50 protein-coding genes, 1 tRNA gene and 2 pseudogenes (1 of these 53 cut by a window edge) are annotated in these 56191 nt (G+C 73.0%); 25 read left to right on the forward strand and 28 right to left on the reverse strand.

The window, feature by feature from the left end; translation table 11 throughout:
* Window positions 1–195 precede the first annotated feature (195 nt).
* Entirely contained in the window at window positions 196–2544 is a 2349-nt protein-coding gene (locus ABZT03_RS01610) for a serine/threonine-protein kinase (protein WP_356031990.1), read from the reverse strand.
* Window positions 2545–2723: 179 nt separating this feature from the next.
* Entirely contained in the window at window positions 2724–3455 is a 732-nt protein-coding gene (locus tag ABZT03_RS01615; protein ID WP_356031992.1) for a VOC family protein, read from the reverse strand.
* A gap of 134 nt (window positions 3456–3589) precedes the next feature.
* Here ABZT03_RS01615 and ABZT03_RS01620 point away from each other — a divergent pair, with 134 nt between their 5' ends.
* The gene (locus tag ABZT03_RS01620; RefSeq protein ID WP_356032603.1) at window positions 3590–4225 is read left to right on the forward strand and encodes a TetR family transcriptional regulator; all 636 of its coding nucleotides are present in this window, start codon (window positions 3590–3592) and stop codon (window positions 4223–4225) included.
* 130 nt (window positions 4226–4355) lie between these two features.
* Here the strand turns inward: ABZT03_RS01620 and ABZT03_RS01625 are convergent, their stop codons facing one another.
* Both ABZT03_RS01625 and ABZT03_RS01630 read right to left on the reverse strand, forming a co-directional pair.
* Window positions 4356–4829, reverse strand: a complete 474-nt coding sequence (locus tag ABZT03_RS01625) for a nitroreductase/quinone reductase family protein (RefSeq protein ID WP_356031994.1) — start codon at window positions 4827–4829, stop codon at window positions 4356–4358.
* Window positions 4829–6019 (reverse strand): acyl-CoA dehydrogenase family protein, encoded by a 1191-nt coding sequence (locus ABZT03_RS01630; RefSeq protein ID WP_356031997.1) that lies wholly within the window; start codon window positions 6017–6019, stop codon window positions 4829–4831. The genes ABZT03_RS01625 and ABZT03_RS01630 overlap by 1 nt, the downstream gene beginning before the upstream one ends.
* A gap of 108 nt (window positions 6020–6127) precedes the next feature.
* On the opposite strand from ABZT03_RS01630, the gene ABZT03_RS01635 reads away from it, so the two are divergent.
* The 3 genes from ABZT03_RS01635 to ABZT03_RS01645 all read left to right on the forward strand — a co-directional run bounded on the left by ABZT03_RS01635 (window position 6128) and on the right by ABZT03_RS01645 (window position 8265).
* Complete coding sequence (locus ABZT03_RS01635) at window positions 6128–7306, forward strand: acetyl-CoA acetyltransferase (RefSeq protein ID WP_356031999.1); 1179 nt, start codon at window positions 6128–6130, stop codon at window positions 7304–7306.
* Window positions 7307–7404: 98 nt separating this feature from the next.
* A tRNA-Ser gene (locus tag ABZT03_RS01640) sits at window positions 7405–7473 on the forward strand.
* 126 nt (window positions 7474–7599) lie between these two features.
* A complete protein-coding gene (locus tag ABZT03_RS01645; RefSeq protein ID WP_356032001.1) occupies window positions 7600–8265 on the forward strand; it encodes a pyridoxal 5'-phosphate synthase in 666 nt (221 codons plus the stop codon).
* A 21-nt stretch (window positions 8266–8286) separates the two neighbouring features.
* Here the strand turns inward: ABZT03_RS01645 and ABZT03_RS01650 are convergent, their stop codons facing one another.
* On the reverse strand, window positions 8287–9015 hold the full coding sequence (locus ABZT03_RS01650; RefSeq protein ID WP_356032004.1) for an SDR family oxidoreductase: 729 nt from the start codon (window positions 9013–9015) through the stop codon (window positions 8287–8289).
* A 75-nt stretch (window positions 9016–9090) separates the two neighbouring features.
* On the opposite strand from ABZT03_RS01650, the gene ABZT03_RS01655 reads away from it, so the two are divergent.
* Window positions 9091–9468 (forward strand): MerR family transcriptional regulator, encoded by a 378-nt coding sequence (locus ABZT03_RS01655; RefSeq protein ID WP_356032006.1) that lies wholly within the window; start codon window positions 9091–9093, stop codon window positions 9466–9468.
* A 27-nt stretch (window positions 9469–9495) separates the two neighbouring features.
* Window positions 9496–9735: pseudogene (locus ABZT03_RS01660) on the forward strand (transposase); the annotation flags it as partial.
* A 988-nt stretch (window positions 9736–10723) separates the two neighbouring features.
* On the opposite strand, the pseudogene ABZT03_RS01665 reads toward ABZT03_RS01660, so the two are convergent.
* Window positions 10724–11011 (reverse strand): annotated as a pseudogene (locus ABZT03_RS01665) (hypothetical protein); the annotation flags it as partial.
* Window positions 11012–11047: 36 nt separating this feature from the next.
* Window positions 11048–11554: an ATP-binding protein gene (locus ABZT03_RS01670; protein ID WP_356032009.1), complete on the reverse strand. Its 507-nt coding sequence runs from the start codon at window positions 11552–11554 to the stop codon at window positions 11048–11050.
* A gap of 267 nt (window positions 11555–11821) precedes the next feature.
* Between ABZT03_RS01670 and ABZT03_RS01675 the strand changes: the two genes are divergently transcribed.
* From ABZT03_RS01675 to ABZT03_RS01685, 3 genes are all read left to right on the forward strand, one after another.
* On the forward strand, window positions 11822–12673 hold the full coding sequence (locus tag ABZT03_RS01675) for a helix-turn-helix transcriptional regulator (protein WP_356032012.1): 852 nt from the start codon (window positions 11822–11824) through the stop codon (window positions 12671–12673).
* 9 nt (window positions 12674–12682) lie between these two features.
* The gene (locus ABZT03_RS01680; RefSeq protein ID WP_356032014.1) at window positions 12683–12877 is read left to right on the forward strand and encodes a hypothetical protein; all 195 of its coding nucleotides are present in this window, start codon (window positions 12683–12685) and stop codon (window positions 12875–12877) included.
* Between the two features lie 89 nt (window positions 12878–12966).
* Window positions 12967–13944, forward strand: a complete 978-nt coding sequence (locus ABZT03_RS01685; protein ID WP_356032016.1) for an expansin EXLX1 family cellulose-binding protein — start codon at window positions 12967–12969, stop codon at window positions 13942–13944.
* 75 nt (window positions 13945–14019) lie between these two features.
* Here the strand turns inward: ABZT03_RS01685 and ABZT03_RS01690 are convergent, their stop codons facing one another.
* The 3 genes from ABZT03_RS01690 to ABZT03_RS01700 all read right to left on the reverse strand — a co-directional run bounded on the left by ABZT03_RS01690 (window position 14020) and on the right by ABZT03_RS01700 (window position 15618).
* Complete coding sequence (locus ABZT03_RS01690; protein WP_356032018.1) at window positions 14020–14628, reverse strand: GNAT family N-acetyltransferase; 609 nt, start codon at window positions 14626–14628, stop codon at window positions 14020–14022.
* A 40-nt stretch (window positions 14629–14668) separates the two neighbouring features.
* Window positions 14669–15085: an OB-fold domain-containing protein gene (locus ABZT03_RS01695; protein ID WP_356032606.1), complete on the reverse strand. Its 417-nt coding sequence runs from the start codon at window positions 15083–15085 to the stop codon at window positions 14669–14671.
* 80 nt (window positions 15086–15165) lie between these two features.
* Window positions 15166–15618 (reverse strand): DoxX family protein, encoded by a 453-nt coding sequence (locus tag ABZT03_RS01700; RefSeq protein WP_356032021.1) that lies wholly within the window; start codon window positions 15616–15618, stop codon window positions 15166–15168.
* Between the two features lie 414 nt (window positions 15619–16032).
* Here ABZT03_RS01700 and ABZT03_RS01705 point away from each other — a divergent pair, with 414 nt between their 5' ends.
* The 5 genes from ABZT03_RS01705 to ABZT03_RS01725 all read left to right on the forward strand — a co-directional run bounded on the left by ABZT03_RS01705 (window position 16033) and on the right by ABZT03_RS01725 (window position 22958).
* Complete coding sequence (locus ABZT03_RS01705) at window positions 16033–17244, forward strand: NAD(P)/FAD-dependent oxidoreductase (protein WP_356032023.1); 1212 nt, start codon at window positions 16033–16035, stop codon at window positions 17242–17244.
* Between the two features lie 236 nt (window positions 17245–17480).
* Window positions 17481–19007 (forward strand): FAD-dependent oxidoreductase, encoded by a 1527-nt coding sequence (locus ABZT03_RS01710; RefSeq protein ID WP_356032025.1) that lies wholly within the window; start codon window positions 17481–17483, stop codon window positions 19005–19007.
* Window positions 19008–19139: 132 nt separating this feature from the next.
* Window positions 19140–21392, forward strand: coding sequence for an acetate--CoA ligase family protein (locus tag ABZT03_RS01715; protein ID WP_356032027.1), 2253 nt, complete (start codon window positions 19140–19142; stop codon window positions 21390–21392).
* A 112-nt stretch (window positions 21393–21504) separates the two neighbouring features.
* Window positions 21505–22308: an enoyl-CoA hydratase-related protein gene (locus tag ABZT03_RS01720; RefSeq protein ID WP_356032609.1), complete on the forward strand. Its 804-nt coding sequence runs from the start codon at window positions 21505–21507 to the stop codon at window positions 22306–22308.
* Between the two features lie 41 nt (window positions 22309–22349).
* A complete protein-coding gene (locus tag ABZT03_RS01725; RefSeq protein ID WP_356032612.1) occupies window positions 22350–22958 on the forward strand; it encodes a flavin reductase family protein in 609 nt (202 codons plus the stop codon).
* A gap of 13 nt (window positions 22959–22971) precedes the next feature.
* Here the strand turns inward: ABZT03_RS01725 and ABZT03_RS01730 are convergent, their stop codons facing one another.
* Window positions 22972–24288 carry an MFS transporter gene (locus tag ABZT03_RS01730; RefSeq protein WP_356032030.1) on the reverse strand — a complete coding sequence of 439 codons (1317 nt, stop codon included), beginning with the start codon at window positions 24286–24288 and terminating at the stop codon, window positions 22972–22974.
* A 71-nt stretch (window positions 24289–24359) separates the two neighbouring features.
* Here ABZT03_RS01730 and ABZT03_RS01735 point away from each other — a divergent pair, with 71 nt between their 5' ends.
* Window positions 24360–25385 (forward strand): helix-turn-helix domain-containing protein, encoded by a 1026-nt coding sequence (locus ABZT03_RS01735; protein WP_356032033.1) that lies wholly within the window; start codon window positions 24360–24362, stop codon window positions 25383–25385.
* Window positions 25386–25412: 27 nt separating this feature from the next.
* Here ABZT03_RS01735 and ABZT03_RS01740 read toward each other — a convergent pair whose 3' ends face one another.
* Genes ABZT03_RS01740 through ABZT03_RS01750 form a run of 3 tightly spaced genes read right to left on the reverse strand, consistent with a single transcriptional unit; the run spans window position 25413 to window position 28576 of the window.
* Window positions 25413–26462 (reverse strand): alcohol dehydrogenase catalytic domain-containing protein, encoded by a 1050-nt coding sequence (locus ABZT03_RS01740; RefSeq protein WP_356032035.1) that lies wholly within the window; start codon window positions 26460–26462, stop codon window positions 25413–25415.
* Window positions 26463–26474: 12 nt separating this feature from the next.
* Entirely contained in the window at window positions 26475–27614 is a 1140-nt protein-coding gene (locus tag ABZT03_RS01745; protein WP_356032038.1) for an acyl-CoA dehydrogenase family protein, read from the reverse strand.
* Window positions 27615–27664: 50 nt separating this feature from the next.
* Window positions 27665–28576: an SDR family oxidoreductase gene (locus ABZT03_RS01750; protein WP_356032040.1), complete on the reverse strand. Its 912-nt coding sequence runs from the start codon at window positions 28574–28576 to the stop codon at window positions 27665–27667.
* A gap of 83 nt (window positions 28577–28659) precedes the next feature.
* On the opposite strand from ABZT03_RS01750, the gene ABZT03_RS01755 reads away from it, so the two are divergent.
* The gene (locus tag ABZT03_RS01755) at window positions 28660–29595 is read left to right on the forward strand and encodes a cyclase family protein (protein ID WP_356032042.1); all 936 of its coding nucleotides are present in this window, start codon (window positions 28660–28662) and stop codon (window positions 29593–29595) included.
* Between the two features lie 565 nt (window positions 29596–30160).
* Here ABZT03_RS01755 and ABZT03_RS01760 read toward each other — a convergent pair.
* The 4 genes from ABZT03_RS01760 to ABZT03_RS01775 form a co-directional block, all read right to left on the reverse strand.
* Window positions 30161–30652 (reverse strand): ATP-binding protein, encoded by a 492-nt coding sequence (locus tag ABZT03_RS01760; RefSeq protein WP_356032045.1) that lies wholly within the window; start codon window positions 30650–30652, stop codon window positions 30161–30163.
* Between the two features lie 518 nt (window positions 30653–31170).
* Entirely contained in the window at window positions 31171–32166 is a 996-nt protein-coding gene (locus ABZT03_RS01765; RefSeq protein WP_356032048.1) for an acyl-CoA dehydrogenase family protein, read from the reverse strand.
* 8 nt (window positions 32167–32174) lie between these two features.
* Window positions 32175–33332: an acyl-CoA dehydrogenase gene (locus ABZT03_RS01770; RefSeq protein ID WP_356032051.1), complete on the reverse strand. Its 1158-nt coding sequence runs from the start codon at window positions 33330–33332 to the stop codon at window positions 32175–32177.
* Window positions 33332–34525: an amidohydrolase family protein gene (locus ABZT03_RS01775; protein ID WP_356032053.1), complete on the reverse strand. Its 1194-nt coding sequence runs from the start codon at window positions 34523–34525 to the stop codon at window positions 33332–33334. The genes ABZT03_RS01770 and ABZT03_RS01775 overlap by 1 nt, the downstream gene beginning before the upstream one ends.
* A gap of 167 nt (window positions 34526–34692) precedes the next feature.
* Between ABZT03_RS01775 and ABZT03_RS01780 the strand changes: the two genes are divergently transcribed.
* Entirely contained in the window at window positions 34693–36366 is a 1674-nt protein-coding gene (locus tag ABZT03_RS01780; RefSeq protein WP_356032056.1) for an AMP-binding protein, read from the forward strand.
* Here ABZT03_RS01780 and ABZT03_RS01785 read toward each other — a convergent pair.
* Together ABZT03_RS01785 and ABZT03_RS01790 are read right to left on the reverse strand one after the other, a co-directional pair.
* A complete protein-coding gene (locus ABZT03_RS01785) occupies window positions 36350–36862 on the reverse strand; it encodes an EF-hand domain-containing protein (protein ID WP_356032059.1) in 513 nt (170 codons plus the stop codon). The genes ABZT03_RS01780 and ABZT03_RS01785 overlap by 17 nt on opposite strands.
* A 167-nt stretch (window positions 36863–37029) precedes the next feature.
* Entirely contained in the window at window positions 37030–37410 is a 381-nt protein-coding gene (locus ABZT03_RS01790) for an STAS domain-containing protein (RefSeq protein WP_356032061.1), read from the reverse strand.
* Window positions 37411–37729: 319 nt separating this feature from the next.
* Between ABZT03_RS01790 and ABZT03_RS01795 the strand changes: the two genes are divergently transcribed.
* Both ABZT03_RS01795 and ABZT03_RS01800 read left to right on the forward strand, forming a co-directional pair.
* Window positions 37730–38311, forward strand: coding sequence for a sigma-70 family RNA polymerase sigma factor (locus tag ABZT03_RS01795; RefSeq protein WP_356032064.1), 582 nt, complete (start codon window positions 37730–37732; stop codon window positions 38309–38311).
* A gap of 311 nt (window positions 38312–38622) precedes the next feature.
* Window positions 38623–40107, forward strand: coding sequence for a zf-HC2 domain-containing protein (locus ABZT03_RS01800; protein ID WP_356032614.1), 1485 nt, complete (start codon window positions 38623–38625; stop codon window positions 40105–40107).
* Between the two features lie 51 nt (window positions 40108–40158).
* Here ABZT03_RS01800 and purU read toward each other — a convergent pair whose 3' ends face one another.
* Window positions 40159–41040, reverse strand: coding sequence for a formyltetrahydrofolate deformylase (purU, locus tag ABZT03_RS01805; protein ID WP_356032067.1), 882 nt, complete (start codon window positions 41038–41040; stop codon window positions 40159–40161).
* 46 nt (window positions 41041–41086) lie between these two features.
* Complete coding sequence (locus ABZT03_RS01810; protein ID WP_356032069.1) at window positions 41087–41587, reverse strand: hypothetical protein; 501 nt, start codon at window positions 41585–41587, stop codon at window positions 41087–41089.
* Between the two features lie 117 nt (window positions 41588–41704).
* On the opposite strand from ABZT03_RS01810, the gene ABZT03_RS01815 reads away from it, so the two are divergent.
* Window positions 41705–43012, forward strand: coding sequence for an ABC transporter substrate-binding protein (locus ABZT03_RS01815; RefSeq protein WP_356032072.1), 1308 nt, complete (start codon window positions 41705–41707; stop codon window positions 43010–43012).
* Window positions 43013–43058: 46 nt separating this feature from the next.
* Here the strand turns inward: ABZT03_RS01815 and ABZT03_RS01820 are convergent, their stop codons facing one another.
* Window positions 43059–44921, reverse strand: coding sequence for a hypothetical protein (locus ABZT03_RS01820; RefSeq protein WP_356032074.1), 1863 nt, complete (start codon window positions 44919–44921; stop codon window positions 43059–43061).
* 198 nt (window positions 44922–45119) lie between these two features.
* On the reverse strand, window positions 45120–46505 hold the full coding sequence (locus tag ABZT03_RS01825) for a transcriptional regulator (protein ID WP_356032077.1): 1386 nt from the start codon (window positions 46503–46505) through the stop codon (window positions 45120–45122).
* A gap of 329 nt (window positions 46506–46834) precedes the next feature.
* On the opposite strand from ABZT03_RS01825, the gene ABZT03_RS01830 reads away from it, so the two are divergent.
* The 3 genes from ABZT03_RS01830 (at window position 46835) to ABZT03_RS01840 (ending at window position 50143) form a co-directional block, all read left to right on the forward strand.
* On the forward strand, window positions 46835–47488 hold the full coding sequence (locus tag ABZT03_RS01830) for a bifunctional DNA primase/polymerase (protein WP_356032080.1): 654 nt from the start codon (window positions 46835–46837) through the stop codon (window positions 47486–47488).
* A 277-nt stretch (window positions 47489–47765) separates the two neighbouring features.
* Window positions 47766–48557, forward strand: coding sequence for an ABC transporter ATP-binding protein (locus ABZT03_RS01835; protein ID WP_356032082.1), 792 nt, complete (start codon window positions 47766–47768; stop codon window positions 48555–48557).
* Window positions 48554–50143, forward strand: a complete 1590-nt coding sequence (locus ABZT03_RS01840; protein ID WP_356032085.1) for a transporter — start codon at window positions 48554–48556, stop codon at window positions 50141–50143. Before ABZT03_RS01835 ends, ABZT03_RS01840 begins: the two co-directional genes overlap by 4 nt.
* A gap of 74 nt (window positions 50144–50217) precedes the next feature.
* Here ABZT03_RS01840 and ABZT03_RS01845 read toward each other — a convergent pair whose 3' ends face one another.
* Both ABZT03_RS01845 and ABZT03_RS01850 read right to left on the reverse strand, forming a co-directional pair.
* On the reverse strand, window positions 50218–51189 hold the full coding sequence (locus ABZT03_RS01845) for an alpha/beta hydrolase (RefSeq protein WP_356032087.1): 972 nt from the start codon (window positions 51187–51189) through the stop codon (window positions 50218–50220).
* 554 nt (window positions 51190–51743) lie between these two features.
* On the reverse strand, window positions 51744–52436 hold the full coding sequence (locus tag ABZT03_RS01850; RefSeq protein WP_356032091.1) for a metal-dependent transcriptional regulator: 693 nt from the start codon (window positions 52434–52436) through the stop codon (window positions 51744–51746).
* 268 nt (window positions 52437–52704) lie between these two features.
* On the opposite strand from ABZT03_RS01850, the gene ABZT03_RS01855 reads away from it, so the two are divergent.
* Window positions 52705–53460 (forward strand): SIS domain-containing protein, encoded by a 756-nt coding sequence (locus ABZT03_RS01855; protein WP_356032094.1) that lies wholly within the window; start codon window positions 52705–52707, stop codon window positions 53458–53460.
* Window positions 53461–53501: 41 nt separating this feature from the next.
* Here ABZT03_RS01855 and ABZT03_RS01860 read toward each other — a convergent pair whose 3' ends face one another.
* Both ABZT03_RS01860 and ABZT03_RS01865 read right to left on the reverse strand, forming a co-directional pair.
* Window positions 53502–54908 (reverse strand): PAS domain-containing protein, encoded by a 1407-nt coding sequence (locus tag ABZT03_RS01860; protein WP_356032096.1) that lies wholly within the window; start codon window positions 54906–54908, stop codon window positions 53502–53504.
* Between the two features lie 178 nt (window positions 54909–55086).
* Entirely contained in the window at window positions 55087–55533 is a 447-nt protein-coding gene (locus ABZT03_RS01865; RefSeq protein WP_356032099.1) for a GNAT family N-acetyltransferase, read from the reverse strand.
* A gap of 347 nt (window positions 55534–55880) precedes the next feature.
* Between ABZT03_RS01865 and iscB the strand changes: the two genes are divergently transcribed.
* Window positions 55881–56191 carry the start of an RNA-guided endonuclease IscB gene (iscB, locus tag ABZT03_RS01870; RefSeq protein WP_356032102.1) on the forward strand. It continues 1345 nt past the right edge of the window, so 311 of the gene's 1656 nt are visible here — the first part of the coding sequence; its start codon is at window positions 55881–55883; the stop codon falls past the right edge of the window.

The raw sequence follows: 56191 nt of genomic DNA on the forward strand, positions 1-56191 counted from the left end.
TGCCGGGAAGCTCGCGGCGTCCGGTGCGGTGCATCGCAAGGCGGAGCATCGCCCGCGTACTGGATGTACTCGGGTGATGCGACAACGCGGCGAGGTGCCGTGCCGGGCGTCGCGAGCCGGTGAACCTTTCCGGTCACGGCACTAGGAAGACTTCCGCCGTGGGCGGGGGCGGACCGCCCGGTGCCGCGTTCGCGGTCAGGCGGTCCGTGCCGTGCCCGTGCCCTTCTCGGCGTCCAGGGCGTACACGCAGCGGTCCTTGCTGCACGCGTACACCACGCCGTCCTTGACGACCGGGGAGCCGGTGATCTCACCGCCGGTCGCCAGTTTCCACCTGAGGCGTCCGTCGTCGGCCTTCAGCGTGTACAGCAGGTGGTCCGTGGAGCCGAAGTGGATACGGCCCTCGGCCACCACGGGGGCGCCGACGATGTCGCCGCCGGCCTGGAAGCGCCACTTGGGCGTGCCGGTGACGGCGTCCAGCGTGTACAGGCCCTTTCCGCTGCCCACGTGCACGTGGCCCGCCGCCACCAGGACGGGGTCGGCCGACGCCCGGGCCTCGGTGGCGATGCGCCAGCGGTCGCGGCCGTCGGTGGCGTCCAGTGCGTAGACCGTGCCGAGGTAGTCGGCGAGGTAGACACCGCCACCGGTGACCGCGGGGCCGGGGACGTAGGCCGGAGCGCACAGGAAGGCGGCCGGGGCCTCGAAGTGCCAGCGGACGTGGCCGCTCGCCACGTCGACGGCCAGCACGCGGGTGCCGGCGGAGACGTAGACGTAGCCGTCGGGTGCGGGCGCCACCCGCACCGGCACCCCGCCGCAGGAGGCCGCGTCGCCGATCGGGTACGACCAGCGCTCCTCACCCGAACGGGCGTCCAGGGCGCGCAGCCGGGCGTCCTGCCACACGTAGACCGTGCCGTCGTGCAGGGCCGGTCCGGCCTCCGGGGACTCGAAGTCGGTCTGGACGCCGGTCAGCTCCCACAGTTTCTGGCCGCTGGACGCCTCCCACGCCTGTACGCCGCCGCCGCGGGTCCCGGTGACCACGGTGCCGCGGTCCGCCTTCAGCGAGTACACCCAGGCGTCCGTCGACAGCCGCCACAGGTCGCCGCCCTCGCGGGCCTCCAGGGCGAACAGGGTGGGCCCGTCGGAGGCGTGGACACGGCCGTCCGCGACCGCCATCGACCAGGCCACGTCCCGCGTCTTGAAGCGGCGGCGGCCGGTGCCCACGTCGAGGGCGTGCACCTCGAAGGAGGTGACGTAGACGAGGTCTCCGGCGACCGAGGGGGTGCCCCACACGTCGTTCGACATCCGGAACCGCCACGGGCGCCAGCCGGCCGCGGTCTCCGGGGGTACGGGCGGGGGCGCCGGTACGGCGGGCCCCACGGCGCCGTCCGTGCCGTTGACGCCGGGGCGGGGTCTGGACCAGGAGGCGGCCAGGCCGGCCTCCGGCGGGGGTGCCTTCACGGCGGCGGCGCGGGCGTCGGCGACGCGCGGTCCGGGCCCGATCGGCACCTGGCCGCCGGCCAGCCGCACGGGGCCGGTGTCGGGCGCTCCCACGGGCACGGGCGCGGGGATGACGGGGTCACGCGAGGGCGGGGGCGGTACGGGGGCGACCCGGCCGCCGCCTCGGCCGCCCTGGGCCGGCTGGAGCGCGGGCCGGCCGCCGCGCCGGGTCTCTATCAGGGTGACCGCCCGCTCGGGCAGCCACGCGGACGCCGTACCGCTGTCGTCGGAGCCGGAGCCGAAGAGGTGCGGGGCCAGCTGGGCCTGGAGGTCGGCCGGGTTGGGGCGCTTCTTCGCCTCCATCTGCATGCAGGACTCGATCAGCGGGCGCAGCTCGTCGGGCAGGCCCTCCAGGTCGGGGCCCTCGCGCAGCAGCATGAACACCGTCTCGACGGGGTTGGCGCCGTGGAAGGGGGCGTGGCCGGTGGCGGCGAACACGAGCATGGAGCCGAGGGAGAAGACGTCGCTGGCGCCGGTGACGCTGCGGGAGTCCTTCGCCTGCTCCGGGGACATGTAGGCGGGCGTGCCGACGGCGACGTTCGTCATCGTCAAACGCGTGTTCGAAACACCGGAGGCGATGCCGAAGTCGATGACCCGCGGCCCGTCCTCGACCACCAGCACGTTGGAGGGCTTCAGGTCGCGGTGGACGAGTCCGGCGCCGTGGATCGACTGGAGCGCCTCGGCGACGCCGGCGGCCAGCCAGCGCACCGCCTGGGCGGGCATCGGCCCGCACTCGTTCACTATCTCCTCGAGGGAGGGCGCGGGCACGTAGGCGGTCGCCAGCCACGGCACCGCCGCGCGGGGGTCGGCGTCGACCACGGCCGCCGTGTAGAAGCCGGAGACCGCGCGGGCGGCCTCGACCTCCCGCGTGAAGCGGACGCGGAAGAGCTGATCCTCGGCGAGTTCCGTCCTGACCGTCTTGATCGCCACGCGCCGGCCGGACGCCGAGCGCGCGAGATAGACCAGCCCCATGCCGCCGGCACCCAGCCGTCCCAGCACCTCGAACGGCCCGATCCGCCGCGGATCGTGCTGCGTCAGCTGATCCACCACTTGCCTGCCACCTCCCCGTACGAGCCGCGCCACCCACATATGTACGCGGCCCCGTGCAGCGTCTCACCACCGAACCGCCCTGGCGGCACGCACCCCGATTCTTCCTGCCCGGGGCACTGGTTGCGAACTCGGGGAAAAATCGGGGTGTCTCGCCGTATCTGCGGACATAAGTCCGTCGTTCAGCGCTGGAGAACGGCGAACGACGCCCCCTGATTGTCCGAGATCACGGCCACTCTTCCGTACGTGGCCTCGAAGGGGGGCACCTGGACCCGCCCGCCGAGCCGCTGAGCCGTCGCGAGCGCGGCCTCGCAGTCCTCGACCCGGAAATGGACGAGGAAGTGCGGCGGCATCTCCGCCGGGAACACCTCGGCGACGGACGCGCGGCCGAAGTCGGGCTCGGCGTCCGGCCCGAACAGGGCCTCGTGGAAGAGCTCGCCGTAGAAGGCGTTGGCGGCCTCGGTGTCCCGCGCGTACAGCTCGGCCCAGGCGAAGGTGCCCGGCTCGTGCCGCGCGCCGAAACCGGGGTGGCGGCCGGGCTGCCAGATGCCGAAGACGGCTCCCTCGGGGTCGGCGGCCAGACCGGCCGCGCCCAGGTCGCCGGCCGGCACGGGCGCCGTGACGACCTGCCCGCCGGCCGCGGCGATCCGCCGGGCCAGCCCCCGGGCGTCCGGGGTGGCGAAGTACACCGTCCAGACGGTGGGCATCCGGCCGTCCGCCTTGCGGGCGAGCGCGCCGACCGGCTCGCCGTCCCGCAGCGCCCACACGGGCGAGCCCGGCAGCTCCGCCCGCTCCTCGAAGGTCCACCCGAAGAGCTCACCGTAGAACCGCCTGCCCGCCGCCGGGTCGGGAAGCTGGGCGTCGATCCAGCAGGGGACGCCCTCTCCGTACGCGGATGCCCTGTTTTCGGCCATGCCGACAACGTAACGGCGTCTCGCGCACCTCGCAGACCAGGCGCACCACCCTCCGCACGCCCCCGCACCCCATTTGCAGTCGGCCGAATCGCGCTCCCCTCACCCCTCGGTAAGCTGACGTCATGACAGGACAAGTGCGTACCGTCGACGGCCGCGTGGCCGGTCGGCGTGGGCAGGCGACCCGGCAGAAGCTGCTCGACTGCCTCAGCGAGATGCTCAGCTCTTCCCCATACCGGGACGTCAAAGTCATCGATGTCGCCCGGAAGGCGGGCACTTCGCCCGCCACCTTCTACCAGTACTTCCCGGACGTCGAAGGCGCCGTCCTGGAAATCGCCGAGCAAATGGCCACCGAGGGCGCCGAGTTGACCGAGCTGCTCGCGGGCAGGTCGTGGGTCGGCAAGGCCGGCTGGCAGACCGCCCAGGAACTCGTGGACGGCTTCCTGGAGTTCTGGCGCCGCAACGAGGCGATCCTCCGGGTCGTCGACCTCGGCGCGGCCGAGGGCGACAAGCGGTTCTACAAGATCCGCATGAAGATCCTGAACTCGGTGAACAACTCCCTCGCGGACTCCGTCGCCGAACTCCAGTCCAAGGGCAAGGTCGACAAGGACGTGAACCCGGGAGCGGTCGCGGGAGCGCTGGTCGCGATGCTCGCGGCGGTCGCCTCGCACCAGAAGGGCTTCTCGACCTGGGGCGTCAAGCAGGCCGAACTCAAGCCCAACCTGGCCTTGTTGGTGTTTCTGGGCGTGACCGGCAAGAAGCCGACGAAATAGCCGGTCCGGCCCTTTTTCCAGTCCCGAAGTCCTGTCTGCCAGGCGGTGGTTCACTCCGGTGAGCCACCGCCTGCCGCACATCCGGACCGAGTCGACGCCGGGTGGCGCGACCGGCTTCCTCCCGGCCGGTTCAGCGGCGGACCAGTCTGAACAGCCGTATCTCGCGCTCCACCCGCGCCTGGTACGTGGCGTACGGCGGCCAGAACCGCAGCACCTCCCGCCAGGCGGCCGCCCGCTCCTCACCCTCCAGCAGCCGGGCGGTGACCGGCAGGTCCGCGCCCTTCCAGCTGATCTCCGCGTCGGGACGGGCGAGGAGGTTGTGCGTCCAGGCGGGGTGCCCGGGCCGGCCGAAGTTGGATCCGACGAGAATCCAGCTCCGCCCGCCGTCCTCGGGCATGCAGGCGAGCGGCGCCCGCCGGAGCAGCCCGCTGCGCGCACCCGTCGAGGTCAGCACGATCCCCGGCAGCATCTGCGCGCTGAGCAGCACTTTCCCGCGGGTGAGCCGGTGGACGGCGCGGTCGAGCGCCGGGATGACGTACGGGGCCACCCGGGCGAAGCCGCGGGTGGAGGACACCTTCTGCACCACACGCACGCCGACAGCCATCAGACGCTCACCTCCGGGGTCTCGAACAGTCGGGCTCCGGCGGCGGCCCGCTCCCGCAGCCGATGCACCGGCCCGAACAGCAGTTCGTCTCCGCCGGCGCGCTTGAAGTACAGATGGGCCTCGTGCTCCCAGGTGAAGCCGATCCCGCCGTGCAGCTGGATGCCCTCGGCGGCGGCGGTCCGCAGCGCCTCCAGGGCCTGCGCGAGGGCGAGGGCGCCGACCCGCTCGCCGCCCGGGGCGGCCCAGGCCGCGTAGTAGGCCGCCGAGCGCGCGGCCTGCACCTGCACGTACACGTCGGCCAGCCGGTGCTTCACGGCCTGGAAGGAGCCGATGGCCCGCCCGAACTGCTCGCGTTGCCGGGCGTGCCCGACGGTCCCCTCCAGCACCCGGTCGGCGGCCCCGACGGCCTCGCAGGCCAGCAGGGCGGCGACCCCGTCGCCGGTCCGGGCGAGCGCGTGGGGGACCTGGTCGCCGTCCTCGTCGCCCAGCAACCGGGCGGACACGTCCCGCAGTTGCAGCCGCGCCTGCGGGCGGGTCGCGTCCAGCGCGGTCTGCCGCACCCGGACAAGTCCGGGTGCGTCCCCGGGCACGAGGAAGAGCAGGGTGCGCGAACGGGCGAAGCCGCCGGCGTGGGCGGCGACCAGCAGCAGGTCCGCGCTGTGCCCGTCGAGCACCTGGTCGACCTGCCCGTACAGCCGCCAGCCGTCGCCCGCGCGCCTGGCCTGGACACCGCCGGCCCGTCCGCCGCCGGCCCAGTCGCCGGTGTTGGGGCCGGTCAGCGCGAGGACGGTGGCGAGCCGCGTGCCGGGTACGGCGAGGGCGGCGGTCAGCGCGCCGGAGGCGATCCGGGGCAGCAGTTCGGCCCGCTGCGCCTCGGTGCCGAGCGCGAGCAGCAGCGGTGCGGCGAGGGCGGCGGTGGCGAGCAGCGGCGAGGGGGCGAGGAACCGGCCCGTCTCCTCGCCGGCCAGGGCGAGTTCGGTGACGGAGCAGCCGACCCCGCCGTACGCCTCGGGCAGGGCCAGTCCGGGCAGTCCGAGGCCGCCGGCCAGGGCGGCCCAGAGTTGCGGGTCGTGACCGGTGGGGCTGTCGACGGCGGCCCGCACCTCCGCCGCCGATCCGCAGCGCCTGTGCAGCAGTTCGCGCAGGGTACGGCGGATCTCGTGCTGCTCGGCGGTGAAGCCGGCGTCCATGGGGGACCTCCTCCGGAACTGACGGCCCGTCATGTTAGGGCGGTCCGGCCGCGATGCCCAGAGCTACGACACCTGCCGAGGCCCCGTATCTGATGTACCGTCAGATTCATGATGGCGGGACCGACCGGCCGTCGCGTCGCGATCGTCGGCGCGGCCCTCTCCGACTGCGGTCGCGTGGACGACGCGACCGCCTACGCCCTGCACGCCCAGGCGGCGCGCCGGGCCCTCGCCGACTCCGGTCTGGAGCGCGGGCTCGTCGACGGCTTCGCCTCGGCGGGCACCGGCACCCTCGCACCCGTCGAGGTCGCCGAGTACCTGGGCCTGCGCCCCACCTGGGTCGACTCCACCTCCGTGGGCGGCTCCACCTGGGAGGTCATGGCGGCGCACGCGGCGGACGCGATCGCCGCCGGGCACGCGAACGCGGTCCTCGTCGTCTACGGCTCGACGGCCCGCGCCGACATCAGGGCGGGCCGCCGCACCGGGAACCTGTCCTTCGGCGCCCGCGGCCCCCTCCAGTTCGAGGTGCCCTACGGCCACACGCTGATCGCCAAGTACGCGATGGCGGCCCGCCGCCACATGATCGAGTACGGCACGACGATCGAGCAGCTGGCGGAGGTCGCCGTCCAGGCACGGGCGAACGCGGCGCTGAACCCGGAGGCGATGTTCCGGGAGCCGGTCACCGTGGACGAGGTCCTGTCCGGCCCGATGATCGCCGACCCGTTCACCAAGCTGCACTGCTGTCTGCGGTCCGACGGCGGGGCGGCGGTCCTGCTGGCGGCCGAGGAGTACGTACGGGACTGCCGCACGGCCGCGGTGTGGGTCCTCGGCACCGGCGAGCACGTCTCGCACGCCGGAATGGCGGAGTGGGACGACTTCACGGTCTCCCCGGCGGCGGTGAGCGGCCGGCTGGCCTTCCGGCGGGCCGGAGTGGGCCCCGCGGAGATGGACTTCGCGGAGATCTACGACGCCTTCACCTACATGACCCTCGTGACCCTTGAGGACCTGGGCTTCTGCGCGAAGGGCGAGGGCGGCGCCTTCGTCGAGAAGGGCCGGCTGCGGGTGGAGGGCGGCGCACTGCCGGTGAACACCGACGGCGGTGGCCTGTCGGCCCAACACCCGGGCATGCGGGGCCTGTTCCTGCTGGTGGAGGCAGTACGGCAACTGCGCGGAGAGGGCGGCGCACGGCAGGTGCGCCGACCGGACGGAAGCCTGCCACGGCTCGGGGTGGCGTCGGGGACGGGCGGCTGGTTCTGCTCGGCGGGGACGGTGGTGCTGGGGCGGGACTGACCCGGCGGCGGGGATCGGGGGCCGGGGACCGCGGTGACGGGGATCCACCCGAAAACCTGGTGCACGTCCGGCCCGCCCGGCGCTACCGTCGTCCACGTGCAGGTGCGCAGGCAGCGGCTACTTCTCCTGTCAAGAGCGTAACGCGGGTTCGAATCCCGCCGCCGGCTCCGCGCCGGTGTCGTCCAGCGGCCCAGGACGCGTTGTCGCCGTCGCCGACCTCGATCTCTGCACACCTACGGCACGAGCCGCCCGCCACGGGGGAGTCAGGCGGGCGGCTTCGTGACAATGGGGGCATGGGAACGGAACTGCACGACATCCTGAGGTCACTGCGGGTGTGGGACCCGGAGGTGACCGACCTGCCGCCCTTCGACCCGGCGGCGGCCCCCGCCGAACCTCTCCCTCTGTTCACCGCCTGGTTCGCGGAGGCGGTGGCGGCGGGCGAGCGCGAGCCGCACACGATGACGCTGGCGACCTCGGACGAACAGGGGCGCCCGGACGCCCGGATCGTCATGCTGCACGGCGCCGACGCGGACGGCTGGGCCTTCGCCACCCACGCCACCAGCCGCAAGGGCCACCACCTCGCCGCCCGCCCGTATGCGGCGCTCACCTTCTACTGGCCGGTGCTGGGCCGCCAGGTCCGGCTGCGCGGCCCGGTGACGCCCGCCCCCGCCACGGAGGCACAGGCCGACCTGCACGCCCGGTCGACGGGGGCGCTGGCGTCCGCGCTCACCGGTCGGCAGAGCGAGGTGCTGGCCTCGGTGGAGGAGCTGGCGAAGGTGTCGCGGGCGGCCTGGGAACGGGCCGAACGGGACCCGGAGGCGGAGGCGCCGACCTGGACGCTGTACCGGCTGCGCCCGGAGGAGGTCGAGTTCTTCCAGGGCGACCCCCGACGCCGTCACGTCCGCCTGACGTACCGCCGCCGGCCGGAGAGCTGGACGAGGGAACTCCTCTGGCCGTGAGCGGGGGTGCGGGACAGCGGTTCAGGTCGCCGTCAGCGCCGCCAGGGCGCGGTCCATCGCGGCGTTGAACTCTTCCGGCGCCAGCGGCAGACGGGACTTGACGTCCCGACTCCACTGGTCGGCGAGGACCTCGGCGGAACCCGCCTCGACACCGTCGAGCGCCGCGTCGGCAAGGTCGGACGGCGCGAGCTTGGCCACGGGCCAGCCCGCGGCCATGTCGGTGTCGGCCAGGCCGAGGTGCACCGCTGTCACGAGCGTGCCCTGCTCGGCGAGCTCCAGGCGGACGCCGTTGGTCATGGCCCAGGCGGCGGCCTTGGTCAGGTGGTAGGCATTGGCGCCCTGGCCCCCGAACCACGACATGGCGGAGAGGACGTTGACGATCGCGCCCCCGCCGTTCCCGGCGAGCGCCGGCGCGAACTCCCGGATCATTCCCAGGTGGCCGAACACGTTGGTCTCCAGCTCGTGCCGCACCGCGTCCAGCGAACCGGTCACCAGGTCGGTCCCCGTCTGGATCCCCGCGTTGTTGATGAGCAGTGAGACGTCCCGGGCGGCCTCGGCGGCGGCCCTCACGGATGCGGGATCGGCGATGTCGAGGGGCAGCACCTCGACCCCGGGCAGGTCCACGGTCTCGGGCCGGCGGGCCGTCGCGTAGACCTTGCGGGCGCCCCGTTCGAGCAGGCGCTGGGCGAAGGCGCGGCCCAGGCCGCGGTTGGCTCCGGTGACAAGGGCGACGGAGTTGTTGATGTCCATGCCCGGTACGCTAAAACCTGACGTCAACGTCAGAGGCAAGTGCTGGTCGTCAGCGCCGGGATGAGAGGAACCACCATGCCCGTCACAGAGGTGGCGGCCGAGCGGCTGATCCGCATCGGCGAGGTGGCACGGGGTGCGGGCGTCTCGGTGCGCGCCGTGCGCTACTACGAGGAGCAGGGGCTGCTCATCGCGGAGCGCAGCCCGTCCGGCCAGCGGCTCTACCGGAAGGACGCCGTCCCCCTGGTCCGCTTCTTCCAGCAGATGTTCGCCGCCGGCCTGACCAGTCGAAGGATCACGGAACTCCTGCCGTGCTGGAACGCCGGGCACACCGACGCCGGGCAACGAGCCATGCTGCGCGCCGAGCGCGAGCGCATCCAGGCCAAGGTCGACGACCTGCAGGCCGCCCTGGACCGCCTCGACCAGGTCATCGCGATCACGGACACGCACCCGTAGGCGCGGTCGGTCGGACGTCGCGCCAGGGATCGAGCCCTGTACGTGCCACGCTCGTGGACCGAGGACCCGGACCGCTGCCGGAGCGCGGGCATCCCGGACGACCTGGCCGTCGCCTCCAAGCCCCGACTCGCCGCCCGCATGGTTGAGCGGGCCCTGGACGCGGGAACCCCCGCTCGCCGGGTCGCGGGCGACGAGGTCTACGGCGACAACCGGCACCTGCGGACCGCCCTTGAACACCGCCGGACCGGCTACGTCCTGGCCGTCTCCAGCACCCATGATCGCGAACTACGGCTGGAGTTACTAACCAGTCCGCTTTGCTTTGTTCGCCCATACGCCACCGAAGAACATGTACGCCAGCAGGGCGAGCAACAGGATGATTCCGAAGACTAGACGCACCCCGTAAGGCTCGCCGCTCGCCGACCACATGACCAGCCATGCAATCAGCCCGAAGTAACTAGCCCCAACAAGAATACGCTGAGCCGAGACGAGTACTTCTCCACTTACTGCCCCTTCTTCGCCGTGCCGGGACCGCCAGACCTCCCCCCACGTCAGGAAGTACCAGCAGATGTCACCTCTATTCCGCACCCGGCTGCCCGTTTCGCATCCATCTCAAGAAAAGAATAACACCCACGTAGGGAAGCAGGACGATTCCCAAAAAAGTCCAGCCTTTCGAATTGCCCGAAATTACGAGTATCAACCCCAAGGCAACTCCTATGACGGCAAAGAATGCAGCAATTGCCATATAGCGCTTAACTGCCGCACGCTGTTCCAGGCTCCATCCGATCCGAGACATCAAATTCCTTCCTGTCGATCCTGAGGGCCGGGAAGGAGGCCTTGCCGGCCCGGTTACGTAGCCGGCCGGCGTGTGCGTACCCCCGGGCCAGGTCGCACCTACCGCGATCGTGCTAGGAATTCACGGGCACTTCACCTACCCCCTTGCTGAAGAAAAATATAGCGACTCCTACCAGCACGATAAATCCGACGGTGAACAAGAGGGCCGATTGCCCATCTCGCAGCAACGGCGGGACGGAAAGAGGCCGCAACCTTTCCTCGATTCACCTATTACGGATTCTCCACACGATCGCGAAAATCACGAATACCGCGATCGCGATATAGGCTCTCAGCTCTGAAACTCAGAGACGCACCCTGTCCTTCAGCGTTTTTTGCGCTGAAGGAGAAGCACACCGACTCCTCCCAGTACTGCACCGACGATGCCGGCCACTATCCAAAGTGTCGCCATCTCTGCGTCATCCTCACTGGGGCCCTGGTAGTTGCCGGCGAAGCGGCAGGGCTGGGCGACCGGTTCGGCGGCCTGGGCCAGGATGCGCACGCCGCGGGGACTGTAGGTGTAGCTGTCGACCTTGTTGCCGTCCTCGTCCGCCAGGCCGATCACGCTGCCGATCGCGTCGGTGAGGTAGAAGGACGCCTTGCCCCCGGTCGTCATGGAGTTCAACGTGCCCCCGGGTTCCCGGTTGAAGCCCATGGCCACAGCGGCGGTCGTCTTCGCGGACAGGCCCAGCGGCCCGTTATGGAAGAACGTGTCGCGAAGGAGACCGAACCCGCTTCCACCGAGCCCCTGTCACTCGCCGGAGCCCCCTTCGCCGAGGTAGCCGCAGGCCCCCGCACGGGGCAGTACCGCCCACATGCGGGTTCCTCCGCAGGGTTCGCGGTCGCCGCCGATGCCCCAGTCCCCGCGGCAGTCCCGGACCACCCGGTCGAGGACACGCAGCGACAGCCGGCGGGACAGGACGCAGATCGCGCCCATACGGGCGTCGGGATGCGGTGGGTGGCCGTCGTAGAGGGTGACGCGCAGGGCGTCGTACCGGTAGCGCAGCGAGACGTACAGCTCCGCGGCGGGTGAGAAGAGGCAGGCGCACGCGGCGAGTTCGCCCACGACCTGTACGACGGCGTCGGTCGCCTCGGCCAGGTCGTGCGCCCGCAAAACCATCCGGGTCGCGGCACGGGCGATGCCCGGACTCCGCGGGTTCGCGGGAAGCGTGAAGCTGCAGGACAGCGACTCGGGGCGGCTGGGGGCATCGGTGGTGGCTGCGGTCGGGGACTGGCAGGACCCGGTGTCGAGGTGCACGGCAACTCCCTTGTCGTGTGCGGAGGGAACTCCCGGTGGCCTGTCTCCCTGACACGCACCCGCCCCTCCCAGGGAAGGAGATGCGGGGCGGGTACGTGTGATGCGCTTCCGGAAGGTTCGTGACGGCTCTGTAGTCGAGCCATTACCGAATGTAGAGACATCGGGGTCACTGTGTCCATCGATACGGAGATAATTACCCCCACCCGTCGTGGACTTGCCCGCCGCGCGTCGGCAGACTTGGGCGACGACACGGCATGAAGGGGCACCATGACCACGAGAAGTACGCCGACCGCGCGGCAGAGACGCCTGGGCGCGGAGCTGCGGAAGATGCGACTCGCGGCGGGCGCGACGACCGAGTACGGCGCCGGGCTCCTTGGGATCGACCGCACCCGGCTGTCCAACATGGAGTCGGGTATCCGCCCCTTCTCCGCTGAGCGAATCCGCACGCTCGCCTGCAACTACGCCTGCACGGACGGGGCGTACGTCGAGGCGCTGGCCGCCATGGCCGACGGCAAGGACCGGGGCTGGTGGGAGCAGTACCGCGGCACCCTTCCCGCGGGCCTTCTGGACATCGCCGAGCTGGAGTGGCATGCCGCACGCGTGCGGACCTCGCAGGTCATGCATATGCCCGGGCTGCTCCAGACCGAGGACTACGCCCGAGCCGTCTTCGCCGCCGCGCTTCCCGCGCTGAGCCGGCTGGAGGTCGAACTGCGTGTCGCCCACCGCATGGAGCGCCGGAGGGTCTTCGACCGCCCGAAGCCCCTGCCGTACATCGCGTACGTGCACGAAGTGGCGCTGCGCATGCCGTACGGCGGCGCCAAGGCGACTCGGGAGCAACTGCGCCACCTGGCGGGCCAGTCCGAGCGGGACACCGTCGCGGTGCGGGTGATCCCCACCAGCGTGGGCGACTTCCCAGGGGCGGGACACGCGCTGCTGTACGCCGAGGGGTCCGTACCGCAGCTGGACACCGTGCAGTTGGACTCGGCACACGGTCCGGAATTCACCGGAGCGGAGGCACAACTCACCAAGTACCGTGCGCACCTGGACTGGATGGACGACGCGTCACTGCCGCCAGCAGCCTCACGCGACCTCGTCCTCGGCATCGCCCGCGAACTCTAGGGACGGACCATGCGCAGCGAGATCACCTGGGAAGAGCCCTTCTGCGCGGAGGGAAACAACTGCTTCCGCATAGGCACCGACCCCCTCGGCAACGCCTACATCGCCGTCGCCGGGCAGGAGGACCGTCCCCTCACGGACACCCGTGACGCCCTCCGCACGCTCATCCTGGAGATCAAGGCGGGCAAGGCGGATCACCTGCTGTAGCCGGGATCACGGCAACCATCGCGGGTTCGGCGACCACTGAGTGGCGGAAACTCCCGACTCGGGGCCTCGTCTGAACAAAGGACACGTCCGTGGCAACCCCTTCCCACCGCCGCCGTTCCCGTCCGCAGCGCCGTACCGCATGGGTGTCGGCCGTCGCCGTGGCGGCCGTCGCGCTCGTCGTGTCGCTGGTCGTCGCCTTCCAGCCCGGCGACGAGGGCGGCCGGCGCACCGCGGCCACCTCCGTTGCCGAGGCGCGGGAGGCCGTGACGCCCACGGCGTCGCCCTCGGCGTCACCGTCGCCGTCGGCATCCGCGACCCCGACGAAGCGGGCGTCGGCGTCGCCGGCCGCGAAGAAGAGCCGTAAGGCGTCCCCGTCGGCGGCGAGGACCACCGCTTCGTCCCGGCCGGCGGCCGGGACGGCAGGCAGTACGGGGTCGGGCTCCGCGACGCTCGCCGGACGCATCCGGCCCGGGACGGCCTACCAGGGCGTCGCCACGCACTACGACGCGGGAACGGGCGACGGCGCCTGCTCGTTCGGTCCGAACGCCACGATGATGGTCGCGGCGATGAACACGGCCGACTACGAGACGTCGAAGGCGTGCGGGGCGTCCGTGCTGGTGCGCGCGGCGAGCGGCGCGTCGGTGACGGTCAAAATCGTCAACGAGTGCCCGGCGCCGTGCCGGCCCGGCCAACTGGACCTCAGCAAGCAGGCGTTCGCCAAGCTCGCAGCGCTCTCGGCCGGCCAGATCCCGGTCACCTGGAGCCTGCTGAGCCCGGCCACACCGGAGACGGTCGCGATCCGGTACAAGACCGGCTCCAGCCGCTACTGGTGCGGCGTCCAGGCCCTCGACCACCGCAACCCGCTGGCCCGCCTGGAGGTCCGCACGGGCGGCGGCTGGCAGCAACTGCCCCGCACGGGCTACAACTACTTCCTCTCCGAACAGGGCACCGGCTGCGGCGGCGCGATCAGGATCACGGACATCTACGGCCAGCAACTGACCTTCGAGTCCATCGCGTTGAGTCCGAACGTCGTACAGAGGACCAGCGCCCAGTTCACCGCCCGCTGACCCGGCAGGCGAGCGCGACGCCGGAGGACGGAGACAGGGTCCGTCCTCACGGCGCCTCCGGTGCCGGGTCCGTTCTCACGGCGCCTCCGGTTCCGGGTCCGTCGTCAGGCGGCCGTGGCGGTGGACGTCGCGGAAGGCGTCGCGGCGGTTCGCCTCCCACATCGCGCCGCGTGCGGTGCCCTCGTACCGGAAGCCGCAGCGCTCGGCGACCCGGCAGGACGCCTCGTGGCCGAGCGCATGGCCCAAGTCCAGCCGGTGGAGGCCGACTTCGGTGAAGGCCCAGCGGGACGCGAGCAGCAGGGAGCGGACGGCGACGTGCCGGCCGCGGGCCTCGGGCAGCACCCAGTAGCCGACGATGGCGCAGCTCATGAGGTGGTCGATGGCGTTGACGCTCACCTGCCCGAGGACCGTCCCCTCCTCCGCGTCCGTGACGCAGAACGTCATCGCCCTGCCGGCCGCGACGTCCGCGGCCTTGGCGTCCATGGACGCCCGAGCGCTCACGCGGTCCGTGATCGTCCGCAGCGGCGTGTTCCAGCGCGTGAAGTCCGGGTCGGTGTGCCCGCGCAGCCACGCCTCCACGTCGGTCGCGGACTCCGGGTCCCACAGGCGCAGGTGGAGGCCGTGGCCCTGGACACCGGAGCCAAGGCCGGAAGGGGCGGGTCGGGACGCGTGGATGTCGGTCATGGCCGCCATTGAACACCGGCCCCCTGTCACCTTACGGGGCTCACCCCCGCCGCGACGGCCCGAACACCGGCACCCCGTCGCGGAAGACGACCTCAAGTTCCAGCCCCGCCCGCAGCTCCCCCGGTTCCGGGCCCGGGCCCGCCGTCCCGCCGCCGGCCGCACCCACCCCCACGACCTCCGTCATCATCCGCGGCCCCTCCGCGAGGTCGACCACGGCGGCGACGTACGGGACGCGGTCCCCGAAGGGCGGCAGGTCGTTGCGGTGGACGACGGACCACGTGTAGAGGGTGGCCCGGCCGCTCGCGTCCTCCCAGGTCACGTCCTCGCTCCAGCAGTGCGGGCAGAACTCCCGCGGGTAGTGGTGCGCCCGCCCGCAGGCCCCGCAGCGGCGCAGCAACAGCCTCCCCCCGGCCGCCGCGTCCCAGTACGTCCGCGTGAACGGGTCCGGCTCCGGCAGGTCGAACCGGGGGGCCGCGGGGGCGGGGACCCGCCCTGCTCCCGGCCCCGGCGCCTTGGGCCGTACCCCCTCCCCCGCACTCACCCGAACCACCCGAGCGCGCTGTCGACCGACCACGTCTGCCACGCCATCGCGAACAGGGCGACGGCGGAGATCAGCGTCATCATCGCGTTCTGCCCCTGCTCGGCCCAGTCGTGGATCATGAGCGTGAAGTACAGGACGTTCAGGAGCAGTCCGCCGGCCAGGGCGACCGGGGTCAGGAACCCCGCGACCAGGCCGAGGCCCACCGCGAGCTCCGCGTACACGACGACGTACGCCATCGTGCGCGGCCGGGGCGCGACCACGGTGTCGAAGCCGGAACGCACCGCGGTCCACCGGTGCTTCGCCGCCACGTCCGCCGCCCACGCGATGCCGGTGCCGCGTTCGAACCAGCCCTTCTTGTCCTTGTGGCGCCAGCTCTCCAGCCACCACAGGCCGACTCCGACGCGCAGCACGGCCAGCCACTGCGCCCCGGTGAGCCAGATCGTGTCCATGGGCCCTCCCGACACAACACACCACCGAATCTGACGGTACGTCAGTTCAGCCGACCGGCGCGGACTCCGCAACCCCCGCCGCGCACCGAAAGGCCCGAAGGGACCGGGCACCAACGTCACCGCGAGCACCGGCAAGGTCGCCGACCAGACGGTCTCCAAGGCGCTGCGCTCGCAGTTCGCCGAATACCAGGCAGCCCTGAGGCTGCGCGGCCTGAAGGGCTTCGGGCCGCTCACCAACACCCGACGGACGCCGTCCGCCCGCGGCGCCGGGCGTCGCCTTCTCCGCCGTCCCTCCACGACCAGGTGATATACGTCACCGGTTCCACCCCGCTCTCCCCCAAGCGTGATCGATCCGCAACCAATTCCCATCTTGACCGAGACCCATCAACCACCTGCGTGATTACGCTCGCGCTCATGGACGACTCCACAACGCCCTCCCCCGCGCCCGCTCACCAGGCGGACCGTCCCGTGTACGTCATCGGCGGCGGCCCGGGCGGCCTCGCCACCGCGTACGCGCTGCGCGCCCGGGGCGTACGAGCCGTCGTCCTGGAACGGTCCGACCGCGTCGGGTCCTCGTGGCGGCGCCACTACGACCGGCTGCACCTGCACACCACCCGCCGGCTGTCGGCCCTGCCCGGACTGCCGATGCCCCGCCGGTTCGGACGGTGGGCGTCCCGCGACGACGTGGTGCGCTACCTGGAGAAGTACGCCGAGGTCCACGAACTGGAGATCGTGACCGGCGTCGAGGTCTCCCGCGTCGAGCGCTCCCCCGACGGCACCGGCTGGCTGCTGCGCGCGACCGGCGGCCGTGAGCTGACCGGCGCCGCCGTCGTCGTCGCCACCGGCTACAACCACACCCCGTACCTCCCGGACTGGCCCGGCCGGGCCACGTACACCGGTGAGCTGCTGCACGCCGGCGACTACCGCGACCCGCGCCCCCACGCCGGCCACGACGTCCTGGTCGTGGGCGTCGGCAACACCGGCGCGGAGATCGCCGTCGACCTGGTGGAGGGCGGCGCCTCCCGGGTACGGCTGTCCGTCCGCACGGTCCCGCACATCGTGCGCCGCTCGACCGCGGGCTGGGCCGCGCAGTACACGGGCGTGCTCGTACGACGGCTGCCCGTGGGCCTGGTCGACCGGCTGGCGCGGCTGATGGCGCGGCTCGCGGTGCCCGACCTGTCGGCCCAGGGACTGCCCCGGCCGGCCACCGGCCTCTACAGCCGGGTGCGGGAAGGTGCCATTCCGGTGCAGGACGTCGGCCTGATCGACGCCGTGCGCAAGGGGAGCGTCGAGGTCGTGGCCGCCGTGGAAGCCTTCGAGGACGGCAAGGTGGTCCTCGCCGACGGGGAACGCGTCGAACCGGACACCGTCATCGCCGCCACCGGCTACGTCCGCGCCCTGGAGGGCCTCGTCGGCCACCTCGACGTGCTGGACGAGCAGGGCAGGCCCGTCGCCCACGGCGCCCGCACCCCGGGGAACGCCCCCGGCCTGTACTTCACCGGCTTCACGACCCCCATCAGCGGCACCCTCCGCGAACTGGCCATCGACGCCGAGAAGATCGCGAAGGCACTGACCAAGGCGGACGCCAAGGCGGGCGGCGGCCACCTGTCCCGCCTCCCGGGCTGAGCGGCCCCCCCTGCGGGGCTGAGCCGGGCCACCGAAGGCGGACGCCCAGGGTCACGGCGTCCGCCGCAAGCCGCCCCCGATGCCGTGGTTGCCTCAACTCCCGCCCATACCAATCTTGTTACTCCCGCGTCAGTTACGCCGGGAGCGTTGTCCCATGCCCTCGGACAGGGCCAGAATGTGAATACCGCTCATCTTTCTGGCTCCGCCCCACCTCTCGCTCTCGACGGAGGACGCACGTGGCACGCGAAAGACAGCACTCCCCCGGCACGGCCGGCAGGCCCGACGCCGTGTCCCGGCGCACCCTGCTCGGCGGCGCCGCGGCGGCCGCCGGCGCGGTCGCCCTCACCGGCACCACCGCCGCCACCGCCTCGGCCTCCGCGGCGACCCGTGACGTGGACGTCGCGATCGTCGGCGGCGGTATCGCCGGACTCGTCGCGGCCCGCGACCTGGTGGCCGGCGGCAGGACCGTGGCCGTCCTGGAGGCCCGCGACCGCGTAGGCGGCCGGGTCGTGAACCTGCCGCTGGCCAACGGGGGTGTCACCGAGGGCGGCGGCGAGTTCATCGGCCCCACCCAGGACCGCATCAAGGCGCTCGCCGACTCCCTGGGCGTGGCGACCTTCACGACCTACAACACCGGCAAGAACCTCCTCTACAAGGACGGCAAGAAGTCCCCCTACGCCACCGACGGACTGCTCGGCTCGGTCCCCCCGGTCGACGTGGCCGGGCTCGCCAACGCCGCCCTCGTGCAGTCCTCGCTCGACGACATGGCCAAGCAGATCCCGCTCGACGCCCCCTGGACGGCCCCCAAGGCCGCCGAATGGGACCGGCAGACCTTCGAGTCCTGGCTGAACGCGAACGCGGTGGTCCCCTCGGCCAAGTTCCTCCTCGACGTGGCCTGTACGTCGATCTTCTCCGCGCAGCCGCGTGAACTCTCCCTCCTCTACGTCCTCTTCTACATCGCCGCCGCCGGCAACGAGTCCCACCCCGGCACCCTGGAGCGGCTCACCGAGACCGCGGGCGGCGCCCAGGAGTCCCGCTTCGTCGGCGGCTCGCAGCAGGTGCCGGTCAAGCTCGCCGCCACCCTCGGCGACCGGGTGGTGCTGAGCGCGCCGGTGCGCTCGATCGACAGGTCGGGCAGCACGTGCACGGTGACGGCCGACGGGATCACGGTGACCGCCCGCCGCGTGGTCGTCGCCCTGCCGCCGCCGCTGGCCTCGCGGATCTCCTACAGCCCGCTGCTGCCGGCCGCGCGCGACCAGCTGACCCAGCGGATGCCGATGGGGTCGATCGGCAAGGCCGTCGCCGTCTACGACACCCCCTTCTGGCGGGCGGACGGACTCAACGGGCAGGTGGTCAGCGACACCGGCCTCGCCCGGTCGACGTTCGACAACTCGCCGCCCGACGCCTCCTACGGGGCGTTGATGGGCTTCATCGAGGCCGACGAGATGCGGGCCTACGACGCGGCGAGCACCGACGAGGTCAGGGCGGCGGTCCTGAAGGACTACGCCACCTACTTCGGGGACAAGGCCAGGTCGCCCACCTCCTTCGTGCTGCAGCGCTGGGACAACGAACGGTTCTCCCGGGGCGGACCGGTCGCTTTCGCGCCACCCGGGGTGCTGACGGAGTACGGGCCCGCTCTGCGCGAGCCGGTCGGGGGCATCCACTGGGCCGGAACCGAGACCTCCACCTACTGGAACGGGTTCATGGACGGGGCGGTCCGCTCGGGCGAGCGGGTGGCCAAGGAGGTGCTGGCGGCCCTGTGACCCGGCGCCGGACGGCCGGCCGGGCCAGCAGGTCTTCCAACTGTGCGTGCACAACTGTTCCTGACGCGCCGTCAGTTCGTTAATCTGACAGAGCGTCAGTTATTGGCTGTCACACACACAGCGGGCGGACAGATGCTTGGATCAACCCACGGCACTCTCACCACCGACTCCCGCCGGGCCCGGGTCATCGCCTGTGGCGAGCAACCCGGGCCCGCCGTCCACGGCAGGCCGGCCGACGTCGACGACCTCGACGTCAGCGGCCGGCCGCTGTACGGCGACGTCCCGGACCTCGACCGCTTCTTCCGGCCGGAGTCCGTCGCCGTCGTCGGCGCCTCGGACGCCGAGGGACGGCCCAACGCCGGGGTCACCCGGCAGCTGATCGCCTGGGCCGAGCGGGTCGGAGCCCGGCTGCACCCGGTGCATCCGAGCCGCCCGTCCGTCTTCGGCATCCCCTGCCTCCCCTCCGTCGCCGACCTGCCCGAACAGGTCGACCTCGCCGTCCTGCTGGTCGCCGATCCGCTTCCCCTCATCGAGGAACTCGGCGAGGCCAAGGCGAGGTTCGCGGTGGTCTTCGCCGCCGGCTTCGCCGAGACGGGCGAGGAGGGCGCGGCCGCCCAGGCCCGGCTCGCCGCCGCCGTGAAACGGTCCGGGACCCGGCTGCTGGGACCCAACACCAACCTCAACGCCTTCGAGCGGTTCCGGGACGACCTCGACGGACCGGCGATCGCCCTGATCACCCAGTCCGGGCACCAGGGGCGGCCCGTCTTCGCCCTCCAGGAACTCGGCGTCCGGCTCTCCCACTGGGCGCCCACCGGCAACGAGGCCGACCTGGAGACCGCCGACTTCATCTCCTACTTCGCCGAGCGGCCCGAGGTCGGCGCCATCGCCTGCTACGTCGAGGGGCTGAAGGACGGCCGCTCCTTCCTGCTCGCCGCCGACCGGGCCGCCCGGCGCGGGGTGCCGGTGGTCGCCGTCAAGGTCGGCCGCACCGAGACCGGCGCCCGCACCGCCGCCTCCCACACCGGCAAACTGACCGGCGCCGACGCGGTGGTGGACGCGGCGATGCGGCAGTACGGCGTGATCCGCGTCGACGGCCTCGACGAACTCCAGGACACCAGCGCCCTGCTGGCCCGGGCGAAGCCGCCCCGCGCCGACGGCGTCGTCGTCTATTCGATCTCGGGCGGCACGGGCGCGCACTTCGCGGACCTGGCCACCGGGGCGGGGTTGCGGCTGCCCGTCCTGTCGCAGGCCAGGCAGGCGCAGCTGCACCAGTGGATACCCGAGTACCTGAACGTGGCCAACCCCGTCGACAACGGCGGCCATCCGGTCGGCGACCGGCGCGGGCGGCAGATCATCGACGCGATCCTCGACGACCCGGAGGTGGGCGTGCTGATCTGCCCGATCACCGGGCCGTTCCCACCGCTCAGCGACAAGCTGGTGCGGGACCTGGTGGACGCGGCCGAGCACACGGACAAACTGGTGTGCGTGGTGTGGGGGTCGCCGGTCGGCACCGAGCCGGCGTACCGCGAGGTGCTGCTCGGCTCCTCGCGGGTGGCCACCTTCCGCACCGCGGCGAACTGCGTCACCGCGGTGCGCGCCTACCTCGGCCATCACCGCTTCGTGACCGGCTACCGCTCCCCCTTCGACGAGGCGGCCCGCGCGCTGTCTCCCTCCTTCCGCAAGGCGCAGGCGCTGATGCGGCCCGGGCAGCAGCTGAGCGAGCACGCGGCCAAGCAACTGCTGCGGGCGTACGGCATCCGGGTGCCGCGCGAGCAGCTGGTGACGAGCGCGGCGGCGGCGGTACGGGCGGCCGGCCTGGTGGGCTACCCCGTGGTGATGAAGGCGTCCGGCGGGCAGATCGCCCACAAGACCGAACTGGGCCTGGTGAAGATCGGGCTGACCTCGGCCAGCCAGGTCCGTGACGCCTACCGCGAGCTGACCGACATCGCCCGCTACGAGGGGGTCGCGCTGGACGGCGTCCTGGTGTGCCAGATGGTGGAGCGGGGCGTCGAGATGGTCGTCGGTGTCACCCATGACGAGCTGTTCGGTCCGACGGTGACGGTGGGGCTCGGCGGGGTGCTCGTGGAGGTCCTGCGGGACGTCGCCGTGCGGGTGCCGCCCTTCGGGGAACGGCAGGCGCGGGACATGCTGGAGGAACTGCGCGGCCGGCCCCTGCTCGACGGGGTCAGGGGACGCCCCCCGGCGGATCTCGACGCGCTGGTCGAGGTGGTCCTGCGGGTGGAGCGGATGGCACTGGAACTCGGCGACGAGCTCGCGGAGCTCGACATCAACCCGCTGATGGTGCTGCCCAGGGGACAGGGAGCCGTGGCGCTGGACGCGCTGGCGGTGTGCCGGCCCGGCCCCGAACCGCGCGAACAGCGCTGACCAGGTCCTGACCAGCGGCACCAAGATGCGGAGCATCCCCATGACTGCCTCCCCCGAGAAGTCCGTCGAGAGCGGCGGGCCCGTCGAGCCCGCCGCGCCTTCCGAATCCGCCATGACGGACAAGTCCGTCGATCCATTGGTACTGCACACCACTGACAATTACGTCCGCCTGATCACCCTCAACCGGCCCGAGGCCCTCAACGCCCTCACCCCTGACCTGCGCGAACGCCTCGTCCAGCTGTTCTTCGAGGCGTCCGCGGACCCGGACGTGCGGGCCGTCGTCCTCACCGGGCGCGGCCGCGGATTCTGCGCGGGCGCGGACCTGCGGGGGGCCACCGGGGTCGGGCAGGGCGCGCCCGGTGACGTGGCCCGCACCATCCGGCTCGGCGCGCAGCGCCTGGTGTCCGCGGTGCTCGACTGCGAGAAGCCGGTGGTCGCCGCCGTCAACGGCACGGCGGCGGGCCTCGGCGCGCATCTCGCGTTCGCCTGCGATCTCGTGCTCGCGGCGGAGTCCGCCCGGTTCATCGAGGTGTTCGTCCGGCGCGGACTGGTGCCGGACGGCGGTGGGGCCTACCTCCTGCCGCGGCTGGTCGGCCCGCAGCGGGCGAAGGAGCTGATGTTCTTCGGGGACGCCCTGACCGCGCCGGACGCCGAACGCCTGGGTCTGGTCAACCGGGTGCTGCCGGACGGGGAGCTGGACAAGACGGCGCGTGCGTGGGCCGAGCGGCTGGCCGCCGGTCCGACCCGGGCGCTCGCCCTGGCCAAGCAGCTCGTCAACGCCTCCCTCGACTCCGACCGCTCCACCGCCTTCGCCGCCGAGGCGGCCGCGCAGGAGATCAACATGACGACGGCGGACGCCCGGGAGGGTGTGGCGAGCTTCGTGGAGCGCCGCAGCCCCGAGTACAGGGGTCGCTGAGCCTTCCCATCTGACACTCCGTCAGCTTCAATGGAGAGATGATGGGACAAGCAGGCACCGCGGAAGCCGCCGTCCGCTACCTCAGGTCGGCCGGAATCGCGGCCGCCCCGGTGGACGCGCTGCCCCGGCCGGACCTGCGGTGCGTCGGCGCGGACGAACGGGCGCCGGTCGCCCCGGCCGAGTTCCGGCGCGTCCTGGGCGCCTTCGCGACCGGCGTCACCGTCGTCACGGCACCGGCTCCACGCGGCGAGGACTCCGCCGCGGGCCCCGCCGGCTTCGCCTGCCAGTCCTTCTCCGCGCTGTCCCTCGACCCGCCCCTGGTCGCCTTCATGGTCGGCCGCACGTCGGCGACCTGGCCCCGCATCGCGCGCGCGGGCGTCTTCTGCGTGAACGTCCTGGGCGCCCACCAGGGTGCGCTGTGCCGGGGGTTCGCGGTCAGCGGCACGGACAAGTTCGCGGGCGTCGAGCACGACCCGGCGCCCGTCTCCGGCTCCCCCCGCCTCGCGGGCGCGCTCGCGTGGATCGACTGCACGATCCACGCGGTGCACACCGGCGGCGACCACCTGATCGTGGTGGGCCGGGTGGACGCCCTGGGCGCGGACGCCGAGGACGCGTCCCCCCTGCTGTTCCACAGGGGCCGGTTCGTCTGATCCGGCCGGCGCTTCAGCCCACCACCGCGAGTCGCCCCACGGGCGCGGCCGGCCGCCGCCGGATCACCAGCGCCATCAGTGCCGCCGCCGCGCACAGCGCACCGGAGGCGTACCAGATCATGTCGTAGGTCCCGAAGACGTCCCGCACCACTCCGCCGAGGAAGGCCACCAGCGCGGCGCCGACCTGGTGCGAGGCGAGGACCCAGCCGAAGACGATCGCGCTGTCGTCACCGTAGTGCTCCCGGCACAGCGCCACGGTCGGCGGGACGGTGGCGACCCAGTCGAGGCCGTAGAAGACGATGAAGAAGAGCATCGGCGGGCGCACGCTCGGGGCGAGCAGCATCGGCAGGAAGAGCAGGGAGATCCCGCGCAGCGCGTAGTAGACGGCGAGCAGCCGGCGCGGTTCCCAGCGGTCGGTGAACCAGCCGGAGGCGACCGTGCCGACCACGTCGAACACGCCGATGACGGCGAGCAGCGAGGCGGCCGCGGTGACGGGCATCCCGTGGTCGTGGGCGGCGGGCACGAAGTGGGTCTGCACCAGGCCGTTGGTGGAGGCGCCGCAGATCGCGAACGTGCCGGCGAGCAGCCAGAACGGGCCGGTGCGAGCGGCCTTGGACAGGACGGTGACCGTGCGGCGGGCGGCGCCGGTGACCGGGGCGGGCTTGGGGACGAACTCCTCGGAGCCGTACGGCGCGAGGCCCACGTCGGCCGGGTGGTCGCGCAGCAGCAGCCAGACGAAGGGCACGACCGCGAGGGCGGCCAGGGCCACCGTGACGGCCGCCGGGCGCCAGTCGTGTGCCTCCACCATCCAGGACAGCAGCGGCAGGAAGATCAGCTGGCCGGAGGCGGACGCGGCGGTGAGGATGCCGGTGACCAGGCCCCGGCGCCGGGTGAACCAGCGGTTGGTGACCGTCGCGGCGAAGGCGAGCGCCATCGACCCCGAGCCGAGGCCCACCAGCACGCCCCAGCACAGCAGCAGCTGCCAGGCCGCCGTCATCCACACCGTCAGACCGGAGCCGATCGCGATCACGGTGAGCGCGCCGGCCACGATCCGCCGGATGCCGAAACGGTCCATGAGCGCGGCCGCGAAGGGCGCGGTGAGTCCGTACAGCGCGAGGTTGATGGAGACGGCCGCGCCGATCGTGCCGTGCGACCAGCCGAACTCGCGGTGCAGCGGGTCGATGAGCAGCCCGGGCAGGGACCGGAAGGCGGCGGCGCCGATGATCGTCACGAAGGTGACGGCGGCGACGAACCAGGCGCGGTGGATACGACGGGAGGGGATCGGCTCGGGTGCCGTCGCGGCGGCCGTGGCGTCGGTTGTCTGGGTCACGACATAAAGATTCCGTCAGGGAAGCCCTCCGGGCGAGTGGCCCGAAGGACAGCCTTCGTTAGAATCGGGCCATGCACTCGGCATCCGAACCGGCCACCGGTTTCCGTCCGCACCGCGTCGTCGTCCTCGCCCTCGACGGCCTGCTCCCCTTCGAGCTGGGCATCCCGCACCGCATCTTCGGCCGCCCCACGGACGCCGAGGGGCGGCACCTGTACGAGGTCGTCACCTGCTCGGTCCGCCCGCCGGGCCCGGTCGAGACCGACGCCGACTTCGCCATCGGCGTACGGCACGGCCCGGAGGCCCTGGCCACCGCGGACACCGTCGTCGTACCGGCGTCCTACGAGCTGGGGCCGGTCCACGAGGAGGGCGTCCTCACCCCGGAACTGGCCGCCGCCCTCGCCCACATCCGGCCCGGCACCCGGCTCACCGCCATCTGCACCGGCGGATACGTCCTGGCCGCCGCCGGGTACCTCGACGGCCGCCCCGCGGCCACGCACTGGGCCGACGCCGACCGCTTCCAGCGGCTGTTCCCGCGGGTGAGGGTCGACCCGGACGTCCTGTTCATCGACGACGGCGACGTCCTGACCTCGGCGGGCGTCGCCGCCGGGATCGACCTGTGCCTGCACATGGTGCGCCGCGACCACGGCACGGCGGTCGCCAACGACGTGGCCCGCCGCACCGTCGTACCACCGCACCGCGACGGCGGGCAGGCGCAGTACATCCACCGCCCGCTGCCCGAACCGCAGCTGGCCACCACGACGGCCGCCCGCGCCTGGGCGCTGGGCCGGCTGCACGAGCCGATCCAGCTGCGGGACATGGCCGAGCAGGAGGCCATGTCGGTACGCACCTTCACCCGCCGCTTCCGCGAGGAGACGGGCGTCAGCCCCGGCCAGTGGCTCACCCAGCAGCGCGTGGAACGCGCCCGGCACCTCCTGGAGTCCACCGGCCTGTCCGTGGACCGGATCGCCCGCGACGCCGGCTTCGGCACCGCCCAGTCCATGCGCCAGCACCTCCAGACGGCGCTCGGCGTCACCCCGACCGCGTACCGCCGCACGTTCCGCACCGGCGACCTCGGGCCGGCGGCCGTCGGGAGCTGACCGGGCCCGGAGGCCGCCCGCGCGCGCTCAGAACGTCAGCACCCCCCGTGCCACCCGTCCCGCCTCCGCGTCCGCCGCCGCCTTCTCGAAGTCCTCCACCGGGTAGGTCCGGGTGACCAGTTCGTCCAGGAGGAGGCGGCCCCGGCGGTAGAGGTCGGCGTACAGGGCGATGTCGTGCTGGGGGCGGGAGGAGCCGTAGCGGCAGCCCAGGATCGACTTGTCCAGGTACATCGACGACACGAGGAAGGACGCCTCGGCCGCCGCCGGGGGGACTCCGAGCAGGATCGCCTGGCCGTGCCGGTCGAGGAGGTCGATCGCCTGGCGGATCAGTTCGACCCGGCCGACGCACTCGAAGGCGTGGTCCACGCCCGTGGGCAGCAGGTCCCGCACGCCCTCGGCCGAGGTCAGGAAGTCGGTCGCGCCGAACTGCCGGGCCACCGCCTCCTTCGCCGGGTTCGCGTCCACGGCCACGATCCGCAGGGCGCCGGCGATCCGTGCGCCCTGGAGGACGTTCAGCCCGATGCCGCCGGTACCGATCACCAGCACGCTGTCCCCGCGGTCCACCCTCGCCCGGTTGAGGACCGCGCCCACGCCGGTCAGCACCCCGCAGCCGATGAGCGCGGCGGACGGCAGCGGGATGTCCTCGGGGACGCGCACCGCCTGGACCGCCCGGACCACCGTGCGCTCGGCGAAGGCCGAGTTGGAGGCGAACTGGTACACCGGCCGGCCCGCCCGGGTGAAGGGCTGCCCCGGCCGCCCGATCGCCTTCCGGCACATCGTGGGCCGGCCGCGGTCGCACTCCGCGCAGGTGCCGCAGTTCGCCAGCGTGGACAGGGCTACATGGTCACCGGGCGCCACATGGGTGACGCCCACACCCACGGCCTCGACGACCCCCGCACCCTCATGGCCCAGCACCACAGGAACCGGGAAAGGTATGGTGCCGTCCACCACGGACAGGTCGCTGTGGCACAGTCCGGCCGCCGCGATCGCGACCTGCACCTCACCGGGCCCCGGGTCCCGCACCGCCAGATCGTCCACGACGTCGATCCGCTTCCCGTCGTACACCACGCCTCGCATCACACGGCCCCCTCAGACCCTGGGTTCTCTCGGCAGGCCGAGCACGCGCTCGGCGATGATCGTGCGCTGGATCTGGTCCGAGCCGCCGTAGATCGTGTCGGCCCGGGAGAAGAGGAACAGGTGCTGGAGCGCGTCGAGTTCGTACGGCGCCGAGGGCGTCCAGTCGGCCGGTCCGACGCCCGCCGCCGCGCCCCGGACCTGCATCGCCAGCTCGCCGAGCCGCTGGTGCCAGCCGGCCCACAGCAGCTTGGCGACGCTGGGCGCGCCCGCGTCGCCCGAACCGCCCAGGGTGCGCAGCGCGTTCCACCGCATCGTGCGCAGCTCCGCCCACTGGCGGACGATCCGCTCCCGTACGACGGGATCGCCGGCCGCGCCCGTCGCGACGGCGGTACGCACCACCCGCCCGAGTTCCTCGGCGAAGCCGATCTGCTGGGCGAGGGTGGACACCCCGCGTTCGAAGCCGAGCAGGCTCATCGCGACCTGCCAGCCGCCGCCCTCGCCGCCCACGACGTGCTCCGCGCGGGCTCCGTCGAAGAAGACCTCGTTGAAGTCGCTGGTGCCGGTCAGCTGCCGGATGGGCCGGACCTCGACCCGGCCGGGCTGGTCCATCGGGACGAGCAGGAAGCTGAGCCCGTGGTGGCGGCTCGACCCGGGTTCCGTCCGGGCGAGCACGAAGCACCAGTCGGCCTCGTGGGCGAGCGAGGTCCAGATCTTCTGCCCGGTGACGCGGTACGTCCCCCGCGCCTCGCGTACGGCGGCCGTGCGCAGGCCGGCCAGGTCGGAGCCGGCGCCCGGTTCGCTGTAGCCCTGGCACCAGAGTTCCTCGCCCGCGGCGATCGGGGGCAGGAACCGGGCCCGCTGGTCGTCGCTGCCGTGGGCGAGGAGGGTGGGCGCGAGGAGGTTCTCACCGATGTGCCCGGAGCGCGGGGGCGCGGGCGAGCGGGCGTACTCCTCGGCCCAGGCGACCTGCTGGGTGAGGGTGGCGGTGCGGTTGCCGTAGCCGTCGCGCGGCCAGCCGAGGCCGATCCAGCCGGCCTTGCCGAGGGTGCGCTCCCAGGTGCGGCGGTCCTGGCCGGGGTCGGCGTGTGCGGCCAGCCACGTCCTCGCCTCCGCGCGGAAGGTCTCGTCCTCGTGCATGAATCCGAAGTCCACGACTGCCGCCTCACGTTGACTGGAAGGTGCCCGTGGCCGCCGTCGGGCGGTCAGGTGTTGGGCCGTGTCCCCTCGCGTGCCGCCCGCTCCATCGCCGCGACCCTCTCCAGCAGCGGCATCGGGTCCGTGCCGACGGTGGTGGGCAGGAGGTCGGCGATCCGCTCCGGGGTCCAGGAGCCCTCCGCGTAGGCGGCGCGCAGCTCCCGCGGCTGGGCCCACACCGCGAGCTTGGGGCCGGCGATCGTGTACACCTGGCCGGTGATCCGCTGCTCCCGCGCCCGCTCCGACAGCAGGTAGACGACCAGCGCGGCCACGTCCTCCGGCTCCCCGATCTCGGTGAGTTCCATGGGGACGCCGGCCGACATCCGGGTCCGGGCGACCGGCGCGACCGCGTTCGCGGTGACCCCGTACTTGTGCAGGCCGAGCGCCGCGCTGCGCACCAGGGAGATGATCCCGCCCTTCGCGGCGCTGTAGTTGGCCTGTGACACCGAGCCCTGGTGGTTGCCGCTGGTGAAGCCGATCAGGGTGCCCGAACGCTGGGTGCGCATCACGGCCGACGCGGCCCGGAACACGGTGAACGTGCCCTTGAGATGGGTGGCGACGACCGGGTCCCACTCCTCCTCGGCCATGTTGAACAGCATCCGCTCGCGCAGGATGCCGGCCACGCACACGGCGCCGTCGAGCCGCCCGTACGACGACATCGCCACGTCGACGATCCGCTGCCCGCCCGCCATCGTGGAGACGTCGTCGGCGACCGCGACCGCCTCGCCGCCCGCCGCCACGATCTCCTTGACGACGGCCTCGGCGACCTCGCTGGTCGGTGACGCGCCGTCCACCCCCACGCCGTAGTCGTTGACGACGACGCGCGCGCCCTCGGCCGCCGCGGCCAGCGCGACCGCGCGGCCGATACCCCGGCCGGCACCCGTCACGGCCACCACCCTGCCTGCCAAGAAGTTCCCCACGCCGGCCCCTTCCCGCGGTTTCTGACGGACCGTTAGATTTTATGTCCCGGCAGACCGCCGGAGACAAGCCCCGGGGAGGACCGATGTCGCCGCCCGCACTCCATCCCGCGTTCCACGACATGGCCAAGCGCGTGAACAACTGGGGGCGTTGGGGGGCGGACGACGAGATCGGCACCCTCAACCTGATCACCGACGAGGTGGTCCGCGAGGCCGCCGGCTGCGTCCGGACCGGGCGCCGCGTCCCTCTGGCGCTCCCGCTGCGGCAGGACGGCGTGCAGACCGGGATGATCCCCGGTCGGGTCAACCCGCTGCACGCGATGGTGCAGATCAACCAGGAGATCTTCGGTCCCGGCACCGTGGCGTGCAGCGACGACGCCGTGACCATGGGCCTGCAGGCCGCCACGCACTGGGACGCGCTGACCCACGTCTCGCACTCGGGCCGGATCTACAACGGCCGCCCGGCCGCCACCATCACCCCGCACGGCGGCGCCGAGTTCAGCGGCATCGACACGGCGCGGCACGTCGTCTCGCGCGGGGTCCTGCTCGACGTGGCCCGCGCGCGGGACGTGGACCGGCTCGCCGGCGGTCACGCGGTGACCCCGGAGGACCTGGAGGCGGCCGAGGAGTTCGCCGGTGTCCGGGTGCGCGCCGGTGACATCGTGCTCGTGCGGACCGGGCAGATCCAGGTCTATCTCGCCGGGGACAGGGACGCGTACGGCTATCCGTCACCGGGGCTCTCGTTCGGCACCCCGGAGTGGTTCCACGCGCGCGATGTCGCGGCCGTCGCCAACGACACGCTCACCTTTGAGATATTTCCGCCCGAGATAGACGACTTGTGGCTGCCGGTGCACGCGCTCGACCTCGTGGAGATGGGGATGCTCCAGGGCCAGAACTGGAATCTCGAAGAGTTGTCCACAGCCTGTGGAGAAACCGGGCGGTACGCGTTCCTGCTGTCGGCGATGCCCGAGCCCTTCGTCGGCGCAACCGGAACACCGGTGGCACCGGTCGCCGTGCTGTGACGGCGAGGCCCTCCGCCGGCCGACCTCGACGTCGGGCCAGGAGGGCCATGGATGTCGGGCGAGGAGGGCCGGGAAGAGACGCCGGCACCGGCCCCGCGTCGCCCGTGTGACGCGTCGGACGGCGGTGCGCCTCCCCCCACCCCGTCCGTGCCCGGCCGGCAAGTGCCCCCCACCCGCCCCGAGCACGGCGCCGCGCACCGCCATCCGACTCCGGCGTACCGCCCCGACTCCACCTGGCCCCGCGGGAGCCGACGCCGAATCACGACCCGCACTCGCCGAGGGTTCCCGTCACCGGAACCCTCGCCGTCCCCTCGCGGCGAATCGCTGACCACAAGCGTGATCAAACGGGACAGGTCACGTCAACACCCGATCGGCGATTAGTCGGTTACGCTCCTTTTGCCACGGGCGCGCACGGAAGCACGTCCCGGCGCATCACCGTCCGCCCGGCCCGCGATCGACCGAGCGGCTGCACCCGTGCCCCCGGCCGCGCCGCGCCACCGCGCGCGCGTATCGGCCGGAGAGCGGCCCGCGGCCCGGCCCGTGGACCGGCCGGCCTCAGCGCCGGTCACACGACCTCGAACGCCAGCCCCTCATAGGCGGACGCGGACGCCGGGACGGCTTCGGACGCCGACGCGGCACCGCCGTAGGCCACCGCGGGCTCCTGTGTCGGTGTACGGCGGTCCAGTTCGCACCAGATGCGCTTGCCGGCGCCCTCGGGGCTCCAGCCCCAGCGGTCGGCGAGGCCGTCGACGAGGGCGAGCCCGCGGCCGCCGGTCTCCTCGCCGTCCGCGCACCGGGGTACCGGGGCCCGGCAGCTGGAGTCGGCCACTTCGAGGCGCACGGTGGCCGGCTCATCCGCCCCGCCGGGCAGGGACAGCCGCAGGACGGCCGGACAGCCGGTGTGCACCACGGCGTTGGTGACCAGTTCGGAGACGAGCAGGATCAGGATCTCGGCGAGGGACTCGTCGGCCCCTATGCCGGACCCGGCGAGCCGGGAGCGGGCCCACCGCCGCGCTCGCCCCACCTCAGCGGGGTCGGGCCGGACTTCCAGCTGCACTTGGAGCACCTGCACCGCTCACACCATCCGAACCGGCGGACACATAGCCTCGCGCCTCACGAGGGCCACGATCGTAGCCATTTTTTGCATGACCAGAACAACAGCCAGAGCCAGGGTCACTGAACGTGATTCCCTTACGAGACAGCATGGTTGACGTACAGTCACCCCAACAAGCGCTTCAGGCATATTCCAGCGCGAAGGAGTACCCGTGCGGGATACTGTGCGACGCTCCTTGCGGAGAGTCGAACAGGTGGGGGCCGCAGGCCCTCTCACCGGGCGAGGAACGGCGCGCACCGCCGGATCCGGAGGCGCCTGGGAGGCGACACCGGCATGGCTCGTGCTCGGAACCACTCGCATCTCACACAAGGTACCGGAGCACGGCTCCGACTCCAGGACGTGACGAGTCACGCCTAGGACACAACCCGATATCGACGCTCCGTCATTCCGGTGTGCCACGATCCGCGACACCCGTTGCGGCCGGGTCCGCGAGGCGGCGGGCCGGGCGCGCCCCGCGTCGCTCACGTCAGCAGATCGGCCGCGAGCAACTCCTGGCTCTCCGCGTCCCCGCCGCAGCGCCGCGCCCGCACCCAGGCCCGCTTCAGGTGCAGGTGCACCTCGGACTCCCAGGTGAACCCCATGCCGCCGTGCACCTGGAGGCAGTCGCGGGCACCGCGCACGGCGGCCTCGTCGGCCAGCAGCCGGGCCGCCGCGATGTCGGCGGGCCCGGCGGTGACGGCGGCCGCGTAGACGGCGGCGCGGGCGACCTCCGTCCGTACGAGCATCCCGGCACACAGGTGCTTGACCGCCTGAAAGGACCCGATCGCCCGGCCGAACTGTTCCCGGGTCCGGGCGTGTTGCACCGCGAGCTCGCAGGTGCGGCCGGCCGTGCCGAGCTGCTCGGCGGCGGTGAGGAGCACGGCGACCGGATCGGCACCGGTCGAGCCGGTCGCGGGGGGCACGGCGGCTGCCCCGTCCACCCCGTCGCCCCTCGGCACCGAGAGCGCCGGGGGCGACCCGGACGCCGACCCGGCGGACACCCGCGCCACCGCCGAACCCCTCGCCCCCGTGGCCGCCGCACCTACCCGGTGCACGGGGGTCAACGGGTCCAGGGACCGCAGGGGGACGGCGTCCTCGGCGTCCCCCGTCACGACGTCCGCCTCCGCCAGCCACTCCACGAGACCGCCGAGGACCGTCGTCACGACCGTCTCCCCGGTGGCCGCGCCTGGTACCCCGCCCGCCGCGAGGTGGGTGGCCACCAGGGGGCCGGGCAGCAGGACGCGGCCCACCTCCTCGAAGGCCAACACGGTCTCCGGGAGGCCGAGTCCGACGCCGCCCTCGCGTTCGGGCAGCCGCAGCGCGAAGAACCCGGCCGCGCCGAGCTCCCGCCACAGCGCCCGGTCCAGGCGGGGCGCGTCGGCCGCGGCCCGCAGCGCCGCGGTGTCGAACCGGCGGGCCAGCAGCCCCCGCACGCCGTCCCGCAGGTCCCGCTGGTCCTCGGTGAGCAGGAACCTCATCCTCGCCGTCACCGTCCCTTCGGCAGGCCGAGGATGCGCTCGGCCACGATGTTCCGCTGGATCTGCGAGGTGCCGGCCGCGATGGTGTACGACAGCGCGGACAGCCGGTCGAGCACCCACGGCCGGTCGAGGTCGAGGGACTCGGGGCCCAGGACGTCGGCGGCGGCGTCGTAGAGCTCCTGCCGGGCGTGCGAGTAGCGCAGCTTGAAGACCGAGCCGCCGGCCCCGGGCACGCCCGTCCCGCTGGCCTCCGCCTCGCTCACGTTCCACTGCGTCAGCCGCCACAGCGCCCGGAACTCGGCGTTGAGCCCGCCCAGCCGCCGCCGGAGCACCGGATCGTCCCAGCGGCCGTTGTCCCGCGCGGCGCGGGCGAGTTCGCCGAGCACCCGGCGGCAGGCCACGACCTCGCCGACGAAGGCGGTGCCGCGCTCGAAGGACAGCGTGACCATCGTGACGCGCCAGCCGTCGTTCTCGTCCCCGACGCGGTTCGTGACCGGCACCCGCACGTCGTCGAGGAACACCTCGGCGAACTCCGCGGACCCGGCGAGGGTCCGCAGCGGCCGTATGGTGATACCGGGCGCGTCCATCGGCAGGGCCAGCCAGGTGATCCCGCGGTGCCGGGGGGCGTCCGGGTCGGTGCGCACCAGCAGTTCGCACCAGTCGGCGACTTCGGCGTGCGAGGTCCAGATCTTGGACCCGTTGACCACGTAGTGGTCGCCGTCCCGGGTCGCGCGGGTGCGCAGGGACGCGAGGTCGCTGCCGGCGTCCGGTTCGCTGAAGCCCTGGCACCAGACCTCCTCGCCACGCAGGACGGGCGGCAGCCAGCGCGCCCGCTGCGCCGGGGTGCCCTCGGCGGCGATGGTGGGACCGGCGTGCAGGAGTCCGACGAAGTTGGCGCCCACGTAGGGTGCGCCCGCCTTCTCGGTCTCCTCCAGGAAGATCAGGTGCTGGGTCGGGGTCGCCCCTCGGCCGCCCGCGTCGACGGGCCAGTGCAGACCGGCGTACCCGGCGTCGTGCAGCATGCGCTGCCAGCCGAGGTCGTAGGTCCGGCGCGCGGGCCAGTCGTCGGGGGACGGCTTCGGCGGGAGCGAGGGCAGGGCCTTGCCGAGCCACTCCCGCAACCGGGCCCGGAACTCCTCCTCCTCGGGGGTGTGGGCGAGGTCCACTAGTCGTCCAGGTCGAGTTCCAGCATGCGGATCGCGTTGCCGCGCATCAGCTTGTGCACCGTCTCGTCGTCGAGGCCCTTCACATGGTCGAGGGCGACCTCCTTGGTGTGCGGGAAGGTCGAGTCGACGTGCGGGTAGTCGGTCTCGAAGGTGGCGTTGTCGCGCCCGACGACGTCCAGCGAGGCCACACCGTGCTTGTCGCGGAAGAAGCAGCAGAACATCTGCCGGTAGTAGTAGGTGGAGGGCGGTTCGGGGATCGTGTCGCGGACCCCGCCCCACGCCCGGTGCTCCTCCCACACGTCGTCTGCGCGCTCCAGGGCGTACGGGATCCAGCCCATCTGCCCTTCGGAGTAGGCGAGTTTGAGGCGCGGGAACTTCACCAGGACGCCGCTGAAGAGGAAGTCCATCATCGAGGCCATCGCGTTGTTGAAGGACAGCGACGCCTGCACGGCGGGCGGTGCGTCCGGCGAGGCGGCCGGCATCTGCGAGGACGACCCGATGTGCATGTTCACCACGGTCCCGGTGTCCTGGCAGACCGCGAAGAAGGGGTCCCAGTAGCCGGAGTGGATGGAGGGCAGGCCGAGGTAGGTGGGGATCTCGGAGAAGGTCACCGCCTTCACCCCCCGCGCGGCGTTGCGCCGGATCTCCGCGACCGCGAGTTCCACGTCCCACAGCGGGATCAGGCACAGCGGGATGAGCCGGCCGCCGCTGTCGCCGCACCACTCCTCCACCATCCAGTCGTTGTAGGCGCGCACACAGGCCAGCGCGACCTCCTTGTCGTGCGCCTCGGCGAAGGTCTGGCCGCAGAAGCGGGGGAAGGTCGGGAAGCACAGGGACGCCTCGACGTGGTTGAGGTCCATGTCCGCGAGGCGTTCCTTCGGGTCCCAGCAGCCGCGCCGCATCTCGGCGCGGGTGATGCCCTCCAGCGTCATCTCGTCGCGGTCGAAGCCGACGGCGGCGATGTTGCGCTTGTACGGGAACTTCAGGTCCTCGTAGATCCACCAGTCCGTCGGCGGACCGTCCGGGTCCATGGTGATCTGGTACTTGCCCGCGACGTAGGCGAGTTCGCCGATGCCCGCGGTGAGGGGCTGGGGTCCGCGCTCGCGGTACCGCGCCGGCAGCCAGGTCTCGAAGAGGTGCGCGGGCTCGATCACGTGGTCGTCGACGCTGATGATGCGGGGCAGTTCGGTCATGGGTCCTCCACCGGTGTCGCTGATCTGATGGCCCGTCAGATACCGCGCCACTGGGACGCTACTCCCGCACCCCTGGACCGACAAGGCGACGGGCCCTACGCTCTCGGCACGATCTGACGTGGCGTCAGATCAGTGGGTACGCCGAGCCGCAGAAGAGGGTGCCTGTCATGACCGACACCGCGCACGCCCTGGATTCCTCCCGCACCCTCTGGGAGCTGGCCTCCCGCCGCGCCGGCCTCACCCCCGGCCGGCCCGTCCTCCTCCAGGACGAACGCACCCTGACCTTCGGCGAGCTCCGCGACCGCGCCGAGCGGGTCGCGGCCGGGCTGTACGGCATGGGCGTACGCCCCGGCACGGTCGTCGCCTGGCAGCTGCCCACCCGCCTCGAAACGGTGCTGCTGTCCTTCGCGCTGGCCCGCCTGGGCGCGGTCCAGAGCCCGGTCATCCCCTTCCTGCGGGACCGCGAGGTCGGGTTCGCGCTGCGCGCGTCGAAGGCGGAGTACTTCGCGGTGCCGGGCGTGTGGCGGGGCTTCGACCACTCGGAGATGGCCCGGCGGCTCGGCGCGAAGGGCGTCTTCGAGGCGTACGACACGCTGCCCGACGGGGATCCGCGGGTGCTGCCCGACCCGCCGGGCGAGGGCACGTCCGTCCGCTGGATCTACTGGACCTCGGGCACGACCAGCGACCCCAAGGGCGTGCTGCACACCGACCGTTCACTCATCGCCGGCGGCTCCTGCCTCGGGCACGCGCTGCGCCCCACGGCCGCCGACGTCGGCTCCATCGCCTTCCCCTACGCCCACATCGGCGGCCCCGACTACACGGTGATGCTGCTGCTGTACGGCTTCCCGGCGGTGCTGTTCGAGCAGTTCGCGCTGCCCGCCTCGCTGGACGGCTACCGCAGGCACAAAGTCACCGTGGCCGGCGGGTCGACGGCGTTCTACTCGATGTTCCTGGCCGAGCAGCGCAGGCGGCCGGAGACCAAGCTGATCCCGACGCTGCGACTGCTCGCCGGGGGCGGGGCGCCCAAGCCGCCGGAGCTCCAGCACAGCGTGGAGCGGGAGATGGGGGTGCGGCTCACCCACGGGTACGGCATGACCGAGGTGCCGATGATCACCATGGGCGCGCCGGACGACACGGCGGAGAACCTGGCGACGACCGAGGGGCGTCCGCCGGACGGCATGGAGATCAGGATCGTGGACGGCGAGGTGCGGCTGCGCGGGGAGGCGGTCTGCCAGGGCTACCTGAACCCGGCGCAGACCGCGGAGGCCTTCGACGCGGACGGGTTCCTGCGCACCGGTGACCTCGGGCACCTCACCGGGAGCGGACACCTGGTGCTGACCGGCCGGCTCAAGGACGTGATCATCCGCAAGGGCGAGAACATCTCCGCGAAGGAGATCGAGGACCTGCTGCACGGCCATCCGGGCGTCGGTGACGTGGCCGTCGTCGGGCTGCCGGACGCCGAGCGCGGGGAGTTGGTCTGCGCGGTGGTGGAACGGCCGCCCACGGGCACGGTGTTGACGGCGGCGGAGATGAGCTCGTACCTGCGCGGGGCGGGGCTGGCGGTGCACAAGCTGCCGGAGCGGCTGGAGGTGGTCGACGCCCTTCCGCGGGGCGACACCCTGCGGAAGGTGCTCAAGTACAAGCTGCGCGAACGGTACGCGCGGGCCGGCTCGGAGCCCGGCGCGGGGGCCGGCTCGGAGCCCGGCGCGAGGGAAGGCTCGGAGCCCGGCGCGGGGGAAGGCTCGGAGCCCGGCACGGGGGAAGGCTCGGCGTCCGGCACGGGGGCGGGCTCGGGGGCCGGCACGGGGGCGGGCTCGGGGGCCGTTATTCGGCGACCGTGAAGTAGCGGGCGAACGCCGACACGATCTCCGTCTCGCCGACCTTGCCGTCCGCGTCCGTGTCGAGGACGGCGGCCGCCGTGCGGGCCGTCTCCTCGCTCGCCCCGAGCGCCGTCAGCACCCGTACGGTGTCCGCCACGGTGGCCCGGCCGTCCCCGTCCGCGTCCGCGACGGCGAGCGCCGCGTGCAGGAAGGGGCGGGCGATCTCGGCGAACCGCTCGGGGTTGTCGCGCAGGCGCTTGACCGCGCCGTTCACGAACTCCTCCCGGGTGATCCGCTGGTCGCCGTCCCGGTCCGCTATGCCCGCCATGCCCTGCCAGAACGCCTCCGCGCCGATGTACAGCGCCTGGCCCTTGTCGCATCGGGCCGTCGTACCGAACTCCGCGAGCAGCGCCTTGGCCGCCACGCTGAAGTCGGCGCGGTCGATGTAGCCGTTGCCGTCCTGGTCGAAGGTGGCGAACCGGGCGGCGATCCTGCGCTCGTACTCGCTGCTGGCCATGTCGTTCCTGCCGCCTTACCTCACGTGGGGTGCGTCTGGCACGGAGCGTACGACGCCGGCGGCCCTCCCGGAGCCGGAAAACGACGCTTGTGCCAAGACCGGGGGAATTTCGGGACAACGGTGTGGCGGAGCGACCGCACGCCCGCCATCCCTGCCACCCGCCGGCCCTACGCGGGCAACGGCTCCGCCTCCTCCGTGAGGGCGTCGTCGACGTCGGCGTACACGTCGAACAGGCGGCGGACGCCCAGCGCGCCCAGGACCCGGTTCACGTGCGAGCCGTCGACCGCCCCCTGAGCGGGCAGGATCAGCCGCAGCCGACCCTGGCAGGAGCGCATCAGACGGCGGACGGCGATCAGGACGCCGACCCCGCTGGAGTCGCAGAAGAACACCTCGGAAAGATCGAGGACGATGCTGTGGCGGCCCTCGGCCACCGCGTCGTGCACCGGCTGGCGCAGCAGCGGCGACGTCACCAGATCCAGCTCGCCCGACACCCGCAGCACGACCCAGTCGCCCTGCTCACCGTGCGTCACATTGAACGCCACCACCATGCCCTTCGTCGCCGGAAGAAACGGAAGTCATGCCTACGCTTCCTTGCAGCGCGGCTGCCCAGCCGCCGTTCCCGGAAACACGGCGGCGAAAACGGCCACCGAACAAAAGCGGCTTGTTCCCGTCACCTTCGATCCGGTTCGACCGGGTCCGAGCCCGCGGGAGAAGGGGCCACCCCCGGTCGGGGTCCTCTATCACCACCGGATCAGCGGGGGGCGCACATTGCCACAAAGGGGCGTGCGTCCCCGGCCGTGCCGACTACATTCGAGGGGACGGTGGACGCAGGCTTGGCCGGGGACACGGGCAGGGTGAGGGGGTCGCATGGCGAAGAGGGACGCACCGCCCCGCTGGGACCGCAGGATGCAGCAGCGCCTCGCACGCGGTGAGGCGGCCGCCCTGAGCGAGCTCTACGACCGTTTCGCCTCCCTGGTGCACGGTCTCGCCCACCGGGTGCTCGGCGACGAGCGGGCCGCCGACGTCGTCACGCGCGACGTCTTCACCCACGTCTGGGAACACCCCGACGCCTACGACCCCCGCCAGGGCCCCCTGCGCTCCTGGGTCGCCACGCTGACCCACCGCCTCGCCGTGCAGCGGCTGCGCGCCACCGAGACCGCCGCGCTGGCGCGGGCCGGCCACGGCTCCACCGAGGAACTGGAGCGCAAGGTGCGTCACGCCTCGGTCGCCGCCCGCGCCGACTACATCGTCCAGTCCATGCCGGCGCCCCTGCGGGCGGCGCTGGAGCTGGCCTACTTCCAGCGCCGCGACTACCGCCAGACCGCCGCCGACCTCGGGGTCACCGAGGACGAGGCCCGCCGCCGGCTGCGCCTGGGCCTCCAGCTGCTGTCCACCGCCCACGACTCCGGAGCGGCGGGCACGCCGCCCGGGTACGGGGGTGCGGCGTGAGCGACCCGAGCCCGTTCGCGACGGACGACGAACACGAGGGACCCGGCCGCGGGGCGCACGCCCGGCAGGGACCCGACCGGGACGCGGACGACGACAAGGACGACGGCAGTGGCGGCAGCGACGGCAGCGACGGCAGCGACGGCAAGGACGGGAACGACGACCCGCACGCGGAGGCGTCCGACCCCGTGCGCGGGGCCGCGGACGGGGAGCCCGGTGGGTCACCGGGCTCGGCACACGGCCCCGGCGCCCCCTCCGGCCCCGGTGAGCCCGCCGGTCCCGGCGGAGGCGGGGAACCGGACCGCTCGCCCCGTATCCCCCTGCCCCGCGCCTCCGTCGAGGACGGCGGCCGCCCCCTGCCCACGCTGAACACACCAACGGACTCCCGGCCGGTGTCCGGCCGGACACCGGGTGATCCGACGGCGCTCGAACCGACGGCGGCCGACCCGACGGCGGGCAGCTCAGCGGCCGATACGACGGGGGCTGGCTCGGCGGCAGTCGATGCGGCGGCGGCCACTGGCCCGGCGGCAGGCGGCCCGGCAGCAGTCGACCCGGCGGCGACCAGCCCGACCGCGACCGATCCGGCGGCAGCCGGCTCGGCGCCAGCCGATACGGCGGCCGGCGCGGCGGTCGTGATCCCGGGCGGGACCGGGAACCCACTGTCCCCCTCCGCCCCCTCCGCCCCGCTCGCCCTGGAGCATCGCGTTCTGAAGTCACTGCTCGGGGCGTGGGCGCTGGCCGCCTGCGCGCCGGAGGAGACGGAGGCCGTCGAGGAGCACCTCGGCCACTGCGGCGCCTGCGCCGACGAGGCGCTGCGGCTGCGCGAGGCGGTCGGCCTGCTCCATCCGCCCGAGAGCCTCGACCTGGACCCCGCCCTGCGCACCCGCGTCCTGCAGGGCTGCCTCGACCGGCGTCCGCCGCGTATCCCGGTGCCCGACTGGGCCGGCCCCTACGACGCCGAGACCGCCCGCCTGGACGCGCTGCTCCAGGACATCGGGGACGCCGAGTGGCACGCGCCCGTACGGCTGCGCTGGTTCGAGGCGGACTCGGCGACGAGCCGCCGTACGACCGTCGCCGGCGTCATCGCGCACCTGCTGACGGTCGACGGCCTGGTCGCCGTCGCGCTGGGCCTCGACGACCCGCTCGGGGAACTCGCGGCGGACGCGCCGGACCCGGCCGCCCGCACCGAGGCGTACTGGCGGGCCTCCCACTTCCCGCCCACCCGCGCCGTGCGGGCGCCGTGGCGGGAGCAGAGCCACGACATCGTGCGCACGGTGTCCTTCACCGGCGGGAGCGCCGGCCGGCTGCCGGTGGCGTACGGCGGGTTCGAACTGCCGCTGCACGACGCGATGTTGGACCGGGCCTTCGAGTGCTGGGTGCACGCCGAGGACATCGCGGAGGCGGTCGACTACCCGTACGAGCCGCCCTCCGCACGCCATCTGCACCGCATGATCGACCTGGCCGCCCGGATGCTGCCCCTGGTGCTGGCCGCGCGCCGGCAGGGCGGCCTCGCCCTGCCCGGGCCGGGCCGGCACCTCGTCGCGGCGGGCGAGCCCGGCCGCAGCCTGCGGCTGGAGATCGAGGGCCTGGGCGGCGGCGAGTGGCTGATCCCGCTGGACTCCCCGGCGGCGGTGGGCTCGGCCGACCGCGAGGTGGCCCATGTGGCGCTCGACGGCGTCGAGTTCTGCCGTCTGGCCGCCGGCCACGTATCCCCGCAGGAGGCGGCCGCCGGTCAGCTGGGAGACCGGGAGGCGATCAGGGACGTCCTGTTCGCGGCGGCCTCGATGAGCCGGATGTAGCGGCTGCCGCCGCGACCGGGGCGGGGGCTTTTGTCGCGACCGGGCGGCAGCCTACGCGAAGACGACCGTGCGGCGTCCGTTGAGCAGGATGCGGCGTTCCGCGTGCCACTTCACGGCCCGTGCCAGCGCCTGGCACTCGACGTCCCGGCCGATCGCGACGAGCTGGTCCGGCGTGACGCCGTGGCCGACGCGCTCGACCTCCTGCTCGATGATCGGGCCCTCGTCGAGGTCGGCGGTCACGTAGTGCGCGGTCGCGCCGATGAGCTTCACGCCCCGCGTGTGCGCCTGGTGGTAGGGCTTGGCGCCCTTGAAGCTCGGCAGGAACGAGTGGTGGATGTTGATGATCCGCCCGCTGAGCTGCTTGCACAGGTCGTCGGAGAGGACCTGCATGTAGCGGGCCAGCACGACCAGCTCCACGTCCTGCTCCCGCACGAGTTCCAGGAGTCGCGCCTCGGCGTCCGCCTTGGTGTCCCTGGTCACCGGGATGTGGTGGAAGGGGATGTCGTACGACCCCACGAGTTCGGCGAAGTCGGTGTGGTTGGACACCACGGCCGCGATCTCCACCGGGAGCGCCCCGATACTGGCGCGGAACAACAGGTCGTTGAGGCAGTGCCCGAACTTGCTGACCATCAGCACGACCCGCATCCGGTCCTCGACCCGGCTGATCCGCCAGTCCATGTGGAAGGCGTCACCGATCGCGGTGAAGCTGGCCCGCAGCTTGTCGACGGTCACCGGAGCGTCCCCGGAGAAGTGGACGCGCATGAAGAACAGTCCCGTGTCGTGGTCGCCGAACTGCTGGCTGTCCTCGATGTTGCAGCCGGTCATGAAGAGGTAGCTCGACACGGCGTGCACGATGCCCTGCTTGTCCGGGCAGGACAGGGTCAGGACGTACTGGTCGGCGGGGGCCGCGACGGGGCCGGACTGCTCGTTCATGCAGCCCAGGGTCCCATATCCGCCCGCACGGGCGGACGGTCGTCCGCTACGCGGACCGCGTCATGATCCGCAGCACCTCCAGCGTGCGCGGCGGGGTGTCCGGGTCCTCCCCGTCGGCCGCCGCCATCCGCACGTGCGCGTCCCGCGCCGCGCGCACCGCCTCCGGCCACGCGTCGTGGTCGACGTACGCGGAGACCTGCGCGTCGGGCCCGACCTGGTGCATGATCCGCAGCACGCGCAGGACGGCGGTGTCGACGAGCGCCGCCTCCTGGGAGTCCCGGAAGATCGTGCCGACGTACTTCTCGGCGGACCAGTTGTCGAGCCAGGTGTCCTCGACGAGGCGGTACACGGCGTCGGTGACGTCGCCGTACCCCTCGACGCCGGCCAGCCAGACGTCCCGCTGGAACGCCGGGTCGGAGAGCATGTGCAGCGCGGAACGCACATTGCTGCGCCAGCGCCACCAGGGCATGTCGTTCTGTGGCATGTCGCCCATGGTGGAGGAGCGACGGCCGCGACGGGAAGAGTTCTCCGAACCTTGCACGGTCATCGATCGTACGTTCCCCCGCGCGGGCGTCTCACCGACCCCCGTTGTTCACCCCGGTGTCACCCCGCACTAACCGACGGTCACCCCCAGGTTGGTGATGTGGCGGAAGCGTGTGTGCCCATGACCGGCAGGCGACGCTTCCGCAGCACCTTCCTCCCCACGATCACCCGGCCCGTCAGAGCCACCGCCCTGCGCGCGGGGGCGCTGGTGGCGTGTGCGTCACTCGCGGCCGGCTGCGGGGTCGTCCCCGGTGTCACGGGGGGCTCCGGGGACAACCCGATCACCGTCATGACCTGGGCCCCGAGCGACACCGCGGCGACCAACAAACCCGGCATGCCCGCCTTCGCGCAGGCCTACGCCCGCTGGATCAACGGCAAGGGCGGCATCAACGGCCGCAAGCTGAAGGTCCTGACCTGCAACGACCACAACGACAGCATCACCGCCGCGAAGTGCGCGCGGCGCGCGGTGGACGAGAACGTCGTCGCCGTCGTCGGCTCCTACAGCCAGTACAGCGACTCCTTCCTCCCTCCCCTGGAGGGCGCCGGCATCCCGTACATCGGCGGGTACGGCGTCACCAACGCCGAGTTCACCAGCCCGCTGTCCTACCCGGTCAACGGCGGCCAGCCGACCCTCCTGGCCGGCCTCGGCCGGGAACTCGCCGGCAGCTGCGGCCCCGTGGCGCTCGTACGCCCCGACAGCATCGCGGGCGACGAGCTGCCCGGTCTGCTCGACTCCGGACTGACCACGGGCGGACACCCGTCCTCCGGCGACCAGCTGGCGCAGGAGGACGCCACCGAGTACGCGGGGCAGTCGGACCGCGTCCTGCGGGCCATCACCACCGACCCGGCGAAGAGGGGCTGCGTGGTGCCGGCGCTGGGCGACCGCACCGGCACCTTCATGGACTCCTTCCGCCGCGCCCGCGAGGACTTCCCCACGGTGCGCACCGCGATGACCCTCGGCAGCGTCGACCAGACCGTGATCAACGGGTCCGGCGGGCGGTCGGGGCCGTACGAGGGGGCGTACATCACCGGCTGGTACCCGGTGGCGACCGACAAGCGCTGGGACGGCATGAAGGAAGTGATCAGCAAGCAGGCCTTCGACGACAACCGCATCGACCCGGCGGACGCCGGCGTGCAGACCACGTGGATCGCCTACACCGTCTTCCAGCAGGTGATCGAGTCGCTCGGCGGCGACGAGGTGACGGCCGACGCCGTCACCCACGCCCTCGACGAGGGGCTGAAGGTCACCACCGGCGGGCTCACGCCCACCCTGCACTGGACCTTCCAGAGCCGGCTCGCCCCCGTCGGCTTCCCCCGCCTGGTCAACGCGGACGTCACCCTCCAGGTCGTACGGCAGGGCAGGCTCGTGGCGGCCGGCAAGGGCTTCACCGACGTGACGAGGACCCTGGCGAACGCCCAGCTGGACTAGGTGTCCCGCTCGGGCCGGGCTCGCGGACGCGGCCCGGCCCGCCGGGTCACAGCTGGGTCGGGGTGCGCTGGGTCAGGCCGTACGACTTCGCGATCGCGTTCCACAGCTGGGAAGCCCTGGCCTTCTGGGTGCTGGCCGTGCCGCTCGCCTGGTTGCCGGCCACGGTCTGGCCGGTGGTGCGGGCCTGGCCCTTCTTGCAGCCCTTGCGTCCGGCGGTCTGGTCGGCCCAGGCCGCGTAGTGCTCGTCCGCCGACGCGGACGCCTGCCACGCCTTGGTGAGGGCGGTGGTCAGCTCGGCGTGGTCGGGCAGCTTGTCGACCGTGAGCCCGGACAGACGGGTGACCAGCTGACCGCGCTGCGCGGCCGCGCCCCGCAGGTCCTTGGCCGCCTGGCCGAGGTTGTCGCAGTTCTTCACGGCGGCGACCGCGCTGATCACGGAGGCCCGGCTGGCGCCGCTGTCGGCGAGCAGCTTGTCCAGGGCCGTGGCCTGCTGCTTGGCCGGGTCGGCGGACGGCGAGGCGGACCCTTGCGTCGCGGGCGCCGTCGCGGACACGGTCTTGTCCTTGTCGTCGCTGCCGCCGTCACCCCCGCCGCCGGAGAGCAGCGCCCCCGCGCCGATGCCGAGCACGGCGATACCGATGCCGACGGCGGCGATCAACGGCAGACGCGAGCCGCTGCGGCCTCCCCGGCCGCCGTCGTCACCGTCGTCGTAGCCGCGGTGGCCGCCGCCCTGGCCAGGCGGCGCGTAGGCGGGCTGCGGGGAGTAGGCGGCGGGCGCGGGGCGCTGGGGCTCGGGCTGCGCGAAGCGCGGCAGTTGCTGCGTGGCGCCGGCCGGGCCGTCACCGCCCGGCCCGCTGCGGAAGAGGTTGTCGAACTCGGCGGGCGGCTGCCGGTCCTGCTCCCCGCCGAACGGCGGCGCGGCGTTCTGCCCGGGCACGGGCGGGATGAACTGGGTGGCCTGCGCGTCGGGGTGGGCGGCCGGCGGCAGCGGGCCCGCACCCGGACCCGGGCCCGACTGGGCACGGCCCAGGTAGTGCGTCGACTCGGCGGCGGACTCCGCGGGTATCTCGGGCGGCAGCGCCCCGGGAGCCACCGGCGGGATGTACTGGGTGGCCCCCTCGTCCGCGGGGACGGGCGGCAGGAACTGGGTGGCGCCTTCCGGCGCGGGGGCCGGGCCCGCCTGGACCGGCGGGAGGAACTGGGTGGCGCCCTCCGGCGCGGAGGCCGGGCCCGCCTGGACCGGCGGGAGGAACTGGGTGGCGCCCTCCTCGGCGTAGCCGGCCGCCGCGGGCTGCCCGTAGCCGCCGATGGTGCCGTACGGCGCGGGGGTGCGCGTCTCCTCCGCGGGCAGCGGCTGGGACGGTATGCCGCCGCCGGACGCCTCCGGGGCGCCCCAGGGCGCCGGCTGCGCGGCCGGGCGGTTCCAGCCGCCCTGCTCCGGCTGCGGGGCCGGGGCCTGCTGCTGTCCGGGGCCCCAGGGCGTGCCCCACGCCTGACCGCCGGTCGGCGCCACGGCCGGGGGCTGCTGCCCGCCCTGCGGCGCGGCGCCCTGATCGCCGTACGGGCCGGGCTGCTGCCCGCCGTACGGACCGCTCTGGTGCCCGCCCTGGGCCGCGGCGCCGTGGTCGGCGTACGGGCCACCGCCCTGCTGAGCGGCGTACGGGTCACCGTGAGCGCCCTGGCCGCCGTACGGGCCGCTCTGGCCGTACGCGCCGCTGTGACCGTTCTGGCTTTCCTGGCCGTGCCGGCCGCCGTCGCCGTCCCGTTGGCCGGACTGACGGCCGCCGTACGGGCCCGTGTAACCACCTGTCATGCCCGGCAGCAGGGGTTCCCCGCCGTCGGAGGGCAGCACGATGCCTTCGCGCGCGGGGCGCGCCGAGGGCTCCTCGCCCTGTCCACTCTGCGTCACCGGGACTCCTACTGATGGGGGACCTTCGGAATCGTCGGCTCACGCTACCGGGTCCCCGGAGCCCGGTGCCACGCAGCTCAGGACGGGACCTCCTTCCCTGTGACGGCGGTAACAGAACCGGTCCGCGGACCGCTGTACATGTCCCCGGCGCGAATCAACCCGCCGTTCCCCGCACGTTCATGCGTCCGCGGACCCCTCTCACGCGGCCGCCTGCAACTCCAGGCGCGCCCCGAACTCCCTGACCACCGGCTCCTCCCGGTACGGCTCCAGTCGCGTCTGGAGGTCCTCCAGGTACTCCGCGCCCCGGTTGGAGCGCAGCGATTCCAGCAACTCGACAGCTTTCATACCGGTGTTGCAGGCCTGCTCCACCTCACGCTGCTGCACCTGCGCCGTGGCGAGGAGCACATATCCGATGGCCCGCCGACGCGCCCGGGTCTCGGGATGGCCGTCCAGGGACTCCTGCGCGCACCGCGCCGCCGCGTCGGCCTGCCCCAGGTCGCGGTGGCAGTGCGCCAACTCGTCGGCCAGGTAGGCCTCGTCGAAGTGCGCGATCCACGCCGCGTCGTCCCCGGAGGCGGCGTCCGCCGACTCCAGCGCGCCGATCGCCCGCCCGGACGCCGCCTGGGCGGCCCGCGCGTCGCCCAGCAGGGCGTGCCCGCGCGCCTCCGCCGCGTGGAACATCGCCTCGGCACGCGGGGTCACCCGACCGCGCGCCCCCTCCTGCGCCGCCCGCGCCAACTGGGCGATCTCGCGCGGGTTCCCGAGCTGCGCGGCGAGGTGGCTCATGGACGCGGCGAGCACATAGCCGCCGTAGCCGCGGTCCCCCGCCGCCTGCGCGAGACGCAGGGCCTGGATGTAGTAGCGCTGGGCGAGGCCCGGTTGACCGGTGTCGACGGCCATGTAGCCCGCCAGTTCGGTCAGTCGGGCCACCGCCGCGAAGAGGTCGCGTCCCACGGCCTCCCGGTAGGAGCCGGCCAGCAGCCCGGACACCACGCTGTTGAGGTAGTGCACGACGACCGGGCGCACGTGCCCGCTGCCGTACTGGTGGTCCAGATCGGTGAGCGCCTGGGTCATCGCGCGCACGGCCGCCACGTCGGACTGCCCCACCCGCGGTCCCGCCGCCCGCGCCACCTGCGAGTCCGGCGAGGAGATCAGCCAGTCACGGCTCGGCTCGACCAGCGCGGACGCGGCGACGGAGGACCCCGACAGGAAGTCGCGGCGCCCGACATCGCTGCGCCACAGCTCACAGACCTGCTCGATGGCCCCCAGCACCGTCGGCGAGAACTGCAGACCGACGCCCGAGGCGAGGTTCTTGCCGTTGGCCATGCCGATCTCGTCGATCGTGACCGTCCGGCCGAGCTTGCGGCCCAGCGCCTCGGCGATGATCGCCGGGGCGCGCCCGCGCGGCTGCTGTCCCCGCAGCCAGCGGGCCACGGACGTCTTGTCGTAGCGCAGGTCGAGGCCGTGCTCGGCACCGCACATGTTGACCCGGCGGGCCAGCCCCGCGTTCGAGCAGCCGGCCTCCTGGATGAGCGCCTGCAGTCGTTCGTTCGGCTGCCGCGCGACGAGCGGCCTTGCGGCCATTGGCGTACCCCCTGTGGCTGCGGTGCCTGCCCACGCACCGAGTTGACATGTCTTTCGCGACCGCGAGCGTCACGCTGCACCGGTCGGTGCACCGCAAAGATCCGGCCGGGAAGATCAATGCCCCGCGGACATACCGAAAATGCGAGGCATGCGAGGATTGCCGGGGTAAAGACGAAAGCCCGACCCCTCACCTGGGTACCCAGCCGCCGTCGCGGATCCTCCTGCGCGCCCCCACCCGTGCATCCATGCGCCCCAGGCGCTGAATCGATGCTCCTCCCCCGCGCGCGCTACCCCCGTAACTCCAGGTGGACGCGGGAGTTGAGTGGAGCGTGGACGAGACGATCGCGGGCACCGAAGCCGCTCAGATTCCGAAGCAGCGCGGGGAATCGCTGCTGGAGACAGCCGTACGCTACGCCGAGGAACGCCACTGGGACGTCTTCCCCGGGACCTGGCTGGAAGCCGTCGACGGGGTGCAGTACTGCTCCTGCGGCGACGCGGTGTGCGCCGCCCCCGGCGCACACCCGGCGCGCGAGGACTGGGCGACGCAGGCGACGGGCAGTCCGACCGTGGCGCGCCGGATGTGGTCCACGCACCCCACCGCGTCGATCCTGCTGCCGACGGGCCGCACCTTCGACGCGCTGTCCGTCGCCGAGACGGCCGGATTCCTCGCCCTGGCCCGGATGGAGCGGATGGAGCTGACGCTCGGTCCCGTGACGCTGACCCCGGACCGCCGGATGCACTTCTTCGTCCTGCCTGGCGCCGCGGCGAAGACGCCGGACCTGGTGCGCAAGCTCGGCTGGAGCCCCTCCCTGCTCGACCTGGTCGCGCTGGGCGAGGGTTCCTACGTGGCCGGGCCGCCCACGCGCTTCGGGTCGCGGGGGGCCGTGCAATGGGCGTGCCGGCCGACCCCCGCCAACCGGTGGCTGCCCGACGCGGAGGAACTGGTCTCCCCGCTGGCGTACGCGTGCGGCCGGGACCGGTAGCCGTTCGGCGTCGCGTACGGCGGGGAGGTAGCCGCTCGCCGTCGCGTGCATCGGGGACGGTAGCCGCTCGCCCGCGGGTGCGGCCGGTCCGGTAGCCGTTCGCCGTCGCGCCTGCCGAGTCGCGAACAGCCGCGAACAGCCGCGAACAGCCGCGGACGGCCGCGGACGACGGCGGACCGCTGCAAACCGGCCGGCGGTCGCGGGGCGCGGGCGCGCGGTGCCCGTCGCGCGGTTCCCCGCGCCCCTCGGGCCGGCTGCCGCCCCGTAGGGTGCTCGCATGACGGAGGGACGAGTGGCGGACGCGGCGGCCGTGCGGGTGCGGGGGCTCTGGAAGCGGTTCGGGCAGCAGGTCGCCGTGGCCGGGATCGATCTGGAGCTGCCCGCCGGGAAGTTCATCGGGCTGGTGGGTCCCAACGGTGCCGGGAAGACCACCACCCTGTCGATGGTGACCGGACTGCTGCGGCCCGATCAGGGGAGCGTCGAGGTCGTCGGGCACGACGTCTGGCGCGACCCGGTCGCGGTCAAGGCGCGGATCGGGGTGCTGCCGGAGGGGCTGCGGCTCTTCGAGCGGCTGTCGGGACGCGAACTGCTCGGCTACTCCGGCCGGTTGCGCGGCCTGCCCGGCGCCGAGGTCGACAAACGTGCCACCCAGCTCCTCGACGTCCTCGACCTGGCGGGAGCCCAGCACAAGCTGGTCGTCGACTACTCCACGGGCATGCGCAAGAAGATCGGTCTCGCCGCCGCCCTCCTCCACAATCCCGAGGTCCTCTTCCTCGACGAGCCCTTCGAAGGCGTCGACCCGGTGTCCGCGCAGACCATCCGCGGTGTGCTGGAGCGGTACACGTCCTCCGGCGCCACCGTCGTGTTCTCCTCCCACGTGATGGAACTCGTCGAGTCGCTGTGCGACTGGGTGGCCGTCATGGCGGCGGGCCGTATCCGCGCCCACGGCACCCTCGCGGAGGTGCGCGGGGAGGCACCCTCCCTCCAGCAGGCGTTCCTGGAACTCGTCGGGGCGGGCGACCGCGCCGGCGGCTCCGACCTCGACTGGCTGGGCGGCGGGGCGCGATGAGTTCCGACGTCACCCCCGTCGTCGTACGGCTGAAGCTGTCGCTGCTGCGCAACGGGCTCCGGCAGTCCGGCGGGCGGCGGGCCGCGTACATCGCGTCGGCCGCCGTCACGCTGCTGTTCGCCGCGCTGCAACTGCTCGGCCTGATCGCGCTGCGCGGGCACGCGCACGCCGAGTCCGTGGTGGTGCTGCTGGTCGCGGTTCTGGCGCTGGGCTGGGCGGTGATGCCGCTGTTCTTCCCCAGCGGCGACGAGACGCTCGACCCCACCCGCCTGGTGATGCTGCCGCTGCGGCCCCGGCCGCTGGTGCGGGCCCTGCTGGTGGCCTCGCTGGTGGGCATCGGGCCGCTGTTCACGCTCTGCCTGCTGGCGGGTTCCGTGGTCGCACTCGCGCACGGCGGTGCCGCCTGGATGGCCGGCGTCGTCGCCGTGCCCCTCGCGCTGCTGGTGTGCGTGGCCCTCGCGCGGGCCGTGGCCGCCGCCAACGTACGGCTGCTGACCAGCCGCAAGGGCCGCGACCTCGCGGTGCTGAGCGGACTGGTCGTGGCCATCGGCGCACAGCTGGTCAACTTCGGGGCGCAGCGCCTGGGCTCCTCCGGGCTCGCGCAGCTCGACCCGGCGGCCGAGGTGCTGCGCTGGGTGCCGCCCGCGTCGGCGATCGGCGCCGTGCGGTCGGCGAGCGAGGGCTCCTACGGCGTCGCGGTCGCGCAGCTCGCGCTGGGCGCGGCGGCGCTGGTGGCGCTCCTCGCGGTGTGGTCGCGGCACCTGACCCGGCTGATGACCGCGCCCGACGGATCGACCCTCCAGGCCGCCGACTCACCGGCCCGGGAGCGGACCTCGGGCGGCCTCGCCCGGCTGCTGCCCGCCGGGCGCACCGGCACCGTCATGGAACGCAGCCTGCGCTACATCTGGCGCGACCCCAAGACCAAGGCGGCCTGGGTGACGTCGCTGGCCATCGGCCTGATCGTGCCGGTGTTCAACGCGGTGCAGGGCACCGGCTCCGTCTACTTCGCCTGCTTCGCCGCCGGGATGCTCGGCATCCAGATGTACAACCAGTTCGGGCAGGACACCTCCGCCTTCTGGATGGTCGCGCTGACCATCTCAGGCGCCCGGGACGCCTACGTCGAGCTGCGCGGCCGGGCGCTGGCCCTGCTTCTGGTGACCCTGCCGTACGCCACGCTGGTCACCGTGCTGACGACGGCGCTGCTCGGCGACTGGCGGAAGCTGCCGGAGGCGCTCGGCCTGTCCTTCGCGCTGCTCGGCGCGATGCTGGCGACCGGCGCGTGGACCTCGGCCCGCTTCCCCTACTCGATTCCGCAGGAGGGCTACAAGAACGTCGCTCCCGGGCAGACCGGGCTGGCCTGGGTCTCGATCTTCGGCGGCATGATCGCGTCCGCCCTGCTGTGCTCCCCCGTCATCGCGGCGGCGATCTGGCTGAACGTGAGCGCGGACGGCGACACCTGGACCTGGCTGCTGCTGCCGGCGGGGGCCGGGTACGGCGCGGCGCTCACGCTGCTGGGTCTGCGGCTGGCCGCGCCGCGCACGGCACGGCGGCTGCCGGAGATCCTGGCGGCCGTCAGCAAGGGCTGACCGCGCCCCCCGGTGGCCGCACTGTCCGCCGTGCCCGGTCTTCCCGCGCCGCCCGTCTCCCGGTCCGGTGCGGTTCAGGGCGCCGTGAGCACGCCGTCGAGGAAGGGCTCGATGGCCGCCCGCCACGCCTCGGGCTGGTCGTAATGGATGAGGTGGCCGGCGTCCGCCACCTCGGCGTACTCCCCGCGGGGCAGGACGCGGACCATCTCCTGGGCCTCGGCCCGGCCCAGTTCGCCGTCGAGGCCGCGCACGACCAGGGTGGGGCACCGCACCTGGGCGAGCTCCTCCCAGTGCGCGTCGTAGACCCAGGTCTCGCGGGACTCCAGCATCTGCTGCGGCTCGAAGACCGGACGCCAGCCGTCCGGGGACTCCTGCATCACCTCGGCGTAGAACGCGCCGCGCGACGGGTTGGGGCGCTCCACCCACGGGTCGTCCTCGCCGAACCACTTGCGTACGTCGGCGAGCGTCGCGAAGGGCATCGGCCAGGCCCTGAACCAGTCCTCCCACTCGCGCTGCGAGGCGGCGCCGAGCGCGGAGGCCCGCATGTCGCAGATGACCACACCGCGGACGAGGTCGGGGCGTCTGGCGGCGAGCTGCCAGGCGGTCAGGGCGCCCATGGCGTGGCCGATCAGGACGGCGGGGCCGAGACCGAGCTGCTCGACGGCGGCCTCGGCGTCCTCGACGTACGCCTCCCGCGTGTAGGACGAGTGCGCGGGTTTGTCGCTCTGGCCGTGTCCGCGCTGGTCGAGGGCGACGGCGCGGTGCCGCTCGGACAGCCAGCGGGCGGTGGAGGCCCAGTGGGAGGCGCGGCCCATCAGGCCGTGCAGTAACAGCACGCCCGGGGTGTGCGCGGGCTCGCCGGCCGGGGTCCGAGGGTGCGGCACGGAGCCGTCGGGCGGCGGCGACCCGTCCGGCGGCGAGGAGCCGGCAAGCGGGGCGGCCTGGCCCGGTACGAGGTGTGCCGGATCGGCCTTGGGAGGGTCGCCGAACTCCCAGGCCGCGAGACGTACGCCGCCCGCCCCGGTCACGTCGATGCGTCGCGCCATGGTCCTGGCACCCCCCTAGCTTCGCGTACCGCTGTCCTGCCGGTGCTTCGTGCACATCCTTGTAGCGCACGCCCTGCGTGACCCGTCACCCCGCAGGCTATCGAATGGGTATTCGAAAATGCTCTTTCTGCGAGCAACACCCCTCGTTCGAGTGACCCCTCTCAAGGAATGATCGCCGCCACCGAGGGGAGATCTTCAGCGGGAGGCGGACCGCTCGGGGAAAACGGTCCGAGGGGAATGACCCTGAGAGCTCGGGGCTCCGGGTCAGCACAGGGGAGGACAGGCCCCGGCGCCACACGGCGCCGGGGCCCTCTGTTCGTCTGCGGCGCATCCTCCCGCCCCTCTCCCCGGTCCGGCGACCACACCGCCGGGCCACCGCCCCGAGCCCCTCCGGTCATATGCCTCACGCGACAGCCTCGCACGCGAAGCCCTCGAGCGCTGCGCCTCGGACCCGCCAATCTCGGATTCGACGGCGCCGACGCCACGCCACAACTACCCCACCCACAACGCCAGTTGAACACCCGCGGCAGCAGCACAGGCCGCTCCCGCGCAGCTCAGCGCTTGGCCACGAAGACGTGCGAGGCGACGTCCGACACCAGCTCGGCGGCCTCGCCACCGCTGCCCACCAGGACCCCGCCCGCCGACTCCGTCACACTGACCACCGAACCGGGCTGCACACCCGCCCGGCGCAGCGTGTACATCAGCTGCGCGTCCGTCTGGATGGGCTCGCCGATGCGACGCACCACGACCGTCTTCCCGTCGGCACCCGGGTCGAGGTCGGCCAGCGACACCATGCCCTCGTCCAGGAACGGGTCCGCGCCGTCCTTCTCGCCCAGCTCCTCCAGGCCCGGGATGGGATTGCCGTACGGCGACTCCGTCGGGTGCCTCAGCAGCTCCAGCACGCGCCGCTCCACCGCCTCGCTCATCACGTGCTCCCAGCGACACGCCTCGGCGTGCACCTGCTCCCACTCCAGGCCGATCACGTCGACGAGCAGACACTCCGCGAGCCGGTGCTTGCGCATCACCCGGGTCGCCAGCCGGCGGCCCTCGTCCGTGAGCTCCAGATGGCGGTCGCTCGCGACGGACACCAGGCCGTCCCGCTCCATCCGCGCCACCGTCTGGCTGACCGTCGGTCCGCTCTGGTCGAGCCGCTCGGCGATCCGGGCGCGCATGGGGACCACACCTTCCTCCTCCAGCTCGAGGATGGTGCGGAGATACATCTCCGTGGTGTCGATCAGTCCGGACATACGTGCCCCTCGATTAGCTCTGCCGGAAGCGCGACGGCTCCGCGGCGCGTGCGCTGGCCCTGGACCCAATTCTGACGCATAGCACCGACAACCGGGCCGCGCCGGGGAAACCGGGCGGCCACACGGCCGTTCGCGGCCGGGCCCACCCGCTCGGCCACCCCGGCCACCAGCGCTCCCCCACCGCCGTATTGACACCACGCTGGTCCAGACCGCACCGTGATCCACCGTGATTCGCGACACAGACCCCCGACGCTCGGAAGGGCCCCGTATGAGCGACCGCACGCTGGCCGGCCAGTTCTTCGACGCGGCGATCGGCCTGCTGCAGCGGGTCCGCGACGAGGAGGCCGACAGCATCGACGCCGCCGGCGTCCTGCTCGCCGACACCGTCGCCGCCGGCGGCCGCCTCTTCGCCTTCGGCGCCGGCCACTCCTCGCTCGCCGCGCAGGACGTGGTCTACCGCGCCGGCGGACTGGCCCTGATGAACCTGCTCGTCGTCCCCGGCGTCGTCGGCGTCGACGTCATGCCGGCCACACTCGGCTCCGCGCTGGAGCGGGTCGACGGGCTCGCGAGCGCCGTCCTGGACTCCTCACCGCTGCGCGCCGGCGACGCCCTCGTGATCATCTCCCTCTCCGGCCGCAACGCGCTCCCCGTGGAGATGGCCGTCAACGCCCGCGCGCTGGGCGTGAAGGTGATCGGCGTGACATCGGTGGCGTACGCGACGGAGACCCGCTCACGGCACGTCTCCGGCACGTACCTCAAGGACCACTGCGACATCGTCCTCGACTCGAAGATCGCGGTCGGCGACGCGGAACTCACCGTCGACACCGTCCCCGCCCCCTTCGCCCCCGCCTCCACCGTCGTCACCTCGGCCCTCCTCCAGGCGGTCATGGCCACAGCGGCCGGCTCCCTCGCCGACCGCGGCATCGACCCCCCGCTGCTGCGCTCCGGCAACGTGGACGGCGGCCACGAGTGGAACGGCCGCGTCATGGAGGAGTACGGCGACCGGATCTTCTACCGGCACTGAACGGGGCGGGAGGGGGCGGCGTCCCGCGGCCGGAGACCCCTCTACCGCTCCCCCGCCACGCCCGACAGATCCAGCGCCGCCGCGATGCGCGCCGCCACGTCCTCCGCGTAGGTCGCGTCGGCGCGCTCGAACTGGGGCCGGCCGGCGCCGCGCAGGAACGTCACCACGCCCAGCGTCCGCCCCCGGCTGCGCAGCACCGCGCACAGGGCGTGCACCGCGTCGCCGGGCCACTGCCGGCCGATCGCCCACTCGCGCGACTGGTCGGCCGGCACCGACCCCGCGCTCGCCCGCACGGACCCCGCCCGCTCCACGCACTGCAGCGCCGGATGCCCCTGCCCGTACTGCACGGGCAGCCCGGCCTGCCCGGTGAGCAGACTCGGACCCGGCGCCCCGGCGGGCGTGGCCGCGACCCGGACCAGCCGGACCGGCGCGGCCGGCTCCGCGTCGGAGAGCGCGCCGCCCGCCACCCGGTCGATCAGGGCGTGGTCGGCGAATCCGGCCAGGGCGAAGTCCAGGTGGACGGTGGCCGCCTCACGCGGGTCCTCGCACTCGGCGGCCGCCCGCGCGGCCCGGTGCAGCTGGTTGGCCCTGAACCGCAGCAGCGCGGCCTCCTGCTCACCCTGCTTGTGCTCCGTCACGTCCTGGAAGAGCCAGCCCACACCGAGCGGCACGGGCTCCTCGGCGAGCGGCGAGGCCAGCCGCAGGAAGCCGCTGCGCCAGCAGCGCCGCTGCTCGCCCTCCGGGGTGCGCACCCCCACCCACAGTTCGGCGGGCGCGGGCGGCGCGCCCTCCGCCAGTACGTGCGTGAGCGCGCCCTCCAGTTCCTCCACGCCCTGGGAGAGCAGTTCCCCGAGGGGCCGCCCGAGCACGGCGGTGCGCCCGGCGCCGAGGGCGCGGGCCGCGTACGCGTTGACCACGGCGGGCCGCAGGTCGACGTCGACCAGCACGACCCCCCAGCTCGCGTCCTCCAGGAGCGCCTCGCTCAGCGCGATGGACCGCTCCAGGTCGATCTGCGCGTGCACCTCGCTGAAGGCGCAGTAGACGCCGGCCGGTTTCCCGTCGGGTCCGTGCACGGCGGCGGACTGGGTGCGCACCAGGACGCGTCCGCCGTCCTTGGTCAGCAGGGCGAACTCGTGCACCTGCCGGCCGGGCGCGTGCATGGCGGACATCAGCCGCCCCTGGACCTCCTCGGCGTCAGCGGGACGCACGGCCCACCCGGCGAACCCGTGCCGCCCGACGGCCTCGGCCGCGGTCCAGCCGAGGATGCGTTCGGCCTCCCGGTTCCAGTGGGTGACCACACCGTCGGCGTCGAAAGCGCACAGGGCCGCGTCCATGCCGTCGAGCAGGGCGGCAAGAAGATCCGAACCACCGGGTCCCTCGGGACCTTCGCGTCCGGGTTCGTCCGGACCGAGCTCGTCGGTGGTCCCACTACGCCGAGAAGCACTCACCTGGACCCCCTGCCAAGCTGCGTCCGCACGTACGGCGCGTCGGTTCGCTCACTTGCAATCATCTAACTGGAACGTGACGCAGCACACATCGAGTTCCCGCAAGATTGAAGGAATCGTTGTGTGCCGGAAACGCGACGGTCTGTCACGCGCGGGCCCTGCCGCAGGTCAAGGCCGCCGCCTACCGCTGCTCCAGCCGCATGTCGAGCCATTCGTCGGTCTCGCCGTCCAGTACATACCGGTCGGTCTCAACGAACCCGTGGGCCCGCCCGAACAGCACCCCGTCCTCGTTGACGGCCAGCACGCAGGTCTCGATCACCCGGGCGCCCAGACCGCGCGCGTGGGCGAGACCCCGCTCGTACAGCGCGGTCCCGAAGCCCCGCCGCCGGAACCCGGGCAGCACGCGCGCGATGACGGTGGCCACCGCGTCCTCACCGACCGGCGGCCGGACGGTCGAGCACCCCACCAGGACGTCCCCGAGATAGGCGTTCTCCAGCCGGTTGCGCCCACTCCGCTCCCGCACCTCGTCGAACTCCAGGGCGGCAGGCGGCACCACGACGTTGTGCACCCGCCGCCACTCCTCGAGCATGGGGTCGCCCACGACGGGCGCGATTCGAAGATCAGACACCGGCGGATCGCCTTCCGTCGCGCGTGCGCCTCGATCCCGGTCCTCGAAGGTCGGTCCGCTGAGAATCGCGCGTCGCTGTCTCATGGTCGGAAAGCTAGGCGATCAGGCCGAGTTACGACAGCGACATTCGTCGCCCACGAGGCCGGAGCAGGCAGCGGCAGCGGCCGCGGGCGGGAAACGCGGCGGATGCGCCAGAACGGGTTGTTTCCCGGCTTCCGCATGCGCCGTACGGAACTCGGACCCTACCGTCGGTTCCACGCTGAAAGGAGGTCACTCGCTCCCCGACCACGAGGTCGTCGAGTGACCAGCCCCAGTCATCACGGTCCCGGGATCAGGGAGGTGCCCCGATGACTACGTTTCCTGCGGGTGAGCAGACCCACCAGGCTGTGCTTCCTCAGCAGCCCGCTCTGGAATCCGTGAGAGCAGACACCCCTGGGAGCAGGGACGAAACGGCTCACGGACACCCCGCCACCCGGCGGAGCACCGGCAGGGAACATGGGCGAGGGGAGACCGGCGGAAAAGGCACCTCGCTCCGCCGGCGTCACGCCAAGTCCGCCGCCACGGCGGCCGAGGCGGCAGAGAACGGGAGCGGTGACGCTTCCGCACGCGGTCCGTCGTACACGGGCGGCACCGGCGCCGGACGGGTCTTCGTCCTCTC

The sequence above is a fragment of the Streptomyces sp. NPDC005574 genome (genome assembly GCF_040605435.1).
In the GTDB taxonomy this organism is placed as follows: Bacteria; Actinomycetota; Actinomycetes; order Streptomycetales; family Streptomycetaceae; genus Streptomyces.

What these genes read in the sequence shown, in the direction of transcription:
- ABZT03_RS01705 (WP_356032023.1), top strand. Translation starts at nt 16,033, where the DNA reads ATGGACGACTCCACAACGCCCTCCCCCGCGCCCGCTCACCAGGCGGAC.
- ABZT03_RS01655 (WP_356032006.1), top strand. Translation starts at nt 9,091, where the DNA reads ATGCCCGTCACAGAGGTGGCGGCCGAGCGGCTGATCCGCATCGGCGAG.
- ABZT03_RS01815 (WP_356032072.1), top strand. Translation starts at nt 41,705, where the DNA reads ATGACCGGCAGGCGACGCTTCCGCAGCACCTTCCTCCCCACGATCACC.
- ABZT03_RS01755 (WP_356032042.1), top strand. Translation starts at nt 28,660, where the DNA reads ATGTCGCCGCCCGCACTCCATCCCGCGTTCCACGACATGGCCAAGCGC.
- ABZT03_RS01675 (WP_356032012.1), top strand. Translation starts at nt 11,822, where the DNA reads ATGACCACGAGAAGTACGCCGACCGCGCGGCAGAGACGCCTGGGCGCG.
- ABZT03_RS01635 (WP_356031999.1), top strand. Translation starts at nt 6,128, where the DNA reads ATGATGGCGGGACCGACCGGCCGTCGCGTCGCGATCGTCGGCGCGGCC.
- ABZT03_RS01810 (WP_356032069.1), bottom strand. Translation starts at nt 41,587, where the DNA reads ATGACCGTGCAAGGTTCGGAGAACTCTTCCCGTCGCGGCCGTCGCTCC.
- ABZT03_RS01715 (WP_356032027.1), top strand. Translation starts at nt 19,140, where the DNA reads ATGCTTGGATCAACCCACGGCACTCTCACCACCGACTCCCGCCGGGCC.
- ABZT03_RS01650 (WP_356032004.1), bottom strand. Translation starts at nt 9,015, where the DNA reads ATGGACATCAACAACTCCGTCGCCCTTGTCACCGGAGCCAACCGCGGC.
- ABZT03_RS01625 (WP_356031994.1), bottom strand. Translation starts at nt 4,829, where the DNA reads ATGGCTGTCGGCGTGCGTGTGGTGCAGAAGGTGTCCTCCACCCGCGGC.
- ABZT03_RS01850 (WP_356032091.1), bottom strand. Translation starts at nt 52,436, where the DNA reads ATGTCCGGACTGATCGACACCACGGAGATGTATCTCCGCACCATCCTC.
- ABZT03_RS01795 (WP_356032064.1), top strand. Translation starts at nt 37,730, where the DNA reads ATGGCGAAGAGGGACGCACCGCCCCGCTGGGACCGCAGGATGCAGCAG.
- ABZT03_RS01785 (WP_356032059.1), bottom strand. Translation starts at nt 36,862, where the DNA reads ATGGCCAGCAGCGAGTACGAGCGCAGGATCGCCGCCCGGTTCGCCACC.
- ABZT03_RS01790 (WP_356032061.1), bottom strand. Translation starts at nt 37,410, where the DNA reads ATGGTGGTGGCGTTCAATGTGACGCACGGTGAGCAGGGCGACTGGGTC.
- ABZT03_RS01765 (WP_356032048.1), bottom strand. Translation starts at nt 32,166, where the DNA reads ATGAGGTTCCTGCTCACCGAGGACCAGCGGGACCTGCGGGACGGCGTG.
- ABZT03_RS01740 (WP_356032035.1), bottom strand. Translation starts at nt 26,462, where the DNA reads ATGCGAGGCGTGGTGTACGACGGGAAGCGGATCGACGTCGTGGACGAT.
- purU (WP_356032067.1), bottom strand. Translation starts at nt 41,040, where the DNA reads ATGAACGAGCAGTCCGGCCCCGTCGCGGCCCCCGCCGACCAGTACGTC.
- ABZT03_RS01775 (WP_356032053.1), bottom strand. Translation starts at nt 34,525, where the DNA reads ATGACCGAACTGCCCCGCATCATCAGCGTCGACGACCACGTGATCGAG.
- ABZT03_RS01725 (WP_356032612.1), top strand. Translation starts at nt 22,350, where the DNA reads ATGGGACAAGCAGGCACCGCGGAAGCCGCCGTCCGCTACCTCAGGTCG.
- ABZT03_RS01780 (WP_356032056.1), top strand. Translation starts at nt 34,693, where the DNA reads ATGACCGACACCGCGCACGCCCTGGATTCCTCCCGCACCCTCTGGGAG.
- ABZT03_RS01735 (WP_356032033.1), top strand. Translation starts at nt 24,360, where the DNA reads ATGCACTCGGCATCCGAACCGGCCACCGGTTTCCGTCCGCACCGCGTC.
- ABZT03_RS01720 (WP_356032609.1), top strand. Translation starts at nt 21,505, where the DNA reads ATGACGGACAAGTCCGTCGATCCATTGGTACTGCACACCACTGACAAT.
- ABZT03_RS01825 (WP_356032077.1), bottom strand. Translation starts at nt 46,505, where the DNA reads ATGGCCGCAAGGCCGCTCGTCGCGCGGCAGCCGAACGAACGACTGCAG.
- ABZT03_RS01855 (WP_356032094.1), top strand. Translation starts at nt 52,705, where the DNA reads ATGAGCGACCGCACGCTGGCCGGCCAGTTCTTCGACGCGGCGATCGGC.
- ABZT03_RS01700 (WP_356032021.1), bottom strand. Translation starts at nt 15,618, where the DNA reads ATGGACACGATCTGGCTCACCGGGGCGCAGTGGCTGGCCGTGCTGCGC.
- ABZT03_RS01845 (WP_356032087.1), bottom strand. Translation starts at nt 51,189, where the DNA reads ATGGCGCGACGCATCGACGTGACCGGGGCGGGCGGCGTACGTCTCGCG.
- ABZT03_RS01645 (WP_356032001.1), top strand. Translation starts at nt 7,600, where the DNA reads ATGGGAACGGAACTGCACGACATCCTGAGGTCACTGCGGGTGTGGGAC.
- ABZT03_RS01835 (WP_356032082.1), top strand. Translation starts at nt 47,766, where the DNA reads ATGACGGAGGGACGAGTGGCGGACGCGGCGGCCGTGCGGGTGCGGGGG.
- ABZT03_RS01630 (WP_356031997.1), bottom strand. Translation starts at nt 6,019, where the DNA reads ATGGACGCCGGCTTCACCGCCGAGCAGCACGAGATCCGCCGTACCCTG.
- ABZT03_RS01680 (WP_356032014.1), top strand. Translation starts at nt 12,683, where the DNA reads ATGCGCAGCGAGATCACCTGGGAAGAGCCCTTCTGCGCGGAGGGAAAC.
- ABZT03_RS01840 (WP_356032085.1), top strand. Translation starts at nt 48,554, where the DNA reads ATGAGTTCCGACGTCACCCCCGTCGTCGTACGGCTGAAGCTGTCGCTG.
- ABZT03_RS01690 (WP_356032018.1), bottom strand. Translation starts at nt 14,628, where the DNA reads ATGACCGACATCCACGCGTCCCGACCCGCCCCTTCCGGCCTTGGCTCC.
- ABZT03_RS01615 (WP_356031992.1), bottom strand. Translation starts at nt 3,455, where the DNA reads ATGGCCGAAAACAGGGCATCCGCGTACGGAGAGGGCGTCCCCTGCTGG.